This is a genomic window from Pseudoalteromonas sp. AWH4_217 (genome assembly GCF_056161105.1).
On record NZ_JBSWYM010000016.1, the window covers coordinates 1 to 57671 of the forward strand.

The window sequence follows — 57671 nt, forward strand, 5'->3', positions numbered from 1 at the left end:
CCTTGTATTTCACCGCAAGCGGCCAGCTAAAGCTGTTCAAAGTGGTTCCAGACCACTTTGTCCGCCTCTGGGCACCATTATTAAAAAGCCTCGCATTAGCGGGGCTTTTTACTTTCTGTTCTAAATTAAGTTAGTTGGCGCAATCGAACACGCCTGCGGATGGTTCGATGATGAAATACGTCCTTGTATTTCACCGCAAGCGGCCAGCTAAAGCTGTTCAAAGTGGTTCCAGACCACTTTGTCCGCCTCTGGGCACCATTATTAAAAAGCCTTGCATTAGCGGGGCTTTTTACTGTTGGATTCTACTTACCTTTCATACATCGCATTAACAACACAGGTGGTTTCGTCTATTTGCAGTGCAACGGCCTTACCTTGGGCTTTGGCCGACAGAAGTAACGAAAACTCTTCATTGAATGAGGTCCTGTTTCGGTCAAGGCAAAAGCGGTTTGGCCAGGTTGGATAACATTTACAGTCTGTTTTTGTGGTTCCTTCCATACCAATAGAGATTGTTTTTCCATCATATCCTATTGCTATCATTTCAATGCGGCCACTATGCCAATCTGCGTAAGCAAAACAAGGCAAAAGCAGACAAAGGGAAAGCCATTTTTTCATGGATCGTTCTATCCTAATTATACAATACGGTTTGCAGTATGTATTATAATCAAAAATGAACTTGCTTAGCCATTAGCAGGGCGTCAATTTGGCCATATACCAAATTAAGCGCATGTGTTTGAGTCAATATGGAACAGATTGAGATTTTTGAGATCCCCAGCCCTTGCCGTGGGATCTGTGAGGTGAACAACCGGGGTTACTGTAAAGGGTGCTTTCGCAGTCGTGAAGAGCGCTTTCACTGGCATGCCCTAACTGAGCAACAAAAACGCAAAGTGATCGAGCTGTGCGCGCAGCGACAAAAACGTGTGATGGCAGCGAAAAAACGCCATAGTGACATGCCATCAAAAGACGCAGAACAAGCGGCAGAGCAAGACGATTTCTTTAAATCTGATACTTAGCTTTTAACATGGTTACCGTTCCTTTCTTAGCCAGTTGATTCAATGCTTGTTCTAGTTGTGGGATCAGCGTTTTATGTTTTTGATGCAAGTAGTGAAAAGTCTCGATGGTTAACAGGGTTTCTATTTTAAAAGACTCTAAATCAATGTCTGCAAGATACTCACGCAAGTGAAAGTCAACAACCAGTGCAGCCTGTACTTTGCCCTGAGTAACCAGGTTAAGCTGAGTAATGTTGTTTTTTACTTCTATTAGCTGGCCATTAAACGGGGTCGTCTCCAGGTATTGATTGGCAACCAGGTAACCACTCTGTATGACCAAAGAATCAAGTTGCTGGAATGTGCAACTCAGGCAACGGCTTAGCAACTGTAGATTAAACGTGTATAGAGGAAAACGAACTTTAAGTAGGTTCGGGTAAGCCTGAGTTACACCATGGATCCGACCAAGCTGGCCATCCAAAGCGCCATCATTGGCTGCAATTAATGCACTTTGCCGGTTGAAATCGACCAGCTCAAGCTGGTACCCCAACTGTTGATAAGCGGTTTGCAGTAATTCGATAACGTACCTGGCCTGGGGAGTATCGGCCGGACGGTTGAAGTAGAGTGTCCGGTTATCTGATGCCATACTTTTCAAACTCAGACAGTAAAGCAATATCAAGCTGAAAATTCGCAATGGATCTCCTTATTGAAAATCGAACCATCCTGTCACGCCATTTGCCTGCGAGACGAAGCAATTTTGCTTACTCGATAGCGGCACATTTTGCATGATCGGATACACCTTAGCGTAATTATGATACACTTTTTACAGAGATTGCTGTAACCAAATTTACTATGAGCTATAACCTGTGTAATTTATCACGACAAGATAAATATCAAATTCAGTTAGAGTACGAGGCGTCATTCTGGGCCTATCAAATAAAACGCGGTAAAAATAGCCGAGAAGCCATTTATGACGCCATTAATCAACGTCCTATCTCTGAGCAGACGGTATTGAAGGAAAAGTTTGAGTTTTACCTGGGGTTGATGCTGGCATAGCCATGGAGATCATTGCTGGGATTTTACCTGCTATTCAGACGCCACTGGTGAATAAGTTTTACCAAGCCCATAAGGCGAGGGGAAAGGCGACCCGACAGGACCAAAACTGGGTGCTAAAGAGCACAGAAATTATTGCGGCATGCAGAGTGCAATGCGTTGCAGGCAGTGATTTCTTATCCACGGTTTTGGTTGTCCCCGAGCACAGAGGCAAAGGGCTGGCCCGGCAGTTATTAGTGGCGGTGCTGGCTCAGCAGCACACCCCTTTATTTACTTTTGCTTATCGTCATCTTGCTACTTTTTATGCAGGATTAGGTTTTGAAGAAATTGAGCCTGAGGAGTTGCCTCAGGCGCTGACAGAGAAATACCACACATATGTTGCGCAAGGCCGTAAACTCCAGGCAATGCAATATATAAAACCCGATAAGAATTGACTATGTTGCGAATAATCCTCAGTTTTATCCTTCTTGTATTTGCTTCTGTGCCTCAGGCACAGGTAGCACGCTTGTCTCCCGCAGAGGGGCTGTCTCAAAGCTATGTCAATACCTTACTGATAGATGATAACGGTTACCTTTGGCTGGCAACGGAAGGTGGCCTGAATCGGTATGACGGTTATCAGGTATTGGAGGTCGGAGGGCCTAATCAGGACCTGAATAAAATGCAGATAGACCGCATATATCAGGATGAAAGTGGCCTTATCTGGATTGCTTCAGGGCGAGCTGGACTGTTTAGCTACGATCCTGACCAAGATAGCTATCGTCGTTATACCTCTGCTCCTGAGTCAGAAGAAGATTACTTTGAGAATAGCGTATTCCAGATGCTCAGTAAGAGTAAACATGAACTTTGGCTGGGACGAGCACAAAATGTTGCTGTAATGGATACTCGGACCGGTGAAATCACTAAAGAAATAAGGTTGCCGGTAGAAGATCCACAATTGGCGGTACGCGGCCTGCTTAAACATGAGAATTTACTCTTTATTGCATCTGCAGAACGCTTGTTTGTATATAACATTCAAACGGATGAACTGCGTACGCTTAAGCACAGAGATCAGATCACACACCCTTTTCAAACCAATACCAAATCTCTGCATTTACTGGATGACAATACCCTGATATTGGGTGCCGTCATAGGCATGTATCAATTAGATATAGCCGCTTTGCGCCGCGATTTTGATGCTGAGGTTCCGTATGAAACCCTTATCGAAGAGCTCAATATCTGGCAAATAGAACGTAATGGTACACAGCTCTTACTCGGGACAGATCTGGGGTTAATGCACTATGATATCGCCAGTGGTCAAGTACAGCGTGATACGCGCCTGACCGACAGTCGTTATGCCGTTTCAGATAGCAGTGTTATCTATTTTATCCGGGATGACTTTGGAGGGATCTGGATTGCAACGAAAAAAGACGGTGCTTTTTATTTGCCCGCTGAATCCCAGGGGTTTGACAACGTCCATCCGGGTAATGTTCAGGGCCGCTTTTCTAAAGGTACTGTCTGGGGGCTGGTCGAGTACGATGGCTATATCTGGGCAGGGACCCGAGATGGCTTAACCCGTTACGATCCTCAGACCCGTGAGTCAGAACAGTATTTGGCCGGTTTTCTGGGGGATGGCTTTTATCCCGAGTTCACTATTTTTGGGTTGCTGAACTATCAGGACAAGCTCTGGCTTAGCAGTAACCGCGGCTTGTTTGTGTTTGAACCACACTCTGAAGAGATTTATCGGCCTCAGGCGCAGGATGAAGCGGCCACGTCGGTATTGTCGGGATTTGTCAAAGGGGCTGTGATTGTAGGTGACGGGCAGCTGTATCTGGTGGATGAGAAAACCGGTTTTTATGTGTTTGATATTAATACAGCCAGGTTGACCAAGCTGGGAGAGGAGTTTGATCGGTTTGACCCTTTCCTGAGTTACGGCTTTTATAAGCCTCTCAGCACGCATCCGCAGGATCCGGTCTTTTACAGTGAAGGTCGGTTATTTCGCTATGACACCCAGGCACACAGACTGGTTGAGATTTATCAGGTACCCAAGGCGCATAAACAAAGTGCAGTCGACCTGCTAAGTTACACCATAGATAAGCACAATGTTTTATGGTTGTCTTTCGCCAGGCATGGTCTGGTACGACTAACTGCTGATGGATATGAGTTGTTGCCCATGCCAAATGAGCAGCACACTGTGACCAACAATATTCTGTACGAAATGGTCCAGGATGATGTGGGTATGATCTGGATGTCGTCACATCAGGGGATCTGGCGGCTGGACCCGGATAACTTTCACCTTCAGGGTTTTACAACGGCTGATGGGTTGATGAGCAATGAATTTAACGGTGGAGCCTCTGTAAGGCTTGCGGATGGTCGTATTGGCTACGGTTCATTACAGGGCTTTACTTTGTTTGATCCCGAAGTGCATCGCCCAACTAAATCTTTGTTAAGCAAGGTTAATATCACAGATGTGGACTTGATGTCTCGGGATATTCTGCCTTCCGGTCTTAAATCGTTTTCCTATATTGAACTCAACCACGACGACATTGGTCTGGAAGTCTCGTTTTCAGCCATGGCGTTCACGTTACAGGAGCGCATAGTCTATGAGTATCAACTTTCAGGTGAGCAGCGTATTCTCAGTCGCAATAGTAATCGAGTGGTGTTTCCTAAGCTTAGCCCGGGGAATTACCGCCTGAAGGTGTGGGCGAAAGATCCGTTGACGGGCGATTATACCCCGCCTGCGCAGTTAGAAATCGCCGTGCATTATCCTGTGTGGCGCGCACCATGGGCGCTATTTTGTTATGTGCTACTGGGCGCAGCATTATTTGCATTTTGGGTTCACAGGAAGAACAAAGTCGCAGGCATGATCCTGGCTGCTCACCGTGAAACACAAAACAGTGAAACTCGCCTTAAGATGGCCCTGGAAGGGAGCAATTCAGGAGTGTGGGACTGGCAGTCCGGCAGCCACCTTGTATATCAGCCGCGATTGGTGAGCGACCTGGGTTATAGCAACGATAGTATTGTATTAGATGAGTATCTTGAGCTGATCCATCCTCAGGATCGCGCTTTGTTTCGTATTGAATGGCTTGAATTTGTGTCGACAGAAAAAGGCTTTATTGACTGTACCTATCGCCTACGGCACATCAACGGGCAATGGCGCTGGTATAAAGACTACGGAAAAGTGATGTCCTGGCAGGATGGGGTGCCGGTACAGGTTGCCGGAACCTACACTAACCTGACGCGAGAGCGGGTATTTGAGGAACGTGCAACTCTATTTGGTGCGGCGTTTGAACAGACGCGAGACTGGGTAATGATTTTTGACAAGCATTTACGGATCCTGGCCTGCAATAAAGCTTTGCAAAGTGCTTTTTCTGTCAGTGAGGCGCCGTCCTCAAGTACCAGTGTGACACTGGGCCTTGAACGTCATGTCAGAATGAAGTATTTACGTGAGATCAGCAAACTGAAGGTAGGTGAGTTGTATGTTGCAGAAGAGACACTGCGATTGCCAAGTGGTGAAAAGCGGCAGGTACTGCTTAAAATCAGTGCCACAGAAGACAAACACTACATTTTGGTGCTGACTGATATCAGCAAGCAAAAACGCACAGAGAAAGAACTGTACCAGCTGGCAAATTATGATGCCCTGACAAAGCTGCCAAACAAGGTACTATTTATGGATCGTGTGCAGCACGCGATTGAGCAAGCGCGTTTATCACGGCAGCCCTTGGCCATCATCGCGATTAAATTTAGTCGATTGCAGCGTTTTGCTGACACCTACGGCAATGACTTTCTAGCGTTAGTGACTCAGAAACTGGCGACCAATCTTCAGTGTTGTTTTCGCGAAGTCGATAGCCTGGCAATTGGTAATGAAAGAGACTTCTATATATTGATGGAGCAGCTTACGGGCGTGGAGCAGGTCATGCGCTATATCCACTGTCTGCTTGAGCGCTTCGAAAAAGGCTTTGAGATTGAACAGCAACAGGTACATGTTAAAGCGAAATTGGGTATTGCGATGTTCCCGGAAGATGCCTGCGATGCGTTTGACCTGAATCAGGCTGCCGAAACGGCCCTGAACCATGCAAGGCAGTCTCTGATGACTGACTATCAGTTTTACCATCGCGAAATAAATGAACAAGTACAGCGTGCCCTGGCGATAGAGCAAGCATTGTTAAAGGCCTATCAGGAAGAAGCGTTTCGCAATCATTACCAGCCTATCATTAACGCCAGCAATATGTCAGTAGAAGGCTTTGAAGTGCTGTTACGCTGGCCACAAGATCCCAGCTACAGTATTGAAGAGCTTGCTCATACTGCTGAACAGACAGGGATTATTACCCGGGTTATGCTTCAGACTCTGGAGCGTGCACTTGCTGATCTGAAACAATGGCATACATCTCATCCTGAACTGTATATTTCGGTCAATTTGTCGGCGTTGGATTTTCAGTATGATGACCTATTGGTGCGGATTAAGGAAATCCTGATACGCAATCAGGTTGATGGCCGTTATCTGGTATTTGAAATTACGGAATCCGTGATGATGGCAGACGCTCAGCAGGCCATTTCGCGGATGCATGAACTCAGAGCTCTGGGGTGTCGTCTCTATATGGATGACTTTGGCACAGGCTATTCATCACTGACTTATCTCAAACAATATCCAGTCGATGCACTTAAAATTGACCGCAGTTTTGTCAGCGACATTGGCCGGGATAAAGAGCATGAAGTGATTATTCACTCGACCTTGTCACTGGCGCATAGCCTGGGTAAGTACTGTGTTGCCGAAGGGGTGGAACATATGGAACAGTTATCTTTCCTGCGGATGTTGGGGTGTGAGCGTTTTCAGGGCTATTTATTCAGTAAGGCATTACCGGCACCGGAGGTCGGCGAATTATTAATGCGTAACTGGCATCAGGTCTTTACCCGGGCCAGTTAACCATATTAGTGATATGCAGTGGTCCGTATAACGCGGGCCAGATTGCGTCTATAACTTGCCACCACAATGGCGGCAATAGTGGTCGTGCACACGCTGGCTGGTCATTATTTTAATGGCCTGATTTGCTTCTACGGCACTGAGCCCCAGCTCAATTCGCAAGGCTTCCAGGTGCTCTTTTTCTTGTTCATCGACCTTACCGTCGCTCAGAGAGTGCAGAACCGCTTCGTTGAATGCATCCCGACGCTTTCTGAGTTGATCCGCAAAACTCGATGCCAGCAGACCTGTGGGAATAGCGACCATCCCCATACTCAGCAAAGTGATCACCCCACCGAAAAAGCGCCCTAATGGCGTAATGGGTACGACGTCACCATAACCCACAGTTGTGAGGGTGGCCATAGCCCACCACATAGCGGCAGGGATAGAGCCAAACTTGTCGGGCTGTACATCGTGCTCGATCAGATAAATACCACACGAGGCCACAACCAGCACCAGTGACATAATAAAAAAAGCGGCAAGCAATGAACTGCTTTCTTCTCTGAATGCAGCCAGCAGTAACTGCATTGCGCGGGAATAACGGGTAAGTTTAAAGATACGTAGCAACCGGAATACCCGTAAAAAGCGCAGGTCAAAAGAGAAGAACACCATTAGCAGGGTAGGAAGAATTGCCAGCAGATCGATAATGGCTAAAGGAGAGAACACATAACGCAGGCGTTTTCTAATATTACTGCCTGAGGTGTGTTTAAATTCGAGCTTATCCACACAACACCATAACCTCAGCAGGTATTCAATGGTAAAAATGGCGACTGAGATCACTTCGATGTAGAAAAATAAACTGTGATAGCGAGTGGCCAGTGCAGGCACGGATTCAAGTACAATGGCTATCACGTTGGCAATGATCAAGGTGATCAGGAATACATCAATTGTATGTCCGGCTTTTCTGAATCGACCACTGGCTTCCAGTAGTCCTGCGGTTTTTTGTCTGAGTGTCAGATCCATAAATGTACTGTTCACCTTGTGATAGTAGGTTGTCTTGTGTTACTGAACTGTCAGTGGCATTTTCATAACAACAGTCCCTTCTTCAAAATCCCGGCTGACAGCGAATCCCAGCTTTTTAGCCAGTCCGATCATACCGGTATTTTCCGGTAGAGTGATCCCTTCAATACATCCCACCCGTTGACGCTTGCAATAGGCAATAGCAGCTTCCATCAGTAACTTACCCAGGCCAAGCCCCTGGCAATCGGAGCGCACCACTACAGCAAACTCTGCAAGTAAGTTGTCTGGGTCCATGAGCACCCGGGAAACGCCCAGAGTGCGCTGGGCACTTTTGTATGGCTCGGTAATGATAAACGCCATTTCACGGTCATAATCTATCTGTGTCATTTTAGCCAATTGTTCGTGGGTAAACTGGGGAAGCTCACCAAAAAATCGACGATATCTGTCTTCTTTACTGAGGGATTGATCGAACTCTTGGTGGTTGCGTTCGTCCTCCGGGCGAATCGGCCTCAGGTGTGCTTCAACCCCGTTCTTCAGAGTAACCGCGCGCTCCCACTCTTTGGGATAAGGTTTGATGGCCAGTCGTTTGCGTCCGGGCAGGGGTTCATATCGTTGCAAATCAATGCTGGCATCCAGAATTAAAAAGTGTCCGTCCGTTGCCAGGATTGGGTTGAGTTCCACTGCCTGAATATCCGGCTGATCAACGACCAGCTGTGAGACGCGGCTAAGCAGGGCACAGAGACGATATTTGTCGACTTTCTCTGGTAGCAGGCGCTCTTTCAACACGCCTTTGTCATAGGCCGCGGCTATCAAATATTTGGCCAGATTCATATTCAGTGGGGGCAGAGCGACGGCAGCCTGATTAAAATTGAACCCGGTACCCGCTTCGCCCAGCAAAATAACAGGGCCGACATCCGGTTCGGTTTTGACGGCGATGCGCAGCTCCTGACTACCAGCCCGGGGCGCCATTTTTTGCAACGAGAAACCTTCGATGATGGCATCTGGATAGGCTTGCTTGATACGTAGCAGAATCGCAAATGCACTTTGTTCTACCTCATCTGCATCATTGAGGTTCAGGACCACGCCACCTACCTCAGATTTAGACGGGATGCTTGGACTAATCAGCTTGAGTGCAACCGGGAAGCCGAGTATTTGTGCTTGTTCTTTTGCTTCACTGGGTGTTAACGCAATGTCTGTATCTATGCACTCCATCCCGTAGTGGCAGAGGATTTTACCGGCCTGGTGAGTGGAGAGCTGAGTGAGATCTTGTTTCAGGAAGGCATCTATCTGTGCTTTGGCATGGGTGCTGTTGATCAGTTCATCCTGGCTGACTGATTCCGGTGTCTGAGTGAGGTGCTTTTGGTTGCGACGATAGCTGATTAAGTGCATAAACGCACCAACCGCCCCTTCCGGTGTGCGGTAGGTTGGGATACCGTGTCGGACACAGACGTCACGGGCTTCATACGCTGCCTCTTCACCCATAAAGTTGGTCATGACAAAAGGACGGGCCATTTTGGGCAAGGTACTGAGGGTTTGGGCAATGATCTCTGCGTACGCTTCACTGGGGGCAAGCGCTGACGGTGTGTGAATGATCAAAAGGTTTTTAACCTCATCGGCCTTGAGTAAAATTTCCAGTGCCTGCTTGTAGCGGTGGGGAGCAGAATCACCGAAAATATCGATGGGATTCGCGGTGTGGTTGGACTGAGGGATCACGGCATTGAGCGCCGCTATGGTTTTGTCACTGAGCTCCGCGAGCTTGCCACTGCGCTGTAATAAGGTATCCACAGCCATGATACCCGGGCCGCCACCGTTGGTGAGAATGGTCAGATGCTCGATTTGCAACAGTTTAGGATGCAGCGCCAAAGTTTGCGTGGCGGCAAACAACTCCCTCAGATCGGTGACCCTGAGCATGCCCGCGCGCTGAAACATCGCGTCGTACACCGCATCGTCCGAGGTTGACCCGCCAGTATGGATCATTGCAGCTTGCGCACCTGCCTGAGTACGGCCAGTCTTGATTGCGATCACGGGTTTACTGAAGGCTGCAGCCCGTGCCGCAGAGATAAAGCGACGGACATCTTTGATGTTGTCTATGTACAGTAAGATGGCTTTGGTTTTTGCGTCCCGTCCAAACAAATCGAGCAATTCGTCAAAATCAATATCCAGACTGTCGCCCAAAGAGATAAAATAAGAAAACCCGATGTGTTTGCTTTTTGCCCAGTCCAGTATGGTTGAGCACACCGCAGCAGATTGGGAGATAAAGGCCAGTTTACCTGCATCTGCGGTGGTGTGAGAAAAGCTGGCATTCAGCCCCAGGTGGGGAACCAGCATCCCCAGGCTGTTAGAGCCAAGCAGGGTGATCTGTTTTTCTCTTGCCAGTGCCTGTACACGTGCTTTTTGGTCACTATCCAGCCCGGCTGCGACAATGATGACATTTTTACACCCCCGTTCTGCGAGGTCTGTCAGTACCTGTATCAGAGTGGATTTATTGGTACAGATAACAGCCAGATCCGGTACCTGTGGCAAGTCGGCGATCGTTGGGTAGGCAAGCACCCCCTGAACGGCAGAGTACTTTGGCGTGACGGGCATGATGGGTCCTTTGAAGCCGCCATGCAGCAAGTTGCGCATCACGACGTTACCTGCTCTATCTGGGTTGCTGGAAGCGCCAATCACAGCCACCGAGCGGGGGTTAAAGAACTGATTTATCCGCTTAATGCTCATACTAACTCCTTGACTTGCCTAATGATGGCGGGTTATCTGCTAAATATTAATCGCTTTATGGACAGGTTGCGAGTTAAAGCAGGCATTGTTTTGATCTGGGTGCACTCGCCCACCTAAAATGACGAAACAAGTGCCATCAGGGTTAGTGGTTTTTGTCCAACCATTTCCCCATCGCTGCATCATAGGCATCCGTGATAGCATTTTTGTCACAGGTGCTGCTCATCGTGAGCCAGTTCTTGGCAAACCCCTCGGGGGGCGGGTTATTGGGATCGCCCTGGACTTCTTTGTAGCACCGATCTCTCTCGCGATATTCTGTAAAAATTTGGTTTTGAGATTCGACTTGGCGTAGTGTTTGATTTCTGAGGTGGTGTGATTTGGGCACACCCAGGCGATGAGGTTGAGGCTGTCCTGTGGGCGCGTCTCCTGCTATTTGCTGGTTGAGCTGCTGCTGTTGCAAACGCAAGCGAGACAGCCCAAGTGCGGGGTCGATGTGTTTGTACGGTTTGTCTTTGTTTGTATTGCTCGACGCCTCGCTCTGTTGTGATTTTACCCTAGCAGTGGCTTTATTCTCTGTGACTGATTTGATGGGGCTTACAGCCACTGCTTTGACAGTAGAGGATGGCTCTTTCGGTGCCACTAGTTGCTCTGCAGGCTCCTCTGCCTCATGTGCGGGTTCCGGTTCTTTAGTATCAGGGTCTGAAGCAACCATTGGTGTACTTTTTTTTGGTTGTTCGACCACCAGATACGTTTTAATGCTTTTGGTAGGGGGGATAGTGGGGACAAACGCAGTGTGTTGAGCAAGTAGCCACAACAAACCCAGATGGCTGGCAACAGACACAACAATTGCAACGACCCACGAACGCATCACTTTTCCTTAGTGTGTTATTTTTATGATTCTGGTTTATACAAAACACAGATATGACCTTGTCCTTTGTTAAAAGTTCAGTTGCATCAGCTCAGTTGCAATCATCCGCAGTAGCCGCGTTTCACGCAGTAATGACTGTCCTTGTTTATCGCTGCTGGCCAGCACACGTTCGTTGTGCGCAATTGCCTGAGCAATCTCAACCCAACGTGGTTGCATACCATTATTTACTTCATAGTGCTCCATCTCGGGCTCATCAAATTCACCGCAAATATCACATACGTAGCAATGAGAAATAATATGGACAGTATCATAGTCCGGTTTGTGCCAGCGTTGATACTCTTCGTAAACACCAAAGGGAACCACGTTAGTGACGGTACGGGCACCCGTTTCCTCTTTGACTTCACGTACTAGCGCATCGGTCAGAGATTCACCTTCATCAACACCACCACCAGGCAAAGAGTAGTCGTCATATCTTTGTGTATAGAGTAGCAATATTCGCGACTGACTGGTGATGATTGCTCGTGTTGCTGGGCGGGTAAAGCAACTGCCCGGCAAAGGCGTCGCAGGGATTGGATTAAGAACGCGCATTTTTAAGTCCACAAAAAGCGCCGATTCTAGCACATTTAGAGAAGGCAAACATGCCCAGCAGGCTCAGCCGGGCATGTGTTTGTTCGGGTACGTGTTAATAGGGCAACGGGTAAGTTTTAAGTACCGTATCAATCTCAGCTAATGCCTCTGGCGGCAGGCTCATATCGAATGCTTTGATATTTTCTTTTAGCTGCGCCATGGTGGTTGCGCCTATGATAGTCGACGTGACGCCATCGACTTGATTACACCAGGCAAGTGCGAGTTGTGCGGCGCTAATTTGATGCTCTTTGGCAATCTCCAGGTAGGCGGCAGTGGCTTCCTGGGCAAACTGGGTATCACGGAAGAGACCATTGCGCTGGATCAATGTCCAACGTGAGCCCTCCGGCCTTGCGCCGCCCAGATACTTGCCTGACAATGCACCGCCTGCAATGGGTGACCAGGGCAGGTAAGCAATGTCTTCATGCACGCAGTTCTCAATAACATATGGCCAGTCTTTGGCATGTAGCAGGTTGAATTCGTTTTGAATGGAAACGGGCCTTGGTAGTTGGTGCTGTTGTGCCAACTGCAGGTAAGTGTTGATCCCCCATGGTGTGTCGTTAGACAGTCCCCAGTGGCGAATTTTGCCTGCATCGATGCACTGTTTTAGGGCCTTCAAGATCTCAAGCATGTCTGCTTTGTGCTGCTCTGTAGACACAGCACTGAAAGTGATCATCCCCGGCCAGTGTTTGGAAAAGTGCGGGGATGTTCTGTTTGGCCAATGCAACTGGTAAACATCTATGTAATCGGTTTGTAAGCGCTTTAGTGAGGCATCCACAGCCTGCACTATGGCCTCTGCCGAGATAGGCGCACCACCGCGGATCCAGGCTAATCCCGAGCCCGCAATTTTGGTTGCGATGACGATATCCTGGCGTTTTTCCGGGTGACGACGCAACCAGTCTCCGATAATTTCCTCGGTTTTACCATAGGTATCTGGCGAGGGGGGAACGGCATACATCTCTGCGGTATCGATAAAATTGATACCCTGTGCAAGTGCAAAGTTGATTTGCTCATCGGCGTCGTGCTGATTGTTCTGCACACCCCATGTCATGCTGCCCAGACAGACACGTGACACCTCTAAATTGGAATGACCCAGGCGGCTGTACTTCATAAATGCTCCTTGTGTTGAATAGGTCTGGCGTATCGGCGAAGTGAGCTATAGATACGCAGGCATTGTCTGACCAGTTTAGAGTATTTCCAAATAAAATACAGATCGTATGTGGTGACAAAAAATATTCAATCGTATTGCCATAGTGAGATTCTTTGCACATAATAACTGTATAAATAACCAGTCTTCGAGATCATGCGTAAGTTTATCCATGTTGATATGGACTGCTTTTATGCCGCCGTAGAAATGCGAGACAACCCTGCGCTTGCGGATGTACCCATTGCGATTGGGGGGAACAGCCACCGTGGTGTACTGTCGACAGCCAATTATATTGCCCGCCAATATGGGGTGCGCTCAGCTATGTCTAACTATAAGGCCAAACAGCTGTGCCCTGAGCTGGTAATTGTGCCAGGCCGGATGTCGGTTTACAAAGCGGTGTCGGCGCAAATACGAGCAATTTTTGCCCGCTATACCGAGTTGATTGAACCATTGTCCCTGGATGAAGCCTACCTGGATGTAACGGAATGCGCTTTGTATCAGGGAAGCGCCACATTAATTGCTCAGCAGATCCGCAGTGACATTTTTCACGAAACAGGCTTAACCGCCTCTGCCGGCATTGCTCCCATTAAATTCCTAGCCAAAATTGCCAGTGATGAAAACAAACCCGATGGCCAGTATGTGATCACTCCCAATGACGTGGCTGCGTTTATCGATACACTGCCACTGAAAAAAATCCCGGGTGTGGGTAAAGTCACCCATGAAAAACTGCTGGCTATGGGGCTGCAATATGGCCGGGATGTTAAAGCCATGAGTCGCGCACAGATGACGGATCGCTTCGGCAAATTTGGTGATGTACTGTGGCGGCGTTGTCAGGGGATAGACGAGCGCAAAGTAGAAACTGAGCGTGTTCGTAAATCAGTAGGGGTTGAGACCACGTTTGAAAAAGACATTCAAAGCCTGGATGCGCTCAAAGAGATTCTTCGCCAGCGTTTGTTACCTGAACTACACCGGCGTTCTGAGCCCTACCGCGGGACGAGAACCTTTAATAAGCTAGGCGTTAAAGTAAAGTTTTATGACTTTTCGCAAACCACCAAAGAATGCCAGTATCATGAGATTGATGAGGGCGTGCTATTCACCTTGCTGGAGCAGGCTGTAGAACGCTATGGCAGTAAACCGGTCAGGCTGATCGGCATTCAGTTGGGTCTAGGTGAGAGTTCATCCGGCCAGGCCCAATTAGGCCTGTTTGACGTTCCGACCTTAGACTAAAAGATAACTGTGTCACTACTCTGCGATTATACGCCTGTGTGCTAGGGTATTAGCAAACCGATTTAACAGAACCGTCGTTTCGTGGGTTATGGCCCGTTGCCAGATGTGTTTAATCTCACTGGCAAGGCTAAACCTGATGGTGAGACGATAATAATACCAATTTCACTTAATACCTGTTCAATTTGAAGGAGCAAATATGCCGCTAACGGTGTTAAAAATTTCTCATTTAGAACAACTAAATAGCGAAATTTTTGCCTCGCCTATATGGATGTAGGTGCCTCAGCGATAGCAGGACCCGAGAGCGGTGTTATTGACGATATTTTCTCGCCTCAAAATAGAACACTTAATTAAACAAATTGGTATAACTGTGCTTTAGTGACTTTTGTCTGTTGTATGACTGAGCGGGTTGTGTGCTGAGCAATAACGAACAGATATAAAGAGACTAGTAATAACAACAGCAGGACAACAACAGGGGGAATACAATGCAGTCAATCATGATCGTGCTGTTTGGCATACTGGGTATGCTGTTTGGCTGGTTTGTCTATTCAAAGTTCATCGCCGAAAAAATATTTAAAATGGACGATAAGTTCGTGACACCGGCGCATGAGTTAAACGACGGAGTAGACTATGTGCCAACCAACAAAGTCGTTCTCTGGGGACACCACTTCACATCTGTAGCCGGGGCGGCGCCCATTGTCGGCCCAGCCATAGCAGTATATTGGGGCTGGGTGCCAGCCGTTTTGTGGGTGGTGTTTGGCACCATCTTTTTTGCTGGTGTGCACGATATGGGTGCCCTTTGGGCCAGTGCCCGTCACAAGGGTAAGTCTATGGGCGCTTTGTCAGAAACTGTGATAGGAAAGCGCACCCGGTCATTATTTATGATTGTGGTCTTTTTGGTCCTGTTGATGGTCAATGCGGTATTCGGGGTGGTGATTGCCAACTCTTTTGTAGCCAACCCCAGTGCCGTATTCCCCGCGTGGGCTGCGATTCTGGTTGCACTGGTCATTGGTCAGTTGCTCAAACGCCAGGTGCCGTTGGTGCCCTTGTGCGTGATCGGGGTAGCCATCTTGTATGCCAGTATTTATGTGGGGTCGGGTATGCCGCTGGCACTGCCCAGCGAGTTGTTTGGTCTGGCAGACAAAGCAAACTGGATCATTATCTTGTTTATCTATGCCGCCGTTGCATCTTTGTTACCTGTCTGGATGTTGCTGCAGCCGAGAGACTTCATTAATGGCATGCAACTGCTGGTCGGTCTGGTATTGCTCTATGGTGCGGTATTTGTGGTGATGCCTGATATTACGGCGCCGGCATTTAATACTCAGACGGCAGTGGATACACCGAGTATTATTCCGTTGTTGTTCGTAACCATTGCTTGTGGAGCCGTATCCGGATTTCACGGAATTGTATCCTCTGGCACCAGTTCCAAACAGCTAGACAAAGAGACGGATGGCCGTTTTGTTGGTTATCTGGGTGCCGTGGGTGAGGGGTCGCTGGCTCTGATCACTTTGGTGGCCGTAAGTGGTGTTATGCTGGCGGTATCCCCTGAAGAGTGGCATGAAATATACAGTCACCTTGGTGCTGGTAGTGTGGGCGCCTTTATTCAGGGGGGCGCGAATCTGATCAGCAATGGCTGGGGATTATCGGTGGAAATCGCCTCGACCCTGCTGGCGGTGATGGTGGTGTTATTTGCGGGTACCACGATGGACTCTGGTGTACGCCTACAGCGTTATATTATTCAGGAATGGGGAGAGATCTACCAACTGAATGCACTGAAAAATGGCGTACTTGCAACTTTGGTTGCTGTCGGGTGTTGCTTGTTGCTGGCATTTGGTGCTGGTGGGGCATCGGGTAGCGGCGGTATGATTATCTGGCCACTGTTTGGCTCCACCAACCAGATCCTCGCAAGTCTGACTTTACTGGTAATTTCTGTGTATCTGATTAAACTGGGTCGCCCTGCCAAGTTTACCCTGATCCCCATGACTTTTGTGATTCTGATGGCTTTCTTCGCCGGAGTGATCAAGCTGGGTGAATACTATGAACAGGGTAACTGGCTATTGGTTGGCCTCGATATTGTGGTACTTGTTGTCAGTGTACTGGTCATGCTTGAAGCCTGGTCTGTGGTCAGTAAACTCAAGTTACAAAAAGACACCGAGACGACATCGCAGCCCGACTAAATGACAGGACCAGGGTGCAAAGGTGTTGAGTGTCTGCGCTATTCAACGTGATAGCGCATTATCCTGTGCTTAAGCGCGTATTTACCTTGATGGTCTTGGTTCTTGCCAGCAAATAACCGATAATCAGCCCAGGATTAAAATAACCAAGGGCTGATTATATGTCTTTCCCTCTTGCTCTGTCGGTCAATGACTGGCAAATTCAGGACGCCGATGCCGTCATCGTCGTTACTTCCGATGTGTCTGAACTCGCTTTTTCTGAGCTAAATAGCGCCGCGGCACCTTACCTGGCTGTTGATGCACGACTACGTACCAAAGCGAGTGTGTTATTGGCTGAAGGTGTGCCTGGCAAGCGCCTTATTGTGTCGCCGACTGGCCCACTGAACCGTGACTATGACGATGTACGTCGCTTTTTTGAGGCGGGCAAAGCGGGTATCCAGGAAGCCAAAGCAGCAGGCGCTGTCAAACCTGTTCTGGTTGTTGCAGGGGTACCCAGTGAAGCACGATATCAGAATGCGCTTGAAGTGACCTACCTGGGAGCCTGTCAGGCACTGTGGCAGCCTCTTGAGGCACGTGAATACCGCGGCCCTTCCATAGAGCCCGTCGAATCAATCGCGTTGCTGGGAGCAAGTGAAGAGCAGTGTCGACAGCTTAATGCCATTGCGGCAGGTCAATATGCGGCCCGTGATTTGTGTGGTACAGAGCCTGAGCGTATGGCTCCCCCTAAGTTTGCAGATTACTGTGTTGAGCTGTTCAAGGGCACAAGTGTTAGTGTTGAAGTTGTGGCAGAGCCTGCGACTATCGATCAGGAATATCCTATGCTGGGTACCGTTGCCCGCGCATCGTATGCAGTAGAGCGTCATCACCCGCGAGTGGTGAAGTTGGTATACACACCAGAAGGAGAGGTAGAGCGTACGCTGATGTTTGTAGGTAAGGGCCTGGTGTATGATACGGGTGGTGCTGACCTCAAAGTCGGTGGCTTTATGGCCGGGATGAGTCGTGATAAAGGTGGTGCGGCTTCTGTGGCGGGCTTTATGAAGTCTGTGGCAGACTTCCAGCCTAAAGGCGTTAAAGTGATTGCCTACCTGGCAGTGGTGCGTAACTCAATTGGCTCTGACTGCTTTGTTCCGGATGAGATAATCACCTGCCGTGAAGGGGTTAAAGTACGGATTGGCAATACCGATGCTGAAGGGCGTCTGGCAATGGGTGATCTGCTGAGCGAGCTAAAAGATTTGGCCAAGCATGAGGTGAACCCGGAACTCTTTACCGTAGCAACACTTACTGGCCACGCAGCACGCGCAATGGGTCCATATAGCGCCTATGTTGAAAATGGTCCGGCACGCGCCCAACAGGTATCTCGCCAGCTTGCTGATTTAGGTGATTTGTGGGCTGACTGCGCTGAAGTGTCGCGCAGCCGCCGCGAGGACTACGACTTTGTTCAGCCGCGCACTCTGGCGGATGACGTACTGTCGAGTAACAACGCACCGTCAGCAGTCACTGCCCGTGGTCACCAGTTTCCAATGGCCTTTTTGGCAATTGTTGGTGGTCTGGACAAACATGGCTGTGATGCTGAGCTACCTTTGCCGTATGTTCACATGGATATTGCCGGCAGTGGTGTTGAAGGCGGTGACTGGCAGCATGGTAAGCCGACAGCCGCAACCGTGAGTAGTTTGTTTGCGCGTTACTGCCGCTAAATCTTAAAGCGTTCCACAATCAGGGCAAGCTGATGGCTTGCCTGCTTCAGCTCCTTGCTGGCCTCAGACAAGTGCTGTGTAGTGTCCAGTGAGTGGTGGGTGGCGTCCGACAGATCGCCAATGCGCACATTGACGTCGGCTGCTGCACTGCTTTGCTCCTCCGTTGCACGGGCTATCAGGCCATTCATGTCCAGGATCACGGTGATCAGCCGCTCAATTTCATTCAGTGCTTGTTCGGCCTCATGTACCTGGCTGACCGTACTGTTTGACAGACGCTGGCTGTTTTGTACTGCATCCACAGCTGCCTGAGCACCTTTTTGTAGCTTCTCTATCATAGCCTGAATTTCATCGGTACTCTGTCCGGTACGACTCGCCAGTGTACGCACTTCATCGGCGACTACCGCAAACCCGCGACCCTGCTCCCCGGCACGAGCGGCCTCAATTGCAGCATTGAGCGCCAGCAGATTAGTTTGCTCTGAAATACCTCGGATCACGTCCAGTACTGAGCCAATATGCTGGCTTTCTTCTGCCAGTGCTTGTGTCACAACGCTGACTTCCTCAATGGTATCAGAGAGCGTACCTATGGCATCAATGGTTGTACCAATCGTGGCTTTGCCCGTTTCACTGGTATGCATCGCATCTCCTGCAGCCTGTTCAGCGGCTTCGGCATGCTGGCTTATCTCTTGTATCTGAGCACTCATTTGCTCGACAGCTGTGGCCACCTGACGGCTACTGTCATTCTGCCTTTCTATATACTCCAGGTTGACTTCGCCTGTATTGTCGACCCGGTTGGCAAGGGCTTCTACTTCAGTTGCATTATTGGCAACAGAGGCAATCGAGCTGCGCATTTTTTCGGTATAGGCATTGAAAAAACGCGACAGGCGGGAGATTTCGTCTCGGCCATGTTCATCAAGTTGCTGTGTCAAATCCCCTTCACCCTGAGAAATATCACGCATCATGTCCGAGGCGGTGCGAATGGGTTGTAAAATACTATTGCTGATAAAGAAGTTAAGTGCAATGAGCACGACCAGGAGAGCAAGAATATTGAAAAGCATTTGATTGCGCAGCCGCGCAAATTGCACGTCAATATTATCCAGATAAACGCCGGAGCCGATGATCCATTGCCAGGGCGCAAAGCCTTTTACATAGGAGATCTTATCGACCGGGTCGGATTTACCTGGCTTAGGCCATTTATAGGGAACAAAGCCAGCTTCTTGAGCGTCTACAACCGCCACCATTTCCTGAAATAATGCCACACCGTCGGGATCTTTACTGTCTCTGACCGACTGCCCGTTGAGCTGAGGCTTAAAAGGATGCATCACCATGCGAGGGTAATGATCATTGACCCAAAAATAATTATTTTCATCGTATCTGAGGTTTTTCAGTGCATTCAGGGCTGCGGCTTTGGCTTCATCTTCATTGAGTAAGCCCTGGCGCATAGCCTGATGATAATGGGTAATGAGGCTATGCGCAGTCTCCACCAGATTTTTAGTTTTTTCATATTGCTGTTCGCTCAGTGCCTGATATTGCTGTTGCAGATTCATCACACCCAGTGCAGCCAAACCCAGAACGACGACTCCCACCAACATTGCAAGGCGGCCAAAAATGGTGAACTGTCTCAGAAATGCCATATCTGTGGCTCCTCTTGAAGGCACAAGGTTGTGCGCTGAACGGACTTTCATTGTCTATATTGCAATAAAAGTGCAGGTGAAATTTGTTCTAAATCAAGTGAATAATATATTTAGCGAGGAAAGATTTAGGCAATTAGCTATTTGTCGAATACCACAGCTGGATGCAGGAGGGTGGAGTGCGGGCCAACACAGGCCCGCATGTTGAATTATTTCACCTCAAAGTGACGATTAAAGAAATTGGTAATCGTCTGATGTAAATGGGTTTGCACTTTCTTACCGCGCAGACTGTGCTTGGAGCCCGGATAAGTCATCATCTCAAATGGCTTGGCGTCATCCTGTAACTGTTTGAACAGTTTGGTGGCGTGTGTAAACAGTACATTGTCATCTGCCATACCGTGGTAGATCATCAAAGGTCCCTTGAGGCCATCAGCATACGGGAAGACGGCACTTTGCTCATAACCTTTAGCATTGGTTTCAGGGTGCCCAAGGTAACGCTCTGTGTAATGTGTATCGTATAGAGCCCAGTCGGTCACCGGGGCTCCTGATACGCCGGCTGCGAAGTAGTCGCCAGCTTTGAACATAGTCATCAGTGCCATATAGCCACCGTAGCTGTGTCCATAAATACCAATGCGAGCAGGGTCGACATAATCCAGTGTACGTAAGAACTCTACACCACGGATCTGGTCTGCAACTTCCACTTCTCCTAAATGTTTATAGATAGGGTCTTCAAAGCGCTTGCCGCGGTTGTACGAGCCACGGTTATCTAACTGGAAGACAATATAACCTTGCTGCACCATATACTGGAAGTACAGGTTCTTACTGCGCCAACTGTTGGTAACACGCTGGGCATGTGGACCCCCGTAGACATTAACGATCACCGGGTACTTCTTGTCTTTTTCCAGGTGCTTTGGTTTAAACAGGCGGTAATGCATCACCTGGCCGTCTTCAGCTTTGAGAGTACCGTACTCAGGAGTCGCCAGATCGTTCAGGAAAGGCGTCAGTGGATGCTGGTCATCCAGTTTGTTTTGCTCCAGCCAGGTAACGAACTCACCATTGGATTTACGCAGCGATACAGACGTAGGCTGATTTACAGAAGACTTACTGTCGATGAAGGTGCGGTTATCCTCGGCCATCACTACTTTATGGTAGGCGCCTGCTTCTGTGATCCGCTTAATGTTGCCCTTCTTGAATAGAGGGACTGAATATAAGTGGCTTTCCAGCGGGGTGTCTTTGCGACCAGAAAAGTACACCAGGCCTTTTTTTTCATCGATGCCCTGTAGCTTATCGATGACCCATTCTCCTTTGGTCAGCTGACGAACCAGCTGGCCACTGGTGCGATACAAATAGAGGTGCTTGTAGCCATCACGCTCCGACGCCCAGACAAAGTGCTTTTTATCTTTAAGAAAATGCAAGTCAAAATGCAGGTTCAGCCAGGTATCACTGGTTTCTGTCAGGGCAACGCGCTGCTGTTTGTTGCTGGCGTTATAGAATCTGAGTTCCAACTTTTGTTGAGAACGATTTTGCCATTGATAAGATAATGTCGTGTCATCTTCCAACCATTTTGCGCGTGCGATGTAGATGTCTTTGTCTTTACCAAGGTCGACCCAATCAATTTTTTGGTTGTTCAGTGTCACCACACCCAGATCTATGCGAACATTATCTGTGCCGGTGAAAGGATAGCGCTGGTTAAAAAGCTTAACTTCGTCCGCATAAATCTCATTGCGAATGGCTTCTTGTACCGGGCTTTCATCAATGCGGGTAAAGGCAATCTTGCTTTCATCACCGGCCCACCAGTAGCCCGTCATCCGTCCCATTTCTTCCTGTGCGACAAACTCAGCCATGCCGTTTTTGATGACGCCGCCCCCATCTTTGCTGAGACGGATCTCTTGACCGGTTGCCAGCTCCAGTGCATACAAGTCTTGTTCACGAATAAAGGAAACATAGTTGCCCTTAGGTGAAAAACGGGCATCGGTTTCAAAGGCCTCGGTATTGGTAAGCTTACGGCTCTTACCTGTGCTTAGTTCGTAATAGTAAAGATCCCCATTGAGTGGGAAAAGCAGCGCTTTACCATCTTTTGACCATTTGTATTCCAGGATCCCGCGACCAAAGATGCGCTGTCGTTCACGGCGTGCTTTTTCTTCATCAGACAATGTTTCAGGGCCCGAAAAAAGTGCCTGAGAATCCACCAGTAGTCGATTGGTGTCAGCTTTAATATTGTATTCCCACAGATCATACCGGTTGTAGTCGTCTACTTTTCCCTGCAGGTAAGTCACCCGCGTACCATCGGGTGAAAACTTCAGTTTAACGGGCGCCTTTCCCGCTAAAGTTGGGTCATCAAAGATACGTTCCAGCGTCAGTGGTTGAGCCACAGCTAACTGGCTGGAGGCCAGCAAGCCAGCGGCTAACGCTGCGTAAGATAACAGATTGCGCACAGAGTCACCTTTTTAGTTGAGTTGGTTTGGTTTAAGAGCGTTGATGGTAAAGACTGTGTTTCTGGATGGCAATAAAATCCGACAGACGAGGTGTGGTGAAGCGAATCCCTTTTATCTGGTCGATTTTGCTGTGGAAGTTCGCTACAGTGAGGCCACAGATCACAGACCCGATAGAATACGATGAGCATTTTTCAACTGGCGCCGGAACTTCAACGTGACTGCATAGAATTAGCAGACTGGCCTTTATGTAAGCTATTGTTATTGAATGATAGTCAATACCCTTGGTTTGTACTGGTACCGCGCGTATCGGGCATGCGAGAGATCATTGACCTGACGACAGAGCAGCAACTGCAGTTTTGGCAGGAATCAGCCAAACTAAGCCGCTTAATTAAAGATGTGTTTAACCCGCATAAATTGAATGTAGCTGCACTGGGCAATATGGTGCCTCAGTTGCACGTGCATCATATTGCGCGTTTTGAGCACGATGCTGCCTGGCCAAAACCGGTATGGGGTGTTTTACCTGCGGTGCCATACAGCGAACAACAGATTAGCGAAATAAAAAAGGCGCTCGAAGTGAGCGCCTGATCCGGTAGATGTGTGGTGTTAGGACTATAGTCCTAACACTGCTTTGCCTTGCTTAAAAGTCACATCGACCGGAATATTGGCAGCTGCCAGCTTATCGAGATCCGCTTGCAGTTCAGCCTTAATGTCACCATGAGTGGCCAGCAATTGATCGACCTTCTGATAATCACCATCACCCTGCAGGGTCAGGATCAAATTAGATAGTTTTTCCATTGCAGCACCCATTTTGGCCATATCGACCTGATACAGACCATCGGCGTTTTTCGAAAATGCCCCTTCCTGCTTAAAGAAGTTAAAGCGGATCATGTTCGCTTTACCATGGGCGCTGGAGGCACCAAAGCGGACAGAGCGGAAAATACCCGCCATAAAGGTCACATAATAATCTTCCAGTGTCCCTTCGCTGATTTCGCCTTTTTTCAATAGCTGCTCAACCATGTAGAGGCCCAGAATATCGGCTTTGCCTTCTTCCAGTGCACTGGCATGTTCCTGAAGTGACTGACGAACAGTCCCTTTACCAGTAATGGTGTTTTTAATACCCAGACCATGGGCAACTTCATGGAACATAGTATTGGCAAAGAATGCATCGAAGGTAATGTGTTTACGCTGCTCCGGCACTATCAGCTGGTCTGCAATAGGCACCAGGATTTTGTCGAATTTGGCTTGCATGGCATTTTTCAGCTGCAGGCGACGCGTGCCTTTTTGCAACTGTACTTCTTCATCGTTTGGCAAATTGATAGCAATAGTTTTGCTGCCCGCATTAGAGTGGCCGGCGTAGTAAATCACATCGTACGCATTAAGATCGGCATCTGAGCCAGGCACCTCTTGCTTATATTTCGCATCAACCGGTAGCCCTTGTTGCAGTTCGGGCAGGAATGCAGCAAATTTTGCCAGACGTTCGCTCCAGGCCATGTCTTTGACCAGGACATAAGACTCAAATGCTGTGCGATAGCCAAACAGCTGATCTTCGTAAGTTTCGATTGGACCAATCACCACGTCGATGGGGTTATTTTTCATATCCATCCAGGCGAAGTCTGAACTCTGGTAGCTGTTGTTGACCAGTGCATCCGCTCTGAGATTCAGATATTTGGAAAACTGTTTATCGACTGCTAACTTACTGGCATCGCGTAGTAGCTGAGCCGCAGTATCCAGCTCTGTCTGATAAGCTTCTGAGTAAGCTACGCTATAAAGCTGACCCTGTGCGTCACGTTTGATCAGAGAATACAAACCGGCTTTATCTTTCACATCAGCCTGATTTAACTCGCCTTTGCTGATATCGCTTGGGTAGAATTGAGCACCGGGCGCTTTGTCTGCAAAGCCCTCCAGGAAGACCTTGTCGCCATTAAGACGATCCCAGGGGCCGTAGTTAATGTCGGCGAACTGGCGCACTTTCGGATCTTTGATATTTGCCAGAAACTCGGCTTTGTTCATGCCGAAGGCTTGCTGCCAGAACAGGTCGTCCATGATTTTCGAGGCTTCGATCAACAGGCCCAGCATTTTTTTCTGGTTATCAGTGAGGTGCGAGAGATCGCTATTAAGCGTAACTTCAGTATAGATATCCAGTCGGGCAGGCGACAAGTCTTTCAGCTGATATCCGGTGTCTGAGTTATTTGCCTGTGGCTGAGCCTCGGTACTTGATGGTTTTTGTGGCTCAGAACATGCACTGAGCATAACGCCACAAGCCAGCATGATGGCTGTGGGTAACATTGCGCGTTTCATCATTTTTCCTTCATTGAGGGTGTGTCGGACTGTCTTCTACGGCGCCACAACACACGAGCATAAGTGGCGCATAGATTGTCCGTATTATTATGTCGGGTGTATACATTACATGAATTCTGCGCAACTTGCTGCCTTCATAATATAAAGTCAGGGAATATTTTATCTCAGGTGATTGGTTGGATGTGTGTCGCATGTCACGAATAATTTTTATACTTTCCTTAACTTACTCTTTAAGTTAGACAATACTAATAGCATGAACAGCACATTGTCTGGCGCAAAAGACAGATGCTGCGCACCAGAGGCCAATAAATTCGAGGATTGAACCAATATGTCTACTGAAAATGCCTTGTTGACGATTCTGATTGATAAAATAAATAACGATACCCTGGTTTTGCCTACCCTGCCCGAAATTGCCGTTCGGGTCCGTCAGGCTGCGGATGACCCGGAAGTTAATCTTATGCAAATGGCAGAGGTGATCTCCCATGATCCGGCGCTGGCTGCACGTATGATTAAAGTCGCGAACAGTGCATTTTTAGGTCGTACTGTGAAGGTGAATACGCTTAATCAGGCGGTCACTCGCATTGGCTTGCGACAGGTAAAGAATGTGGCGACGGCTATGGCGATGGAGCAGTTGTTTGTGTCGCAGAACAAACTGATCAAAACCTACATGGACAAAGCCTGGCAAAAAACCCTGAAAGTGGCCTGCCAGGCAATCACCACAATGGATTTTTATCTGCGGGTTAACAAACATACATCGCTAAACAAAGACACCATCACGTTGGCTTCTTTGGTCTTTAACATTGGTGTGTTGCCTATCTTGACAGAAGCAGAGCACCACCCGGAAGTCTTTGCGAACCCAAGCTTTCTGGCACATGCAATTCAAAAGCTCGGTGGCCGAATTGGTGGTGCTATTATGCGTGAGTGGGGCTTTACTGAAGAGTTTGTTGAGGTGGCTGAAAGTTGGGCCAATCCAAACTATAAACCTGGACATGTATGCTATGTGGACTTTATCCGAGTTGGCGCTATTGTTGAGGGGATATTGCAGGTATCCGACAAAGCGGCGGCATTACATGTGTATGAGGAAAAAGGTGTGCTGGGATCAGTCGACATGTTTTACGACGATGAATATCAGGATATGTTGAACGACATCAAGGCGGCCTTTTCATAGCCGCGATAGGTGAGCAGGGCAGGAGGCTGTCGCATCCTGCCTTCTTTTACAGGTCTTCCTGGTCACCCAGGCCTTGGGACAACTCTTCCAGCAGCTCTTTGATTTCTTCAGACACCAAAATAAAGTCGGCGTCTAATTTGACTGCCATATCTTCTTTAGGAATATCCGCATTTTGCTCTTTTAATGTATCGCTGAAGCTTAAGCGCTTGAGGGAGCCATCATTTTGTAGGGTAAACTGAACACGCTCACGCCAGTCCATGCCCAGCTTTGTCACGCGCTTACCGTGTTCCAGATGAAGTTTAATTTCATCACTGGACAGGTCATGCTTTTTCAGTTTTACTTGTGCGCCATTGTCATCGGCCTCTTGAAGCTCGGCGTCGGAGCCGATCGCAAAGCCCTCAGGTACTGCAAACTGAGTCAGCCAGTCAGTCAGGAACAGATCCAGATCGTAATTGGCGAATGCCGGAACAATGGGCAGAGTACCCAGAGATTTACGTAGCAGGGCCGTCAACTCTTCCGCTTTATTAAAGCTACCACTGTTGACGATTAACCAGCCGTTTTTCTGGTCAATAAAGGCAAACTGCAAACTGGATTTTTTGAATGCCTGAGGTAACAGTGTCGCAGTGATGTTCTCTTTAATTTCGTCTTTTTCTTTTTTCTTGACCGGGCGATTCTCTTCTTGCTCGATCGACTCGATTTTCTCAGCGACCATTTCATTGATGACGGAAGCGGGCAGTACTTTTTCTTCTCGTTTTGCACAAACCAAAATACAGTGCTGAGAGAAATGACTCAATGTCTGGCCATGTTTGCCCAGTGCTTTGGTCCAGCCAAAAGTGCTCATGTCCTGGCTACCACACGGACGAAATACGTCGTGCTCCAGTGCCGCTTCAAAGTCTTCCTGAGCGTAGGAGACGTCTTGTTTAAATCGGTAACAGATAAGATTGCTAAACCACATAGAACAGGTTCCGAAGAGTAAAATCGACCCGCATCATAGCAAACCGACACGCCCTCGGGCAAAGGCTCTTGGCAGATAATTTGCCGTGCCGGTTTACGTGGATATTAACTGAACATCGCGACGCTCTTTTGTAGCTCTTTTGGGAAGCGAATATAGTAGGTCAGGCCGTTGCCTTCTTCGGAATTGACTTCAATGTCTCCATTGAGCGTCTGCTTCACCAGATTGAAAGTGATGTGAGTGCCTAAACCACTGCCGCCTTGTTCTCGCTTGGTGGTAAAGAAAGGGTCGAAGAGTTTCTCCAGTTGTGCTTTGCTGACACCTTTACCATTGTCTTTGTAAACAATAAACACGTCGTTGTTTTCTTCTCTGATCTCAATGTCGATGGTGCCCTGAGCGATACCTTCGAAACCATGGATCAGTGAATTCATGATCAGGTTGGTGAAAATCTGACTGATAGCACCAGCCGGGAGGTGCAGAGTAAGCTCTTCCGGACAATCAACGTTAACGATGTGGGCGGTTTTCTTGAGTTTGGGATGTAAAGAGCGGATCACCTCGCCCAGATACTGTTTAAAATTAATGGTGCGAACGGCTTCACTGGCCTGATCAACGGCAATCTGCTTAAAGCTGGCCACCAGCTCTGAGGCCCTGTCGAGGTTAGTTGTGAGCAGGCTGGTGCTTTGCTTGGCTTCATTGATAAATTCTTCCAGCGCTTTGGGCGATAAGGTTTTATCCCGATAGGCTGACTCAAGGCGCTCTAAGCGTTCCTGTAAGAATGATGTTGCGGTTACCCCAATTCCAACGGGGGTATTTATATCGTGGGTAATACCAGCCACGAGGCCACCCAGCGCAGCCATTTTCTCTGAGCCGACCAGTCGCTCTTGTGCCATATTGAGCTCATCAACATATTTCTCCAGCTCTTTTTGCTTGGTGAGTAACTCTTCTTCGGTTTGGCGTCTCAGATCAATCTCTTCGGTGAGCGTAAGTTTTTGTTTTTCCAGCTCATACTTTTGTTGCTGCAGATCCATCATTGCCTGGGACAAGTTTGACGTTTTACGCGCTACTTCCTGCTCCAGCTGGATGTTGTGCTGGTCCAGTTTTTCGTTACTGATCAAAAGCTCTTTCTGGGCCTGATCCAGTTTTTTGCGGTAATCAGCAATTCGGTCAATGAGTTTGTTAAAGGCTTCTTCCATGACCTTGAGCTCGTTGCGCTCCGTGGTATCTATATCAATTTTATGGCCATCAACATTATCTATTTCAAAGTCATCAATTTGCTCAGTCAGATCGGTCAGTGGTTCGGTAAGCAACTTTCTGAATGCAAGTAAAAACAAGATGATCAAAAAGGTGGTCTTGACCATGGCATTCCCGATCAAAAAATAAATGGATATCATAATGCGGCTGAATACCACTTCCCGACTCGAAAACAAGGTGACGTCACCTACCTGAGTAGCGCGCCCGGAAAACTCAAAAATCAGAGGAAAGGTGTAACCAAATAAACCTGACGGGGTGTCTTCAATCAATGCTTCTTCTTGCACTAATTGCTGGCTGTATAACTCATGGATATTCAATGAGCGGCCCAGTTGGGAAATTATTTCACCGCTGTCATCACGCACTATGATCCCTTCGATCATCGGGATCGCCAATAAACCTTCAGCGGTCGTGACGGTTTGTTTGGTGTTGAGCTCCCATATCGCCCGAGTCAGACTGCGACTAAAGGTTTTTTGCAGCATGGTTAACTCGTTGCGAATATAGTCCTTGGTATTGACATACTCAGCGACCACCTGTCCACAGGTAACGACGAAGGTAAGCAAAAAGTAAACCGACAAGACGTTTGTGAGCAGCTTCTTTGACAGACTTTTTTGCAGCATGAAGTGTTCTTTGCTCCTAACAACGGGTTTGTGCGCGTTTAATACACTTAAAGTTAGCCAATAAAGTGCTAAAAATAAATATTAATCTCAATCTGATATCGCAAGGAATTTGTTCCTCTGCCACTTACTGGACGAGGATTATTATGTTATAAGTTTAATCACAACAATAACCTTTATCCCAGATCAGAACAATAAAGATTATTTGACAATTCACCCTATGAGCTACTCTGTATTAGTTTGTGACGATTCAGTCGTTGCCCGCAAACAAGTGATCCGCTGTCTAAGCGGTATGCTGGATGCCGATATTTGTCAGGCCACTAACGGACGCGAAGCACTCGATGTGCTGGCGACACGCCACATCGATTTAGTCTGTCTTGACCTGACCATGCCTGAAATGGATGGTATTGCGGTGCTGGAGGCCATTAAACGGCAGGTGATAGAAACCTATGTGGTGGTTATTTCTGCTGATATTCAAGGTGAAATGAAGGCGCGGGTGGCCAAACTGGGTGCACTCGAATTTTTAGAAAAACCGATTAAACCGGAAGCCTTGCAGGCAACCCTTAGTCGCTTCGGGATCCGCTAACCTCCGCTCATTTGTAAACATTTAATGTATTTGTTTACACTCGTCTGTTCGCTTACTACATCAGTGTCCGACTCATTCCAACATAGATTTTGCACATTGCTGTTCACAACTTGAGTTTTTTGCATAGATTTTTACTCCGCAAATTAGATTTTTGTGCTTGACAGTTTATTGAATGTTCAGGCAGTCTAAAGTCTATGAAAAAGATTATTAACACCACGACCATTATTACCACCACCATCCTAACGGGATAGTGGCATAGGTCGGTGCGTTTTAGAAAAGGCCTGTGCTCACTTCGAGCACAGGCCTTTTTTGTTTTTGGAATGAGGAAAATAAACATGCAAGTATTGAAGTTTGGTGGGTCGTCCCTGGCCGACTACGCCTGTCTGCAACGGGTACGGGAGCTGATCCTGACTCAGGGTAACAACGAGGCCTTAGTGGTTCTATCTGCACCAGGTGGTGTAACGGATAAGTTGGTCGAGTTGTGTGAGCTGGCACGCCAAGGGTCAGATTACAATCTACAATGGGATGCCCTGACAGAGCGTCTGGATGGATTGAAAGTACAGGTTGAAACTGAATTCAATCAAGTGACTCAATGGCCAGATTTTGCTGCGCTGGCTGACAAGCTAGCTGGTGTCAAGCTGCTCAAACAGTGCCCCGATGCGATTCAGGCTTATGTGATCAGTTTTGGTGAACGGGTGAGTGTTGCGCTAATGGTGGCTATGCTTGGCACGGACAAAGCCTGCTATCTTGAGGCGACAGACTGCATTGTAACCAACGATGTTTATCTGGATGCTGAAGCCTTGCTGGACGATAGCCGCGCGTGCTTTGCGGCGCAGCTCAAAGCGCGTCCTGCAAACTTCTATATTATGCCCGGTTTTACAGGCAGTAACAGTTCAGGAGAACTGACGACATTAGGGCGCAACGGTTCCGACTATTCAGCCGCAATTGCTGCCGCCTGTATTCAGGCGAGTGTCTGCCAAATCTGGACTGATGTAGATGGGGTATATAGTGCAGACCCGCGACTGATTAAAAAAGCCACTAAGGTTGATCGTTTGTCTTACAAAGAAGCCATGGAACTGTCGTATTTTGGCGCCAAAGTCTTGCATCCGAAAACGATTTTACCTTGTGCTAAGGCGGGCGTACCTTGTGAGATTAAAAATACTCATGCCCCCGAGTTACCAGGCTCAGTAATAGCGGCACAAGGTGACGGTGACGAACCCGTTAAAGCTCTGTCCAGCTTAGATAGACTGGCTATGCTGACTGTCTCTGGTCCGGGCATGAAAGGTAAAGTGGGGATGGCTGCCAGGGTGTTTTCGGCACTGGCCAAAGACAATGTCTCAATTGTATTGATCACTCAGTCTTCCTGTGAATTTAGCATCAGCTTTTGTGTTCATGAGCAAGACTTGTCGTTGGCGTTGCAGGCGCTACAAAGTGCCTTTGAACTGGAGATGCAGGCGCAACTGATTGAGCCGATAGAAGTACGCCGCTCGTTGGCGATTGTCACCCTGGTGGGCGATAACATGAAGTCACATAAAGGGTTGGCTGCGAAGTTTTTTGCCTCACTGGCACAGGCCCAGGTGAATATTGTGGCAATTGCTCAGGACTCAACTGAAAGTGCTATTTCAGCCGTGATCCAGGGGGAGTTGTGTCAGGATGCGGTTAAAGTATGCCATGAAAACTTCTTTACTCATGTACCGTCCATCGATGTGTTTTTGCTGGGCTGCGGCCTGGTGGGCACTGAGCTCATTGCACAACTGCAGCGCCAGCAAACCTGGCTTGCAGAGCGCAACATTAAACTGAACCTCTACGGCGTGGCCAATTCAAAGCACTGTTATCTGAATGAGCAGGGCGTTCCTTTTGATAGTTGGCAACAAGCACTGGCGGATGCCGAGCAGGGCTTTGAGCTGGCCAGCCTGGAAGCGTTTGTACGCCGTAATCATTTGATCAACCCTGTAATCGTAGATTGTAGTTCGTCTCAGCAATTGGCCGACCAGTATCACGATTTTCTTGCGGCCGGGTTCCATGTTGTGGCGGCGAACAAAAAAGCCAACACCAGTGACTACAGTTACTATCAGGCATTGCAGCAGGTGGCACAGCAGAAGGGTCGACGCTTTTTATATGAAACGAATGTGGGGGCCGGTTTACCGGTACTGGACAATCTGCAACTACTCTTCGGCGCAGGCGATGAATTGCTGTCTTTCAGTGGCATTCTGTCGGGTTCTCTGTCCTACATTTTCGGTGAACTGGAGGACGGCCTGAGTCTGTCCGAAGCCACTGCCAAAGCAAAACAAAGCGGTTTTACTGAGCCGGATCCGCGAGATGACCTGTCAGGCACGGACGTGGCGCGCAAGCTGCTTATTATTGCCCGTGAGTCCGGATTGGCGCTGGAGCTGTCAGATATCGAAGTTGAGCCCGTGGTACCCGTTGACTTTGCAGCAGGTAGCTCGGCCGATGAGTTTATGACGAGATTACATGAGCAGGATGGAGCATTTGCGGATCGTATTGACAGTGCTGCTAGTGACGGAAAAGTACTGCGTTATGTTGGCACGATTGAGGGTGGGCGCTGCCGGGTTGGCATTGAGGCGGTCGATAAAGCGCACGCGTTATCAGACATTCGTGACGGGGAAAACGCCCTTGCAATACTGAGCCAGTATTATCAGCCAAAACCTTTTGTGATCCGGGGTTATGGTGCCGGGGCTGAAGTCACAGCTGCTGGCGTATTTGCCGATATTTTAAAGACTCTGACGCGCTAGGAGAGGGTTATGAAACGATTTTTTGCACCGGCATCTATTGGTAACTTTTGCGTCGGTTTTGATTCTTTAGGTGCCGCGATTGCACCGCTTGATGGGACTTTACTGGGGGATGTGGTTAGCGCAGAAGCTGCTGAACAAGACTGTTTTGAATGTGTCGGGCCCTACGCAACTAAGCTCCCGTCGGCAGCTAAGGAAAATCTGGCTTATCAGTGCCTGGTACACTTTAGAGCGCATGTCGCTGCAGATATGCCCAGTGTTAAGCTGACATTAGAAAAGCGCTTACCTATAGGGTCCGGCTTGGGTTCCAGTGCCTGCTCTGTGGTAGCGACATTTGCAGCTCTGGATGCGTTTGCACAGACCCACTTGTCTCAAACGCAGATGATTGAGTTGATGGCTGATTTTGAGGGGAAGGTCAGCGGTGCGCGTCATTACGACAATATCACTCCCTGTTATCTGGGAGGATTGCAGTTAACTGCTGAACTGGTACCAGACAGAGCCCTGAGTTTGCCTGTTGATGACCGCTGGCGACTGGTGGTGGCTTACCCAGGGTTCGCTTTGAATACTGCTGCGGCCAGAGCCGTTTTGCCGTCGCAACTGGCCTCTCATGATGCGGTGGAGTTTGCCCAGCGTTTGAGTACCTTTACTTTACTGATGGCACAGCACAGGTTTGATGCCGCGCTCGCTTTGATGCGCGATGATATAGCTGAGCCTCATCGGGCACCTTTGATTAAAGGGTATGCCGAGGCGAAGTTGAGTTTGCCAGAACTGGGCGCACTCACTGTGAGCATTTCTGGAGCCGGGCCTACCCTGTTTGCTTTGTGTGCAAATGAGCAGGACGCGCAACGCTGTCAGTTATGGTTGCAACAACATTATTTGAATGAACATGGCTTCAGCCATATTTGCCGAATAGACCCACAAGGTACAAGAGAAATAAAGGACGGAGAGTAGGATGAAACTGGTAAACTTAAAAGACGATACTCAGGTGGTATCCTTTATCGAAGCGGTTAAAACGGGTTTGGGTCGAAATCAGGGGGTATTCTTCCCTACTGAATTGACGCCCCTGGATGACATCGATGACTTGCTGGCGCAGCCGTTTGCACAACGCAGTGCGGCTCTGTTGAAGCACCTGATAGGAGATGAATTACCGCTGGATACATTGCAAAGTATGTGCGAGCAGGCATTTGATTTTCCTGCCCGCTTGGTTCAAGTTGAAGAAAATAAATACTGTCTGGAGCTCTTTCACGGCCCGACGCTGGCGTTTAAGGACTTTGGCGGTCGCTTTATGGCACAGTGCATTGGCGCCTTCAGTCAGGGGGAGCGGGTGACAATTTTGACTGCAACCAGCGGCGATACAGGCGCTGCGGTAGCTCACGCTTTTTATCAAATGCCCAATGTCGACGTGGTGATCCTCTATCCACAGGGCAAGATTTCTCTGGCACAGCAAAAGCTGTTCACCACCTTGGGTGAGAATATCCATTGTTATGCGGTAGAGGGCAGTTTTGATGATTGTCAGGCATTAGTAAAACAAGCCTTTCTGGATGATGAGCTTAAACAAGCTTTAGGTTTGAACTCAGCTAATTCAATTAATATTAGCCGTTTACTGGCGCAGGTATGCTACTACTTTGAAGCATTTGCCCAACTTACATCGGCTCAGCGAGACAAGGTTCATGTTTCTGTGCCCAGCGGTAATTTCGGCAACGTGTGTGCTGCAATGATTGCCGCTGCTTTGGGTTTGCCAGTCAGGCGCCTGAGTGCAACGACTAATCAAAATGATACCGTACCACGATATATTGCGTCAGGTCAGTGGCAGCCCAACGCTACTTTAGAGTCCATCTCTAACGCAATGGATGTGAGTAAACCTAATAATTGGCCTCGTGTAGAATCGATGTTAGATCATGGACACTTTCCTAAAGATGAGTTTTATTCACGTTCGGTGTCTGAAGAGAGAACGCAGGAAGTGATGCGTCAGGTTGCTAAAGCCGGATATGTGACAGAACCTCATACAGCCATCGCTTACGAAGGGCTCACTCTTGATGGCCAGCCCGATGAGACGGGGATTTTTCTGGCGACAGCACACCCTGCGAAATTTAGGGAGACAGTGGAAGCTGTGCTGGGTCAGGCGATTGAAATGCCAGAGGCGCTGGCGAGTGCCCTTGAGAAGCCCTGCCTGGCAGAGCCTTTGCCGGCCGATTATGGCGCTTTAAAAGATGCTGTGCTGGCACGTCTGACGCGTTGATGAACACCCAGCTCCCCTATTTGATGGCGGTCAAGCCGTCTGTAGGGGAGTTTTCATAGATTTCAATTTAAAATGTATGTTTGATTTTTAATAAAAAATATAAATGTTTAAATAAAAAAATATCATCCCCCAAACACTGTGAAATAAATTCAATCCTTGATTAAATAGGCTCACGCCGATTTCATAGGCAAATGGCCGCAATTTGCGTACAATCAAGCCTTCAAAAACCAATCTTACGTGTACCTAGGAGACACCATGTTAGAACGTAACATGAATATTGCAGATTTTGACCCTGAACTATTTCAAGCGATCCAGTCGGAAACGACTCGTCAGGAAGAGCACATTGAGCTTATCGCGTCTGAAAACTACTGTAGCCCACGCGTACTAGAGGCTCAGGGGTCGCAGTTAACAAACAAATATGCTGAAGGTTATCCGGGTAAGCGTTATTACGGTGGCTGTGAGCACGTTGACGTGGTTGAGCAACTGGCGATTGACCGTGCATGTGAGCTGTTCGGCTGTGATTATGCAAACGTTCAGCCACACGCGGGCTCTCAGGCAAATGCCGCGGTATTCCAAGCGCTGCTTCAGCCGCATGATACCGTGTTGGGTATGAGTCTGGCACATGGTGGTCACCTGACACATGGTTCACACGTGAACTTCTCTGGTAAAACTTACAATGCGGTTCAGTATGGCCTGAACGAAGAGACTGGCGAAATCGACTACGCACAGGTTGAAGCGCTGGCGCTGGAGCACAAGCCGAAAATGATCATCGGTGGTTTCTCTGCCTACTCAGGTATTGTTGACTGGGCTAAATTCCGTGAAATCGCAGACAAAGTGGGTGCTTACCTGCTGGTTGATATGGCACACGTTGCGGGTCTGGTTGCGGCTGGTATCTACCCAAGCCCAATCCAACATGCGCATGTTGTTACGACAACGACACACAAAACACTGGCAGGCCCTCGTGGTGGTTTGATCCTGTCAGCATGTGGTGATGCGGATATCTATAAAAAACTGAACAGTGCAGTATTCCCGGGTGGTCAGGGTGGTCCATTGTGTCACGTGATTGCAGCAAAAGCTGTTGCATTCAAAGAAGCTTTGCAGGATGACTTCAAAGCATACCAGACACAAGTGGTAAAAAATGCACAGGCAATGGTTGCTGTACTTCAGGCGCGTGGCTACAAAGTTGTTTCAGGTAAGACTGACAACCACTTGTTCTTGCTTGATCTGATCGACAAAGACATCACAGGTAAAGACGCGGATGCGGCGCTTGGCCGTGCGAACATCACTGTGAACAAAAACTCTGTACCAAACGACCCTCGTTCTCCGTTTGTGACGTCTGGTCTGCGTATTGGTTCACCGGCTATCACACGTCGCGGCTTTAAAGAAGCAGAAGCGGGTGAACTGGCTGGCTGGATCTGTGATGTACTGGACAACATCGAAGATGAAGCAGTTCAGGCACAGGTGAAAGAAAAAGTAAAAGCGATTTGCGCTAAGTTGCCTGTATACGCGTAAGCAATAGCGCGCGACGTTATACACAAGAGGGCTGCCATTCTGGCAGCCTTTTTTTATGTGCACCAATGGCCACTATCTTGGTATACTGGCAACAATTGACCCAAGCTGTGTTGTAACCTTGCCAGCGCAGATTGGGCGTTTGTCAGTTTTTCATAGTGAGTGTTTATGCACTGTCCTTTTTGTACGGCAAAAGAAACCAAAGTGATAGATTCACGGTTAGTTGGCTCGGGTCACCAGGTACGCAGGCGGCGTGAGTGTATTTTATGTCACGAGCGTTTTACCACGTTTGAAGGGGCCGAGTTGGTGATGCCCAGAGTGATCAAGCAAGATGGCTCCAGAGAACCATTTAATGAAGATAAACTGCAAAATGGTTTGCATCGAGCGCTTGAAAAGCGCCCGGTGAGCACTGAGCAGATAGAAGAAGTCGTTCATCAAATAAAATCTCAATTGCGTGCTACCGGTGAGCGAGAAGTGCCCAGTCAGCTGGTGGGTGAATGTATTATGGAAGCGCTCAAAAAACTCGATAAAGTGGCCTACGTACGTTTCGCTTCGGTGTATCGTTGCTTTGAAGATGTGAAAGAGTTTGGTGAAGAAATTGCCAGACTGGGGGATGAATGAGTTTTACACAAGCCGATCGTACTTTTATGGCACGCGCCATTGAGTTGGCTAAACAGGGCTGTTTTACGACCACACCTAACCCCAATGTCGGCTGTGTGATAGTTAATAACGGCGAAATTGTCGGTGAAGGGTTTCACTTGCGTGCCGGTGAGCCACATGCGGAAGTGCATGCTCTGCGAGAGGCTGCCGAGCAGGCTCAGGGCGCGACGGCCTACGTAACACTTGAACCCTGCAGTCACTATGGCCGTACACCACCATGTGCAAAAGGCCTGATCGAAGCCGGCGTTAGTAAAGTCATCGCTGCGATGGTCGATCCCAACCCAGAAGTTGCGGGGCGAGGACTTGCGATGCTCAATGAGGCGGGGATAGAAACAGCTTCGGGACTACTTGAACAACAGGCGCGGGCACTTAACAAAGGTTTCTTAAAGCGGATGGAGCAAGGCCTGCCTTATGTCATCTGTAAGCTGGCTGCGAGTCTGGATGGCAAAACGGCCCTGGGTAATGGCGAGAGTAAATGGATCACAGGACCCGCGGCGCGACGCGATGTGCAGCTGGGGCGGGCGCAAAGTTGCGCAATATTGACGGGCGCTGATACAGTACTGATGGATGATGCTCGGCTCAATGTCCGCGCAGAAGAGCTGACCGATATCAAGCGACCTGTTGAGCAATGGCGTCAACCCGTTCGGGTGATTATTGACTCACAAAACCGTCTTCACCCGGAACTGGCTCTGTTTAAAATACCCGCGCCAGTCGTTATTTTACGTTCAGACCTTGATAATCAGCACAACTGGCCACATTTCGTAGAGCAAATTAAGATTAAGACCTGTGCCGGTAAAATTGACCTGCACGCGGCGTTGGCGTCTCTGGCCGAACGGAATATTAATCAGGTCTGGCTTGAGGGCGGCGCGACCTTAGCCGGGGCTATGCATCAGCAGGGTCTGATTGATGAATACTTAATTTATCTGGCACCTAAAATTATCGGTACAGACGGTAAAGACTTATTTAACAGTGCACCTTTACAGGCAATGAGCCAGGTCACAGAGTTAACGCTCACAGAGATGACGCCGATAGGTACGGATATCCGCATAACGGCACATAAAAAAGGTAAGTAAGGCATTATGTTTACAGGCATCATTGAAGCAACAGGCACATTAACAGCGCTGACCCTTAAGCAGGGAGACCTGAGTGTTCGGGTTACCAGCACCACCTTGAATATGGATGATGTGCAGCTGGGTGACAGCATCGCCACTAATGGTGTGTGTCTGACCGTTGTTGAAAAATTCGCTGACGGTTTTCGTGCCGATGTATCAAATGAAACGCTCAAGTTGACTCGCTTTGGTGAGTACCGGGTTGGCCAGCTCGTTAATCTGGAAAAAGCCTTGCAACCGATCTCACGGCTTGGTGGCCACTTAGTATCCGGCCACGTTGATGGCATTGCAGAAGTGGTGGCCGTTAAGCCGAATGCGCGTGCTACAGAATACTGGCTCAAAGCGCCAGCGCAATTAATGAAATACATTCCGTACAAAGGCTCAGTGGCGATTGATGGGATCAGTCTGACAGTCAATGAGTTGGATGAAGACAAATTCAAACTGACAATAGTGCCACACACAGCACAAGAGACCACCATCGCTGACTTTAAGGTGGGGACATTACTCAACCTGGAAGTAGACCAGATAGCGCGCTATCTCGAAAGGCTGGTCCAAGGTGTACCGGCCGATACGGAGCAATCAACTCTCACAACCAGCTTGTTGGCCAAAGCTGGCTTTATTAAATAACTTGCCAATAACGCACTTACTAACGGGAAGATTATGAGCTTAAACAGCGCACAAGAAATCATCGATGACATTAAAGCCGGTAAAATGGTGATTCTGATGGACGATGAAGACCGGGAAAATGAAGGCGATCTGATCATTGCGGCAGAGCATATCACGCCAGAAGCAATTAATTTTATGGCGACCTATGGCCGCGGCCTGATCTGTTTGACGATGACGCAAGAGCGCTGTCAGCAGTTAGACTTGCCCCTGATGGTTAAAAATAACGGCGCCCAGTTCTCAACCAATTTCACTATGTCGATTGAGGCCGCTAAAGGCGTGACCACAGGTATCTCGGCAGCAGATCGTGCCCGTACAGTGCAGGCGGCTGTTGCTAAAGGTGCGGTACCAGAAGACATAGTGCAGCCTGGCCATATTTTCCCGATCATGGCACAGCCTGGTGGCGTGTTAACCCGCGCTGGCCATACGGAAGCAGGTTGTGACTTGGCGCGCCTGGCGGGTCTTGAACCATCCTCAGTGATTGTTGAGATCCTTAACCCGGATGGCACAATGGCCAGACGTCCCGAACTGGAAGTGTTTGCTAAAGAGCACGATATCAAAATTGGCACCATCGCCGATTTAATCGAATATCGTAACCTCAATGAAACGACGATTGAAAAAGTCGCAGAATGTAAGCTGCCTACCGAATATGGTGAGTTTAAATTGGTGACATATAAAGACACCATAGATAATCAGCTGCACTACGCATTATTAAAAGGTGAAGTGAGTGCCGATGAGGCAACTTTAGTGCGAGTTCACCTGCAAAGCACGTTCAATGATACCTTGTTATCCGACCGCAGTGCAGACCGCAGCTGGACGCTACATGGAGCAATGAAATACATTGCCGACAACAATGGCGTCTTGGTTATTCTGGGCAAACAAGAGAAAACAGAGGACCTGGAGCAATTGGTGAAGGCGTTTGCGGCGGAGGATGCCGGTGAGAAGCCTAACTACCGTAAGTTTCAGGGGACATCCAGAACAGTGGGAGTGGGCTCGCAAATTCTTGCCGATCTGGGGATCAGCAAAATGCGCCTGATGAGCTTGCCGAAAAAATACCATGCCTTGTCTGGCTTCCATCTGGAAGTTGTCGATTACGTCGAACCTCAATAATTTACTCATAGCACAACGAGCGCCTGACGGGGATTTCCCTGTAGGCGTTTCGTCTTTTTCTATGCTATTATGCGCCTCAATTTGGCAATTGCTTATACTAGATTAGGAATCATCTAATGAAAATCATCGAAGGTAATAAATACGCACCGGGCAAGAAATTTGCCATTGTCATCTCTCGTTTTAACGACTTTATTGGTAGCAGCCTGTTAGAAGGCGCAGTTGATGAGTTAAAACGTACAGGTGGCGTAAAGGACGAGGACATCACTGTTGTGTATGTACCGGGTGCAGTAGAATTACCTTTAGCGGCTAAGCGTGTTGCAATGAAAAAAGAACACGATGCCATCATTGCATTAGGTGTCATCATTCGTGGCGGTACACCTCATTTCGACCTGGTTGCAAATGAGTCAAACAAAGGCCTGGCGAGCGTGTCTATGGACTACGATATCCCGGTTGCCTTTGGTGTGTTAACCACGGAAAGTATTGAGCAGGCCATCGAGCGCGCGGGAACCAAAATGGGTAACAAGGGTGGCGAAGCTGCACTTGGTGCACTGGAAATGGTGAACGTGCTAGAGCAAATTTAAGAGGAATCTCAGTGAAACCAGCAGCTAGACGTAAGGCGCGTGTCCTTGCCCTTCAGGCAGTATATTCTTGGCAGCTAAGTGGCAACCCCATTGCTGATATCGAGCAGCAAATGCTGATCGAAAACGACGTTTCAAAGGTTGATGTAGAGTACTTCAAAGATCTGGCACGTGGTGTTGCAGTAAACTGCAAACAGCTAGATGAGTTGATGACGCCGCATTTGTCTCGTCCATTTGATGACCTGGATATGGTTGAAAAAGCTGTATTACGCGTCAGCATTTACGAGTTAAAATTCCGCGAAGACGTCCCTTACAAAGTCGCCATTAACGAAGGGATTGAGCTGGCGAAAATGTTTGGTGCTGAAGACAGTCACAAATTTGTCAACGGCGTACTGGACAAAGCGGTTAAGATAATCCGCAAGTAATCGAGACCGTGAGGAGAGCCGGCATGGGCCGGCTTTTTTAATGTATGAAGGAATTTGAGTTAATCAATCATTACTTCAAGGGGCGCGGCATTGCGCGTCGTGATGTAAAGGTTGGCATTGGTGATGATTGTGCCATAGTGACGGTTCCTGACAAGCACCAACTTGCCATTACCACAGACACCCTGGTTGCCGGTGTACACTTTTTCGAAGACATTCCACCCAGAGCATTAGGTCATCGTGCCTTGGCCGTTAATCTCAGCGATCTTGCCGCTATGGGCGCAGAGCCAACGTGGATCTCCATTGGCTTAACTCTGCCTGAGGTCGATATGGATTGGCTGGAAGCGTTTACCGAGGGTATGCATGAAATTGCAGAGTATTACAATGTTCAGCTGATAGGTGGGGACACAACTCAGGGCCCGCTGACCATCACTATCTGTGCCAAAGGGATCATTCCAAATGACAAAGCACTGACGCGCTCTGGCGCTAAAGTGGGTGACTGGATTTATGTTACGGGAGAGCTGGGTGATGCCGCTTTGGCAATTGAAGCCCGTAAGCGTCAGCTACCGCTAGAAGCAACTCAGTTAAAGCGCCTTGAAGAAAAGTTACATTTCCCAACCCCGAGAGTAGCGGCTGGACAAGTGTTGCGGGGCATGGCAACTGCCTGCATCGATATTTCAGATGGCTTGCTAGCTGATTTGCAGCACATATTGAACAAGTCAGGAGTCGGCGCTTTGGTCAATATTGAAGATGTACCAATGTCACCTACTCTGCAGCAATTAGAGCCTGTATCTTTGCGTCATGAACTGGGGCTGGCGTATGGCGATGACTATGAACTGTTGTTTACCGTGAATGACAGCAATAAAGGCGCCGTCGAGGCGCGTCTTCGTCAGTATGGTGTAGAGCCTGTATGCATCGGTCAGGTTACCGCGTCGGTCGGCAAACTAGAGTTGCTGCAAGCGGGGGAAAAATGCCCATTACCGCGTAGCGGTTATCAACACTTTTAATTAGGAGCAGGTTTGAATAAGCCGTTATCATTCAACCTCAAACGCCCACATCATTTTCTAGCGCTGGGGTTTGGTTTAGGGTTAGCACCTAAAGCCCCCGGTACTTTTGGTACTTTAGCAGCACTGCCATTTATTCTGCTGACAATGGGGCAGCCATTATGGATGCAGATCACTTTAGCCGTTTTGCTCAGTCTGGCGGGGTTTTGGATCTGTGGCAAGACTGCTCGTGATGTCGGCGTACATGATCACCCAGCAATCGTGTGGGATGAAGTCGCCGGGTTTTATATCACTATGATTGGGGCCGCAATTAGCTGGCAGTCGCTGCTGGTTGGTTTTTTATTATTTCGCTTTTTTGATATTGCAAAGCCAGGTCCAATTCGAATACTGGATAGAAAGCTGCATGGTGGCCTGGGAATAATGGCAGATGACCTGCTTGCCGGGATTTTTTCATTGATTTGTTTGCAAGCTTTGTTTAAAACAGGTGTCCTGGGCGGCTAATTTAATTACGGGTACGAAGAGGGAGCCTATGCGATTTATACTTCTACTGTTGCTATGCATATTCACCACAGGTGTGAATGCGGCAATTAATGATTATGTTGTTAAACAGTGGAGTATGCAAAATGGCCTACCATCGCAAAGTATCAAGAGTGTGGTTCAGGACCAGCAAGGTTATATCTGGCTTGGTACACAGTTTGGACTAAGTCGATTTGACGGCTTACAGTTCAGTAACTACACAACGCAAAATAGTGAGTTTCTGGATAGCAATGCGGTTAATAAGCTCTTTGTTGACCGCTTTGGTATGCTATGGATTGGCACCCGTAGAGGGGTAACCCGATTAAATCCGCAAACCCTTACAACCGAGCGTTTCGAAGTCCAGGGTGAAGTCAGAGATATTCTCGAAGATCATCATGGTAATATCTGGGTTGCAGCAAATGGCTTATATTATGTGTCAGCTAAACGCCTGACCTTAGCTGAAAATAACCTCGACAGTAAAAAACTCTCCCTGACACACATCAGTCAAATTGTCGGCTCTGTAACAAAAATGACCTCATCCCCGCAGGGTATTTGGTTGGTTAACGAACGCCATTTGTTGCGGATCAGTGAGTCCCAGTCTATGGGCTCCAATGACATGCGGCTGGAGCTATCCAGCAAAATATCACTGCCACGTCAGCTGGCACAAACCAATATTCATGATCTGGCATGGATTGACGGTAAGCTTTTTCTCGCTTCTCAGTTGGGAGCATATTTTCTCGACTTTGATGAGGTGCTCAGGCGCTACGACGAAATAGGTAACAACGCGACCTATAAGTTTTTGAGCGATCAGCAAGGAGGTATGTGGGTATCTACCTATGGCCGGCTGTTGTACAAAGAAAGTGGTGGTCAATGGCAATATGTTGAATTGGCGCAGCTGGACCAGGGAATTTGGTTTACCGACATTTTTATTGATGATGACGGCAATGTGTGGATGGCCAGTATTAACGAAGGTCTGTGGCTGGCACATGCCGGGCGGGTAGAGCGCTTCTCTGTCGGCCCACAGCGGGAGCAGGCGATTTCTGCTATCACACAAGATTTGCAAGGGAATGTTTGGGTTGCTACCCGAGAGGGGGTTGGCCGACTTGATAGCAATGATAATTACGAACCTGTGATCAGTGCATCTCAGCTCAATGGGGTGGAAATTCACGACATGGAGTTCATCGGCGAGCGCTTGTTTCTGGGGACTGGCCGTGGCGTGGTTATTTATGAAGATGACAAACTGCTTGCTATCCCTAATCGTGAGTTTCGCCAGACTCAGGTCTTTACTCTGACACCTTCCAATCAGGGCGGGTTGTGGCTGGGTACCGGACGGGGTCTTTACCGGTTAGATTACAGTGGTCTGACACCTTTTACTTACAATGCCTTTCTGGGCAGCCAGTTTATTACCTATGTTGTAGATTTTCCGCGTTTTGGATTTATCGGCACGGATAAGGGCGCCTATAAATACAATGAACGTGGCATAGAAAAAATAGGTGGACAGACATCGCTTGAATCTGCCTATGTCACCAGTATCTTGCATGTTGAAGGCAGTGCAACCCTGGTCGGTACGTTTTACGATGGATTGTATTATCGCAGCCAGGATGGGGACTGGCATCAGCTTGATGCATCCCACGGGTTACCTTACGGGCCGATCTTATCGTTGCACTTTGACAAGTCGCAGGAGCTGGTTTGGGTCAGCACCATGAAAGGCGTGTATCGCATGCCGATTGCACAGTTCCGTGAGCCCGTGCAAAACCTGCAGGTAGAGCAGGTCATTAACCCCTTTGATCGGCAATTGGATGGTGTACCGAGTCAATGTTGTACGGGATTAGGTCATGATGCCGTTGTTGAGCAGGATGATTATCTTTTGTATCCCAGCTTGCAGGGCATCGTGCGCATCCCTAAAAAAGTACAGTTATTCAGCGCCGCAGAGCTGGCTCCTAAGTTTGAAAGTATTGTCACTGCCACACGTAATCTGACACCAGACAGGCTGCAAGGCCCGGTTGAGCTGGACACCAGTGAACGGGACCTGACCATTCGCTACACGGCCATCGATTTTTATGCGCCGCAAAGCATTGAGTTCCGCTACAAGCTGGAAGGTCACGATGCCCAGTGGCGCGATGCGCAATCCCGGCGTGAAGCCATTTATACCAACCTGCCGCCTGGTGATTTTACCTTCTTACTACAGGTAAAGCGGCGTGGCCAGGACTGGCAGCAGGCACATAACTTGTCGCTTAACCTTCAATTGCCACAGCGTTTTGATGAAACCGTATTTTTCCGCTTAATCATCACCTGCGGCTTTATGTTTTTGTTTTATCTTGTGTTCTGGGTATTTCGTACTCAGGAGCGACGCAAGCAAGCCGCGCTGGAAGCCCTGGTTGCTGAACGTACGACAGAGCTTAGAAAAGCCAATGATAAACTCAATCAGGTCAACACTCAGCTAAAGTTGGTCAGCCACTCAGATGAACTGACAGGTTTACGAAGTCGCCGCTTTTTGTTTGATCAACTCCCGAAGGATATTGAGCACTATCAGCGTAATGCGCAGTCTTTGCGGCAGCAGGATAAAAGTCTGGTACTGATGATCCTCAATATTGATAGTTTCAGTAAAATCAACGATGCCTACGGCCCAATTGGTGGTGACAGCTGTTTACAGCAACTGGCAACTTTGCTCAATACCCGTACTCAGGGATCAGATTATGTCGCGCGCTGGAGTGGTGATGAGTTCTTACTGCTTTTGAGGGACTTCAAATGTTCTGAAGTTGAACGGTATGTCAGCGAGCTATGTAAAGCGATTGCTCAGTTTGATTTTAAGTTGCCCAACGGAAAATCTCTGAATCTGAGCGTGTCGGTAGGCTGGTCCTTTTATCCTCTGCCGTTACTTGGGGGGCAGGTAATTGGTTGGGAAGCCTCTGTTAACCTCGCTGATATCGCGTTACACGAAGTGAAACAACGGGGCGGGGATGGCGCAGCCACCATTACATTTGATGAACAGCTTGATGCGTTTGAATTTGAGCAAAGTCAAAATGTTGAATCTCAGTTGCAGCTGTTACAGTCTAATGGTCTGGCAGAAGTGAAGGTCTGGATGCGTTAGTCGTTGTGACAGTAGAGGCCAATGTTCGGTGTTGAGACAAGCGCTGAGTTTAATTGAAGGCTAATATTGAGTAATTATCAATGGATATTATAAATTTAACTACTTTTAATTTGAAAAGAGATAAATATAATATACTCTCTATATACCGAGCTTAATTAACTCATAAAATTCTAAATTCAACAATCTACGAGAGTAATCCAATGCGTGAAATAAGATCTTTTATTAAGACTGCAAGTTACAGTGATTTGAATAAAGCGCTGGAGCTTATCCAAGCCGCCATTGATGAGCAGGCAAAACAGGAAGAAGCCAAAAAAGAAGTTTTGGCACTGATTAAAGAAAAAGGATTGTCTTTAGAAGATTTTGCTTCCGAAACAGCAACTGATAAGCGCAGCAAAGTACGTCCAAAATACCGCATTGAAAAAGACGGTGAAGTATTTGAATGGACTGGTCGCGGTAAAACACCAAAAGCTTTTGTTGACGTTAACTTAGAAGATTACAAAATCTAATTACCGCACCGTGTAAGCCAGTCATATTATTTAAATGGCTGGCTTATGTGGTTAAAGATACCTTTTCTGGGTTCATATTTCTTATCCCGTTAGCCCATACCTTAATCAAAACCCTCTGTCGTTAATATAGTCAGGTGTCCCTATTTACACACTAAGACCCTATCAAGAAGAAGCCGTTGCAAATACCGTAGCTCATTTTAAAAAGTCAGATGACAGTGCGGTAATTGTTCTGCCAACCGGGGCAGGTAAAAGTCTGGTTATCGCACAGCTGGCTCGATTGGCCAGGCACAAAATTCTAGTCATGACACATGTCAAAGAGTTGGTTGAGCAAAATGCCGAGAAATATCAGAGTTATGGTTTATCTGCGAGCATTTACTCCGCTGGTTTAAAACAAAAAGAGCTGAATCACCAGGTGACATTTGCCAGTGTGCAGTCATTGGCTCGAAATTTAGAGGCCATTGATACCTTCTATTCTTTGCTGATTATTGATGAATGTCACCGGGTTAGCGGTGAAGACGACAGCCAGTATATGGCAGTGATTGCGCGCTTACGGCAGTTTAACCCGGCGCTAAAGGTACTTGGTCTGACGGCAACCTCATATCGGCTTGGCAGTGGGTGGGTGTATCACCGTCACTATCACGGCTTTGTTCGGGGCAGTGATACTAGCCCTTTTCGACGCTGTATTTACGAATTACCTCTGCGCTATATGATTAAAAACGGTTATCTGACGCCACCTAAGCAGCTTGATCCCGCGGTTGAGAATTATGATTTTTCAGCGTTAGACAGTAATGCGTTTGGGCGATATAGCGAAACGGATATGAACCAGCTGCTGCAAAGCAATACCCGGGCAACCAAGAGCATCATTGAACACGTAATGTCCATCAGTGAACAGCGCCACGGTGTTATGATATTTGCTGCAACCGTCTTACATGCCAAAGAAATTAAAGGGTATTTACCTGATGGACAAACAGCACTGGTGCTGGGTGATACAGATAACCACGAACGAGATGAGATCATCGCGGCCTTTAAGCGCCGAGAGATCAAATACCTGGTTAATGTATCGGTATTAACTACAGGTTTTGATGCGCCACATGTGGATGTCATTGCAATTTTAAGGCCCACAGAGTCGGTGAGTCTGTACCAGCAAATAGTGGGGAGAGGCTTGCGTCTGAGTGAGGGCAAGAAAGACTGTCTGGTGATTGATTACGCTGCCAATGAGTTTGACCTGTTTCACCCTGAAGTGGGCAGTAAGAAGCCGAATTCGGACAATGAACCTGTACAAGTGCTGTGTCCCGGCTGCGGGTTTGGCAATGTCTTCTGGGGCAAATACGACGAACAAGGGCGAGTCATTGAACACTTTGGTCGGCGTTGTCAGGGGCTGTTGCAGGACGATGACGGCAATGAGCAGCAATGTGATTATCGTTTCAAATTTAAAGAGTGTGACAGCTGTGGTGCAGAAAATGATATCGCTGCACGTCAGTGCCACAGTTGCGGGGTCATGTTGACGGATCCGGACGATAAACTGAGAGCTGCATTGAACCTGAAAAACGCCATGGTGCTACGATGCAGCGGCCTGAGCGGGGAAGTGGTTAAAGCGCAGTTGCTGAAAATTACGTATTTCGATGAGGACGGGGCCAGTGTGAGCGAAGTGTTTGACTTTGCTAAGCCTGCGAGCCGCGGCTATTTTGTTCGCCAGTTTGAAAAGCACTGTCGTACGGGTGTGCGTGTGAGTACCTGGGCTGATGCTGAGCAGGTGGATGCCACATTATTGTCGGCGCCAGATTTTGTAATTGCCCGGCAACATAAGAAATATGGCTGGCAGGTCACAGAAAAGATTTTTGATTATCAGGGCAGTTATCGTACCGCAGACAAAAGCTAATGCAGAGCACTTGGGCTCTGCATACCTCAGGTCTGAGTGTTATTCGGCGAGTATTCCCCACCCGTCACCATAGCCCTCGTGGCTGTTTGCGATAGACTCAAGGTATTGCTCGGTCTGACTTAACAGCTGGTGCTCGGGCACCATAGTCACAGAAGTAACGACTTCCCATACACCGGTATCCGGACAGGTATCCAATTTGGTTTTTGGTGCTAACTCATCTTCTGCGATGGCGTTCATAAAACGCTCGGCGTCGGCTTTTTGTTCGAACAAAATAAAAAAATCGATGCTGTGCATCTGGGTGAGATCTACACCGGCTGCAGCAATTTCAGACAGGAGCTGGCCGTTGTCATCATCAGGGAATTGCATAATCATACTCAAGTTAATATAGCTGCTGATATTGTCCGCTATCCAACACAAAATAAAAAGCACTGACCGCAAAAATTTGCATGTAAGCGCGCAAAAATAACACAGTGATAAGTACATCCACTCCATGTCAGCGTTATCTTGCTGTGGTATTATAATGTCACTGCGAATTTTAGGGTTATTTAGTGCGTTTATCTGCGTTTATTGCCGTTCTAGTTGTTCTTCTTTTTTCATTTCAGGTACGGGCCGGCGATTCAGCTGGTATCAGCGAGTTTACTGTAAGTCAGGCGCCAAATGGCACTGAGTTATCAGATGAAGCACATGACAATGTCATGCGCTTTCTGAGTACATATGTTGGTAAGCCGTTTACACCACGCAGAAAGAAGCTGATTGATAAAGACATCACTAAGGCATTACAGGCGCTTGGGTATTATCACCACGCGCTCACCATATCGTTTGACCCAAAGACCCGGCGTGTCGCCCTTATTCTGGACCCTGGCGTCGCATTGCACTGGCACCATGTAGAGATTGCTCTGCAGGGAATTGAAGACGACGCATTGCGCTTACGATTACTTGATGGTGCCATACAAATCGGTGAGCAGGTCAGACATGACCGCTATGAAGCCACTAAGGCTCAGATAGAAAGTGTGCTACTGGAATTGGGTTATTTTGATTTTCAGTGGCTGAAAAAACAGCTCAGTGTGGATCGCTCGCAAAAACAGGCCTCTGCGACCTTGTCGCTGTCGGCGGGGCCCAGATATCAGTTTGGGGAATTACGTCTGTCGGCAGAGTCAAAAGCAGTTGCGTTTGCCAAAGCGTTAAGCCCATTTAGCCCGGGTGAGTTTTATGCTGCCCAGAAGCTGTCTCAATATAACCTCACTTTGAATGAAACGCCCTATTTTCAGAGTGTTCGGGTTTACCCTTTGCTCAAACTCAGGCACCAAGGCACTGTCCCAATTCGCGTTGAGCTGATCGACAAACCCGCCAACAGCTATGAAGTCGGCGGGGGGTACAGTACCGATTTAGGTGCGAAAGCGCGTTTTAAATGGAGCAAACCCTGGGTAACGAGTGGGGGACACTCCATGACATCGGATCTCAATATTTCTCAGCGTCAGCAAGATATCAGTGGTGCCTATACAATCCCTGTGGATGATCCAAACAACGATGTATTTCGCATTCTGGGGGGATATCAGTTACAGGACGACCTGACTGAAGGAGTTGATACCAAGACCTGGAATATTCAGGTGCAACGGCAGTGGTTGACATCCGGAAACTGGGTGCGCACTGCGTTTTTAAAACGTGAGCATGAAACCAGTGAACAGGATGGCGAAACACTGAAAACAGAAATGCTGATCCCCGGAGTGAGCTATGCAAAAAAACAGAGCCTGGGAGGTATGTTGCCGTACTGGGGCAATGAACGGCTGATTTCCGTCGAACTGGCCAGTGACTCCTTGATTTCTTCTACTTCCCTGGTCAAAGTGCGCTGGAAAAATGCCTGGTTGCGTAACATAGCACAACGACACTTCTTTCTGACCCGTTTGGAAGCGGGGGCAATCATTACTGACGACATTGAAGCTGTGCCCTTTAATATGCGATTTTTTGCCGGTGGTGATCAGAGCGTACGTGGATTTGCTTATCAGTCTGTGGCACCAAGGGATGACGAGGGTAAGCTACTGGGTGGCAAATATCTTACAACTGCGAGTGCAGAATATAACTATCAGTTTATGCCCAACTGGCGTGTAGCTCTGTTTGTAGACACAGGTACTGCAACGGATGACTTTAAGGAAAAGTGGGCATTAGGTGCCGGATTTGGCATTCGCTATCTGACGCCGGTCGGACCGATACGTCTGGACCATGCCTGGGGGCTGAGCAAAGACAGTAAGAGCACTCGTTTAAGTATTGTCATTGGACCGGAGATGTAATGGGATTAAAAGCTTGGCTACGCCGTATTAGCTACACCGTCATTGGCCTTTGTGTGACGGTGTTTTGCTTGCTGTTTACATTGCCCGGTCACAAACTACTGGTCTGGGTGGCCAATCACAGTGTAACTGGTTTAAAAGTAAGCTCTCCTCAGGCGCGTTTGCTGTCCAATGCCGTGCTGGACGTGCAATTTCAGAACGAGCAGGCGACCTTTCATGCCAGTCAGTTTAGCCTGTCGCTTGACTGGTTTAGCTGCGCTACCTTGTGTCTGTCAGGCAGTGCTGACAAGGTGACCTTACATCTGGCTAAGCCTGCCAGCGAGCCCGGGGTAACAGGCGAGCCTGAGCAAGCGACTGAAGCAGCGCCATTGTCCTTCCCATTTTCTGTCGCTATCAAGCAATTTCGTTTAGGGGCAGCAGAGTTAAAGGTAGCAGGACACAAGGTAAACCTCAGCAAGCTGGCAGTGACAGCCAGGGCTGATGAGCAGGGCTTTCAAGTCAAAAAGTTTGCTCTGAGTCGTGCACAGATCAGGCAAATTGACGCGCCAGCTCCTGCTGCTCCTTTTGTTATACCGACAGCGATCCCCGCATTATCATTGCCCGCCATAAAACTTCCCTTGGCTGTCAGTGTTGAACAGTTTACAGTCGCTGAGCTTAGCTATCGTCCTTACGAGGGAGAGTTGCAGGCCCTGAAGCAGCTTCGACTCAGTGCCGCTGCTGAGCAGTCCGAGTTGTCGATCCACCATTTATCACTGTCTTATCTGACACATCAACTGGCTCTGGCAGCGCAGGCAGACTTAAGCCGCTGGGCTGTGTCGGGGGGAATAGACTATGAACATTCCGATTACCAGGGCACACTTGCATTTACTGGTGACCTTAATCAACTAGACCTGTCTGCCACACTGTCTGGTAATGCACAGGGAAAAATCGCGTTGAGTGTGAGTCCGGCAGTGCCAAACTGGCCTTTCTCACTCACAGTAAACACCGAGCAACTTGCTCTGGGTTCAGGCAATACACTGCAAAAGCTGTCACTCGACGCGCAAGGGACTGCGGTTGACTATTTAGTCAATGCACATGCCAGCGTGCAACTGAGTGAGCAACTTGATTTAGCTGACCCTGAGCTGGATATACAACTGGCAGCGTCTGGCGGGCTCACTGCTTTGACGTTACAAAAGGCCGAACTCACATTGGGTGAAGCGCATACCCAGCTCAGTGCTCAGGTGAGCTGGCAAGATGGGTTGCGAAGCCAGATAGAGGGGGAGTTACATGCCTTGCCTTTGGGTGCCTGGCTGAAGCTGGATGAGACCCAGTTATCAGGGGCTTATCAGCTTGATTTTTCCAAGCATGGCCAGCTGTGGCGGGCGCAGGTTAATGAATTGGCGCTCAGCGGACAGCTGGCCGCCTTACCTTTGCAGCTGGTTGCCCGAGGTAACGTAAATAGTGATTTACATGGCGAGATCCAGACCGCCCGGCTAAGTTATGGAGACAGCCAGATCATCCTGTCGGGCACAGCCAATGAGCAACTGGATGTGCATGGCGAGTTGTCTCTGGCTCACCAAAAAAATGCAGTGTTGCCGGTGGATGTGCAACTGTCGGGACAATTTACTGCAACCGGACCGGTTAATGCGCCAAACCTCACATTACGCAGCCAGCTGGACAAACTTGTGTATCAGGATATATCGGCAATCGGAGGTAAGTTGGCACTCTCTTTGGATATAGCCAAAGATTGGTTGACCGATCTGAACGTGTCTTTGTCCGCAGTGACTACGGGGGATTTACCTGCCACAGCTCTCAATGTGGCGGGTCAAGGAGATCAGAACCACCACCAGCTGACAATACAGGTAGAAAACTCACGTAGCAGTGGCGATCTGACATTCAGTGGACAGTATGCTAAGCAGGCCTGGGTTGGTCAGCTGGATGCAGGTATGTTGCGCTTGGACAACAGTGAATTGGTGTTGATGTCACCAGCGGAATTGACGGTGAAAGCGGATCAGATAATCGTGGCGCGTCAATGCTGGACACTCTCACCCGGACAGCTCTGCTTAGCGGCAGAGCATGGGTCCCGGGGTCAGGCGAGTATTGAATTACAGCAGCTGGACCTGACGCACTTTAATCCGTTGCTGAGTAACTTAGCTGAACTAAAGGGGATATTCTCTGGCAATGCCAAGGCAAAATGGTCACAGGGCCAGTTAGAGGTACTGGATGGTCAACTGGCTATGGCCGACGCTCAGGTCACAATATTTGGTGCAACCCCGGAGCAGCTTGACGATAGCGAGGAGGGGACCGCACCGACCTTGCCTCTAGAAATAGACCGATTTTCTCTGACACTGAACAGTGATGCCCGAGAGGCAAAAGCCAATTGGCAACTGGCGCTCAGAAAGTTAGGCCATTTTAATGGTGAGCTGCTGATGCCATTGCAGGCCGAGCCTCAATCTGTGCGCGGGTTTGTCAATATAGCAGGCATAGAGTTGGGTAAATTCAGGCCTTTGCTACGCCGGTTATTGTGGCCAGATCTGGAACTGACGGGGGTCATTGCGGGTCAGGTCAACATCGACGGTGCGCTGACACTGCCGCAGTTAAGCGGACAGCTTAGCGCCCAAGACATTCAGCTAAAAGCCAGTGAGCTTCCTCTGGCCATTAGCGACTTAGATCTTGATTTGCAATTGAATGGCCAGCAGGCTCAGCTGGTTGGGCTGCTCAACACAGCGCCGCGAGGTCAGGTCGCGCTCAGCGGTGAAGTTGATTGGCACAACGCTCTGAGGGCAAAGTTAAATCTCAATGGTGAACAGTTAACTTTGACACCGCAACTGGGTGTCACCCTGGATGTAACGCCAGACTTGTCATTGCGTTACAACGGTGAGTATGCAGAGGTAACCGGGGTGCTTACTGTGCCTTATGGTCGCATAGAAATTGAAGAGTTACCCCAGGGAGTGGTCGCGGTAAGCGACGATCAGGTCATCGTTGATAAGACCAGCCCCACCCGGTCGGCCCAGATGATGGATTATCGGCTCGATCTGGACGTGCGTTTGCTTGACGATGTCAGAATTAAAGCCTTGGGTCTGGACGCTTTTCTGACGGGTGAGCTGTCTCTGGAAAAGCAGCTCGCTTCGGCCTTGCTGGCCAGTGGAGAGATCAACTTGCGAGAAGGGCAGTACAAAGCATTTGGACAGGACCTGAGCATAGAAACGGGCCAGCTGGGCTTCAATGGCCCGCTGGACAAGCCTTATATAAATGTGCGCGCAATTCGTAACCCTGAGACAACGGCCAATGGTGTTGTGGCCGGAGTTGAAGTCAAAGGCAGTATCCGCAGTCCTGAGCTGGTGATTTATTCACAACCTGCGATGGACCAGGCTCAGGCACTGGCTTACCTGCTCAATGGTCAGCCATTAGGCGATGGCCAGAGCAATAACAATACCATGCTGGCGCAGTTTCTGTTGTCCCAGAGTATAGATCGCAGCAAGGGATATTTTGCCAAAGCGGGCGAAACCATAGGGATACAGGATGTAAACCTGTCGGCTAAGGGCAGTGGTGATGATACTCAAGTGGAAGTGTCGGGTTATCTAACTCCCAGCGTCCAGGTCAGTTATCGGGTGGGCGTTTTTGCATCGCTAAGTGAAGTCGCGGTGCGCTACCGGATTTTTTCGAAATTTTATATTGAAGCGACCAGTGGTTTGTATAAAAGTATTGATCTGCTTTACAAATTTGACTGGGACGAGTAATGCACCGTTTTTTGTTGGCACTGATACTTGGCACCACCTTTTCGAGCGCGGCGTACACAGTACGAGCACCGCTAGAAATTCGAGTGACATCAGGTGCTAATCCGTATGTGCTTCAGCTGATTGAGTTGGCGTTGTCCTATCAGCCGAGACCAGTTAGTTTAAAAACCGTTGCAGGTATCCCAACGCAAACTCGGGCTGTGCGTCTGCTTGGTAAGCAATCGGGCATTGATGTATTTTGGTCTGTGACCAGTAAGGAAAGAGAGCAACAAGCACTGGCGATACGTATTCCGTTGGTAAAAGGGCTACTGGGGTATCGCATTCTGTTTGTTGATGCCAACCGCTCTGCTGAGTTTTCGGATATCAAGCATTGGGGGCAGCTCAAGCCACTGCTGTTTGGGCTTCGCCATGACTGGCCTGACAGAGCAGTGTTTGAGCGTAATGGATTTCAGGTGGTGGCATTTCACGACACAGAAAAAGCGATGACCATGCTGAGTAACAGGCGGCTGGATGTGGTGCCTCTGGATATACTGGCAGCCGAAGATTTTTCGGCACGAACTGACGTCATGGTGCATCCCCATCTGCTGATACATTATCCTTCTGCCGTCTATCTGTTTGTCGATAAAAACAATATTCAGTTACATACTTTGTTAGAGTCCGGTCTGGAGCAGGCTATTGCTGATGGCTGCTTCGAGTGGTTGTTTCGCAGCCACTTTGCAAAAAAACTGGAGCAACTGGATTTAGCCAGGCGGATGCGGCTGACCCTGCCCAACCCGACCTTGTCTGCCAAGACACCTTTGTCACGCAGCGAACTGTGGTATCAACCAGGAAAACACAATGACAATAATAACACACAACATAAACCAAGCGGTGGGCCTGGCAGCTATGCTCATGCTCACTGCTTGCCAGTCGACAGACAAGCAAGCACAGACTGACAGCATCACGATAACACAAGAGCAGCGCTCACCGGCTAACATCATAGCCAAGGCAGGCAAAGATGACTGGCGATTAGTTGCTGCGGATAACATGCTTAAGATCACCCTGCCAACAGGCCCGGTTTACGTTGAGCTGAATCCCCTGCTGGCGCCAGGGCATGTCGACAATATTAAAGCACTGGCACGGGAGGGCTTCTATCAGGGCCTCAATATGTATCGCTTTGTCGAGGGCTTTGTTGCACAAGGTGGCGACCAGGATGACAAGAAACAGCCTGTTGATGGGAAAAAAAGCATTGCTGCGGAGTTTTTCTACACCACAAGTGAGGCCCTTACTATCACAGAGCTGGGGCTGGATGATGGCTATGCCCCCCGAACAGGCTTTTTAAATGGGTTTGCGGTGGCACAGAGTGAAGATGGCAAGCGTACGTGGCAAACACATTGCCCCGGCACGTTTGCAATGGCGCGTCAGAACAGTGCAGACAGTGGTGGCAGTGAATTCTATTTTACGTTAACTGCACAGCGTTATCTGGATTTAAATACTACTGTGTTTGGCCGCGTATTAGCAGGAATGGAGCACGTTCAGCGGCTACACAGAACGCCAACCGCTGGGCAGGCTTTCAACCCTATTGTGGCTGTTGAGGTACTGGCAGACACACAAGACAAGCAACGCTTTATGGTATTTAACACACAGAGCGATGCATTTCGGGCGCTGATCGCGGCGCGACAGAACCGCCCTGAAGCCTGGTTTTTACACCAGGCCAATCATACCGATGTGTGCGCGATCACCGTGCCGGTGAAGGCATTTATTGACGATTGATCCGGACGTTAAAGGTCGTCTTATTTTGCTCGCTGGAGCGGAATGGGTTTATATCCAGGCCGCCTCGGCGCGTATATCTTGCATAGACTTCGAGTTTGTCTGGTTCAAATGCACGCAACAAATCACAATAAATACGCTCAACACATTGCTCGTGAAACTCATTATGATCCCGAAATGAGATTAAATAACGCAGCAAAGACTCCCGGCAAATCTTCTTCCCTTCATATCGGATCACGATACTTGCCCAGTCTGGCTGCGAGGTGATCAGACAGTTAGACTTAAGCAGGTGGCTGTGCAAGGTTTCAGTGACTTGAATGTCACTCTCTTGCGCCAGCAAGCCATCACGGGGACTGTAATCATCTACCGAAATATCCAGCTCATCGATACACTCTCCCGGGAGGGCAGAAAAGGGTAAACAGTCATGGTCGTCTGGGCCATACAGGGTGACGTCGACATCGCACTGGGCTGCTGCAGATAAGTCTTGTTGCAATGCCTCTTGCACCGCTTCAAAGCTGGCAAACTTGCTCTGATTGAAACTATTCAGATACAGCTTAAATGATTTGGATTCGATAATATGACTGCTCTGACAGGGGAAGACAAATCGGGCAATAGCAACCTGTGGTTTACCTTTGTGATTCAGCCAGGACAGTTCATAGCCATGCCAGATGTCTTCGCCAAAAAACGGTAACGCCTGCTCGTCTACGGCTATCTGGTCACGATTGAGCTTGCGCGCAATGGGGTGAAGCAGACTTGGGTCATAGTGACTGGCGTATTCTGTGGTCTTGCCCAGTACGGAAGCTTTTAACTCGGGGGCGTTATTGTAGTCTGTCATGTTGATCCATTAGTAGTTACAATGGCCCCGATTATAGCGAATAATGAGCGAGAATAGCAGTATGAGCGTGAGCACTTTGATCCTCGAACTTCATGATAAATTTGCCAACTCGGTACAGCAATCACAGGGCCACTGGCCATTGATCCAGCATGACGCACAATGGCCCAGCCCGTGTGAAACTGGAGAACCCAGAGGTGATGGTCTGATAGCGTGGCAGGCGGTGCCCAGAACGCCATGTGGTGACTTCAATGCACTGGCCAATGCGCTGGAAACCCAGTTTAGCTCAGAGCTGAATGAATTTTATGGCGCGACTTACGCGGGCAATATATTGGTCGCGCTGGACGGTGAAGAAGTAGAGTTGCTGCAAGCCTGGAATGAAGAAGACTTTGAGCGTTTACAACAAAATATCACGGGTCATGTGTTGATGAAGCGACGTCTCAAGCAAGAAGATACGGTCTTTATTGGCCTGACTGCACAGGAAGATGTATTGATTACGGTGCAGCTAGGCACAGGAGAGGTTTGTCTTGAGCGGGTAGGTAAAGCGCCGCACAAAGTACTTGCGCCTAACCTGACAGCATTTTTAAGTCAACTATCGGCACAGTTTTAATCGTGTGATGTTGGCGTTTGAGGTGACGCACAAGGACGTCACCTTTTCTGCTACTGAAAGTCCCAGGATATATTAGACACCAGTTCGCAGGCATCACATTTAAAATCAAAAATACCAAACCAGGGCGCTTCTAATGCCCAGTCAGCGTCACAGCCCGGACAGGTGCGTGCTTTTTCCTGAGCGAGGCTTTCTCCGCCAACCCGGTATAAATAATAATACACCGGTTTTTTGGTGAGGTAACGAATACGTTTACTTAGGTCCAGCCCACGTCGGGTAAGATCGCTGTCGAGGCTTGTCAGTTCATTGAGTGCGGCAAATTCGCACCGGGTTGCCCCGTTTATCTGGATCTGGTCACAGGCCTGCCAGTCTTCTTGCCATTTAATCAAAGCCTTATAATCGCCATTCGCAATAGCCGGAATGGTATACAAAGGAATTGGCTGGAAGTCATCCCCACAATATAACGGACTACATGTGTGCACATAGGTGGTATAGAGGATATAGCTTGAGGGGGATTGACACTGGTCGGCACCATTAGCATGAATATCCTGGCCTATCACTTTGACTTTGGGGGCCAGTAATCCTGCTTGCTGCAGCTGCTCAATGGCATGTTTCACAAAGGGGCTGTGGTGGAGCGGATGCAACGAATCTTCGAGCGGGCACATTACCCGCGTGATAAAGAACCCTTCTTTTAATACTGTAGGAAATTCATCTCCGATGATTTGGCCGTTAAAACGCAGTGCATTGACGAGCCTGTTGATTGCCTGCTCTGCTTTTTCAAGGGTGGTGTCCTGATAACAGTCAAAGGTAAGATCAACCACAAACATATTAACGAGACTCCAGCAGGGCAATCAGCTTATCCAGCTTAGCTTCAATACGGTCAAGTTGTGTCTCTGAACCGGGTTGTTCAGACTTATCACGCTGGCTGGGTTTGTCATCGCATGTTGACAGTATTTCTGGGTTATTCTTGTATGTGGTCAGTCCCGCTATGATCAATGGCATAGCCACAGGCTCCGCCAGTTTGGCTTTAGTAGTGGCAACTGTGGGGGTTTTGCCCTGTGCAACGAGTGTGGCAATGGCGTTTAAAACGGCGGGATGCATAGTGTACCCTCTGGAAACAAAAACTGAGCGCATTGTAACAT

Annotated in this window: 46 protein-coding genes; 30 read left to right on the forward strand and 16 right to left on the reverse strand. The window is 48.6% G+C overall.

The window, feature by feature from the left end; all coding sequences use genetic code 11:
* Positions 1 to 306: 306 nt before the first annotated feature.
* Positions 307 to 612: a hypothetical protein gene (locus ACXAH1_RS18205; protein WP_475198619.1), complete on the reverse strand. Its 306-nt coding sequence runs from the start codon at positions 610 to 612 to the stop codon at positions 307 to 309.
* Between the two features lie 128 nt (positions 613 to 740).
* Here ACXAH1_RS18205 and ACXAH1_RS18210 point away from each other — a divergent pair, with 128 nt between their 5' ends.
* Entirely contained in the window at positions 741 to 1010 is a 270-nt protein-coding gene (locus tag ACXAH1_RS18210) for a DUF1289 domain-containing protein (protein WP_475198621.1), read from the forward strand.
* Here ACXAH1_RS18210 and ACXAH1_RS18215 read toward each other — a convergent pair.
* A complete protein-coding gene (locus ACXAH1_RS18215) occupies positions 994 to 1629 on the reverse strand; it encodes a substrate-binding periplasmic protein (protein ID WP_253048465.1) in 636 nt (211 codons plus the stop codon). The genes ACXAH1_RS18210 and ACXAH1_RS18215 overlap by 17 nt on opposite strands.
* Positions 1630 to 1835: 206 nt before the next feature.
* On the opposite strand from ACXAH1_RS18215, the gene ACXAH1_RS18220 reads away from it, so the two are divergent.
* The 3 genes from ACXAH1_RS18220 to ACXAH1_RS18230 are packed head-to-tail and all read left to right on the forward strand — an operon-like array spanning position 1836 to position 6936.
* On the forward strand, positions 1836 to 2039 hold the full coding sequence (locus tag ACXAH1_RS18220) for a DUF3283 family protein (protein ID WP_253048463.1): 204 nt from the start codon (positions 1836 to 1838) through the stop codon (positions 2037 to 2039).
* 2 nt (positions 2040 to 2041) lie between these two features.
* Entirely contained in the window at positions 2042 to 2470 is a 429-nt protein-coding gene (locus ACXAH1_RS18225; RefSeq protein ID WP_475198622.1) for a GNAT family N-acetyltransferase, read from the forward strand.
* Between the two features lie 2 nt (positions 2471 to 2472).
* Positions 2473 to 6936 carry an EAL domain-containing protein gene (locus tag ACXAH1_RS18230; RefSeq protein WP_475198623.1) on the forward strand — a complete coding sequence of 1488 codons (4464 nt, stop codon included), beginning with the start codon at positions 2473 to 2475 and terminating at the stop codon, positions 6934 to 6936.
* Between the two features lie 48 nt (positions 6937 to 6984).
* Here the strand turns inward: ACXAH1_RS18230 and ACXAH1_RS18235 are convergent, their stop codons facing one another.
* The 5 genes from ACXAH1_RS18235 to ACXAH1_RS18255 all read right to left on the reverse strand — a co-directional run bounded on the left by ACXAH1_RS18235 (position 6985) and on the right by ACXAH1_RS18255 (position 13247).
* Positions 6985 to 7932 (reverse strand): ion transporter, encoded by a 948-nt coding sequence (locus ACXAH1_RS18235; RefSeq protein WP_475198624.1) that lies wholly within the window; start codon positions 7930 to 7932, stop codon positions 6985 to 6987.
* A gap of 39 nt (positions 7933 to 7971) precedes the next feature.
* Positions 7972 to 10647 carry a bifunctional acetate--CoA ligase family protein/GNAT family N-acetyltransferase gene (locus ACXAH1_RS18240; protein ID WP_475198625.1) on the reverse strand — a complete coding sequence of 892 codons (2676 nt, stop codon included), beginning with the start codon at positions 10645 to 10647 and terminating at the stop codon, positions 7972 to 7974.
* A gap of 142 nt (positions 10648 to 10789) precedes the next feature.
* Entirely contained in the window at positions 10790 to 11512 is a 723-nt protein-coding gene (locus tag ACXAH1_RS18245; RefSeq protein ID WP_475198626.1) for a hypothetical protein, read from the reverse strand.
* A gap of 69 nt (positions 11513 to 11581) precedes the next feature.
* On the reverse strand, positions 11582 to 12100 hold the full coding sequence (locus tag ACXAH1_RS18250; protein WP_475198627.1) for an NUDIX hydrolase: 519 nt from the start codon (positions 12098 to 12100) through the stop codon (positions 11582 to 11584).
* Positions 12101 to 12194: 94 nt separating this feature from the next.
* Positions 12195 to 13247: an aldo/keto reductase gene (locus ACXAH1_RS18255; protein ID WP_475198629.1), complete on the reverse strand. Its 1053-nt coding sequence runs from the start codon at positions 13245 to 13247 to the stop codon at positions 12195 to 12197.
* A gap of 192 nt (positions 13248 to 13439) precedes the next feature.
* Between ACXAH1_RS18255 and dinB the strand changes: the two genes are divergently transcribed.
* The 3 genes from dinB to ACXAH1_RS18270 all read left to right on the forward strand — a co-directional run bounded on the left by dinB (position 13440) and on the right by ACXAH1_RS18270 (position 18375).
* A complete protein-coding gene (gene dinB, locus ACXAH1_RS18260; protein ID WP_475198631.1) occupies positions 13440 to 14510 on the forward strand; it encodes a DNA polymerase IV in 1071 nt (356 codons plus the stop codon).
* 482 nt (positions 14511 to 14992) lie between these two features.
* Entirely contained in the window at positions 14993 to 16684 is a 1692-nt protein-coding gene (locus tag ACXAH1_RS18265) for a carbon starvation CstA family protein (RefSeq protein WP_138550099.1), read from the forward strand.
* Positions 16685 to 16842: 158 nt separating this feature from the next.
* Positions 16843 to 18375 (forward strand): M17 family metallopeptidase, encoded by a 1533-nt coding sequence (locus tag ACXAH1_RS18270; protein ID WP_475198632.1) that lies wholly within the window; start codon positions 16843 to 16845, stop codon positions 18373 to 18375.
* Here the strand turns inward: ACXAH1_RS18270 and ACXAH1_RS18275 are convergent.
* Both ACXAH1_RS18275 and ACXAH1_RS18280 read right to left on the reverse strand, forming a co-directional pair.
* Complete coding sequence (locus ACXAH1_RS18275; RefSeq protein ID WP_475198633.1) at positions 18372 to 20006, reverse strand: methyl-accepting chemotaxis protein; 1635 nt, start codon at positions 20004 to 20006, stop codon at positions 18372 to 18374. The two genes, ACXAH1_RS18270 and ACXAH1_RS18275, sit on opposite strands and share 4 nt — an antisense overlap.
* A gap of 206 nt (positions 20007 to 20212) precedes the next feature.
* The gene (locus tag ACXAH1_RS18280) at positions 20213 to 22429 is read right to left on the reverse strand and encodes a S9 family peptidase (protein ID WP_475198762.1); all 2217 of its coding nucleotides are present in this window, start codon (positions 22427 to 22429) and stop codon (positions 20213 to 20215) included.
* 189 nt (positions 22430 to 22618) lie between these two features.
* Here ACXAH1_RS18280 and ACXAH1_RS18285 point away from each other — a divergent pair, with 189 nt between their 5' ends.
* On the forward strand, positions 22619 to 23023 hold the full coding sequence (locus ACXAH1_RS18285) for an HIT domain-containing protein (protein ID WP_253048438.1): 405 nt from the start codon (positions 22619 to 22621) through the stop codon (positions 23021 to 23023).
* 24 nt (positions 23024 to 23047) lie between these two features.
* On the opposite strand, the gene ACXAH1_RS18290 is transcribed toward ACXAH1_RS18285, so the two are convergent.
* Positions 23048 to 24736 carry a dipeptidyl-peptidase 3 family protein gene (locus ACXAH1_RS18290; RefSeq protein ID WP_475198765.1) on the reverse strand — a complete coding sequence of 563 codons (1689 nt, stop codon included), beginning with the start codon at positions 24734 to 24736 and terminating at the stop codon, positions 23048 to 23050.
* Positions 24737 to 25064: 328 nt separating this feature from the next.
* On the opposite strand from ACXAH1_RS18290, the gene ACXAH1_RS18295 reads away from it, so the two are divergent.
* Positions 25065 to 25904 (forward strand): HDOD domain-containing protein, encoded by an 840-nt coding sequence (locus ACXAH1_RS18295; protein WP_054015464.1) that lies wholly within the window; start codon positions 25065 to 25067, stop codon positions 25902 to 25904.
* A gap of 46 nt (positions 25905 to 25950) precedes the next feature.
* Here the strand turns inward: ACXAH1_RS18295 and rdgC are convergent, their stop codons facing one another.
* Together rdgC and ACXAH1_RS18305 are read right to left on the reverse strand one after the other, a co-directional pair.
* Positions 25951 to 26859 (reverse strand): recombination-associated protein RdgC, encoded by a 909-nt coding sequence (gene rdgC, locus ACXAH1_RS18300; protein ID WP_475198634.1) that lies wholly within the window; start codon positions 26857 to 26859, stop codon positions 25951 to 25953.
* Between the two features lie 104 nt (positions 26860 to 26963).
* Complete coding sequence (locus ACXAH1_RS18305; RefSeq protein ID WP_138550092.1) at positions 26964 to 28724, reverse strand: sensor histidine kinase; 1761 nt, start codon at positions 28722 to 28724, stop codon at positions 26964 to 26966.
* Between the two features lie 217 nt (positions 28725 to 28941).
* On the opposite strand from ACXAH1_RS18305, the gene ACXAH1_RS18310 reads away from it, so the two are divergent.
* The 16 genes from ACXAH1_RS18310 (at position 28942) to radD (ending at position 47343) form a co-directional block, all read left to right on the forward strand.
* The gene (locus ACXAH1_RS18310) at positions 28942 to 29307 is read left to right on the forward strand and encodes a response regulator (RefSeq protein ID WP_475198635.1); all 366 of its coding nucleotides are present in this window, start codon (positions 28942 to 28944) and stop codon (positions 29305 to 29307) included.
* A gap of 335 nt (positions 29308 to 29642) precedes the next feature.
* A complete protein-coding gene (gene thrA / locus ACXAH1_RS18315; protein ID WP_475198636.1) occupies positions 29643 to 32060 on the forward strand; it encodes a bifunctional aspartate kinase/homoserine dehydrogenase I in 2418 nt (805 codons plus the stop codon).
* Positions 32061 to 32069: 9 nt separating this feature from the next.
* Complete coding sequence (gene thrB / locus ACXAH1_RS18320; protein WP_475198637.1) at positions 32070 to 33008, forward strand: homoserine kinase; 939 nt, start codon at positions 32070 to 32072, stop codon at positions 33006 to 33008.
* Between the two features lies 1 nt (position 33009).
* A complete protein-coding gene (gene thrC, locus ACXAH1_RS18325) occupies positions 33010 to 34296 on the forward strand; it encodes a threonine synthase (RefSeq protein ID WP_475198638.1) in 1287 nt (428 codons plus the stop codon).
* A 255-nt stretch (positions 34297 to 34551) separates the two neighbouring features.
* On the forward strand, positions 34552 to 35808 hold the full coding sequence (gene glyA / locus ACXAH1_RS18330) for a serine hydroxymethyltransferase (protein WP_475198639.1): 1257 nt from the start codon (positions 34552 to 34554) through the stop codon (positions 35806 to 35808).
* A 165-nt stretch (positions 35809 to 35973) separates the two neighbouring features.
* Positions 35974 to 36426, forward strand: coding sequence for a transcriptional regulator NrdR (gene nrdR / locus ACXAH1_RS18335; RefSeq protein WP_010382799.1), 453 nt, complete (start codon positions 35974 to 35976; stop codon positions 36424 to 36426).
* Positions 36423 to 37538, forward strand: coding sequence for a bifunctional diaminohydroxyphosphoribosylaminopyrimidine deaminase/5-amino-6-(5-phosphoribosylamino)uracil reductase RibD (gene ribD / locus ACXAH1_RS18340; RefSeq protein WP_475198640.1), 1116 nt, complete (start codon positions 36423 to 36425; stop codon positions 37536 to 37538). Before nrdR ends, ribD begins: the two co-directional genes overlap by 4 nt.
* Positions 37539 to 37544: 6 nt before the next feature.
* Positions 37545 to 38201, forward strand: coding sequence for a riboflavin synthase (locus ACXAH1_RS18345; RefSeq protein WP_475198641.1), 657 nt, complete (start codon positions 37545 to 37547; stop codon positions 38199 to 38201).
* 33 nt (positions 38202 to 38234) lie between these two features.
* Positions 38235 to 39347: a bifunctional 3,4-dihydroxy-2-butanone-4-phosphate synthase/GTP cyclohydrolase II gene (ribBA, locus tag ACXAH1_RS18350; RefSeq protein ID WP_475198642.1), complete on the forward strand. Its 1113-nt coding sequence runs from the start codon at positions 38235 to 38237 to the stop codon at positions 39345 to 39347.
* Positions 39348 to 39463: 116 nt separating this feature from the next.
* Complete coding sequence (gene ribH / locus ACXAH1_RS18355) at positions 39464 to 39928, forward strand: 6,7-dimethyl-8-ribityllumazine synthase (RefSeq protein ID WP_054015454.1); 465 nt, start codon at positions 39464 to 39466, stop codon at positions 39926 to 39928.
* An 11-nt stretch (positions 39929 to 39939) separates the two neighbouring features.
* A complete protein-coding gene (gene nusB, locus ACXAH1_RS18360) occupies positions 39940 to 40350 on the forward strand; it encodes a transcription antitermination factor NusB (protein WP_010382792.1) in 411 nt (136 codons plus the stop codon).
* A gap of 44 nt (positions 40351 to 40394) precedes the next feature.
* Complete coding sequence (gene thiL / locus ACXAH1_RS18365; RefSeq protein WP_475198643.1) at positions 40395 to 41354, forward strand: thiamine-phosphate kinase; 960 nt, start codon at positions 40395 to 40397, stop codon at positions 41352 to 41354.
* 12 nt (positions 41355 to 41366) lie between these two features.
* Positions 41367 to 41852 (forward strand): phosphatidylglycerophosphatase A family protein, encoded by a 486-nt coding sequence (locus ACXAH1_RS18370; RefSeq protein WP_475198644.1) that lies wholly within the window; start codon positions 41367 to 41369, stop codon positions 41850 to 41852.
* Between the two features lie 28 nt (positions 41853 to 41880).
* Positions 41881 to 44958: a diguanylate cyclase domain-containing protein gene (locus ACXAH1_RS18375; protein WP_475198645.1), complete on the forward strand. Its 3078-nt coding sequence runs from the start codon at positions 41881 to 41883 to the stop codon at positions 44956 to 44958.
* A 200-nt stretch (positions 44959 to 45158) separates the two neighbouring features.
* Complete coding sequence (locus ACXAH1_RS18380; RefSeq protein WP_475198646.1) at positions 45159 to 45464, forward strand: H-NS histone family protein; 306 nt, start codon at positions 45159 to 45161, stop codon at positions 45462 to 45464.
* Between the two features lie 142 nt (positions 45465 to 45606).
* On the forward strand, positions 45607 to 47343 hold the full coding sequence (radD, locus tag ACXAH1_RS18385) for a DNA repair helicase RadD (protein WP_475198767.1): 1737 nt from the start codon (positions 45607 to 45609) through the stop codon (positions 47341 to 47343).
* A 39-nt stretch (positions 47344 to 47382) separates the two neighbouring features.
* On the opposite strand, the gene ACXAH1_RS18390 is transcribed toward radD, so the two are convergent.
* Entirely contained in the window at positions 47383 to 47709 is a 327-nt protein-coding gene (locus ACXAH1_RS18390; protein WP_475198647.1) for a ribonuclease E inhibitor RraB, read from the reverse strand.
* A gap of 182 nt (positions 47710 to 47891) precedes the next feature.
* Between ACXAH1_RS18390 and ACXAH1_RS18395 the strand changes: the two genes are divergently transcribed.
* The 4 genes from ACXAH1_RS18395 to ACXAH1_RS18410 are packed head-to-tail and all read left to right on the forward strand — an operon-like array spanning position 47892 to position 55093.
* Complete coding sequence (locus tag ACXAH1_RS18395; RefSeq protein WP_475198648.1) at positions 47892 to 49628, forward strand: autotransporter assembly complex protein TamA; 1737 nt, start codon at positions 47892 to 47894, stop codon at positions 49626 to 49628.
* The gene (locus tag ACXAH1_RS18400) at positions 49628 to 53344 is read left to right on the forward strand and encodes a translocation/assembly module TamB domain-containing protein (RefSeq protein WP_475198649.1); all 3717 of its coding nucleotides are present in this window, start codon (positions 49628 to 49630) and stop codon (positions 53342 to 53344) included. The genes ACXAH1_RS18395 and ACXAH1_RS18400 overlap by 1 nt, the downstream gene beginning before the upstream one ends.
* Positions 53344 to 54276: a hypothetical protein gene (locus tag ACXAH1_RS18405; protein WP_475198650.1), complete on the forward strand. Its 933-nt coding sequence runs from the start codon at positions 53344 to 53346 to the stop codon at positions 54274 to 54276. The genes ACXAH1_RS18400 and ACXAH1_RS18405 overlap by 1 nt, the downstream gene beginning before the upstream one ends.
* Positions 54179 to 55093, forward strand: a complete 915-nt coding sequence (locus ACXAH1_RS18410; protein WP_475198651.1) for a peptidylprolyl isomerase — start codon at positions 54179 to 54181, stop codon at positions 55091 to 55093. Before ACXAH1_RS18405 ends, ACXAH1_RS18410 begins: the two co-directional genes overlap by 98 nt.
* Here the strand turns inward: ACXAH1_RS18410 and queF are convergent.
* On the reverse strand, positions 55080 to 55925 hold the full coding sequence (gene queF / locus ACXAH1_RS18415; protein WP_475198652.1) for an NADPH-dependent 7-cyano-7-deazaguanine reductase QueF: 846 nt from the start codon (positions 55923 to 55925) through the stop codon (positions 55080 to 55082). The genes ACXAH1_RS18410 and queF overlap by 14 nt on opposite strands.
* A 61-nt stretch (positions 55926 to 55986) precedes the next feature.
* Here queF and syd point away from each other — a divergent pair, with 61 nt between their 5' ends.
* Positions 55987 to 56532, forward strand: coding sequence for a SecY-interacting protein (syd, locus tag ACXAH1_RS18420; RefSeq protein ID WP_475198653.1), 546 nt, complete (start codon positions 55987 to 55989; stop codon positions 56530 to 56532).
* Between the two features lie 50 nt (positions 56533 to 56582).
* On the opposite strand, the gene ACXAH1_RS18425 is transcribed toward syd, so the two are convergent.
* Together ACXAH1_RS18425 and ACXAH1_RS18430 are read right to left on the reverse strand one after the other, a co-directional pair.
* Entirely contained in the window at positions 56583 to 57356 is a 774-nt protein-coding gene (locus ACXAH1_RS18425) for a Zn-ribbon-containing protein (RefSeq protein ID WP_253048416.1), read from the reverse strand.
* A gap of 1 nt (position 57357) precedes the next feature.
* Positions 57358 to 57630, reverse strand: a complete 273-nt coding sequence (locus ACXAH1_RS18430; RefSeq protein ID WP_253048616.1) for a hypothetical protein — start codon at positions 57628 to 57630, stop codon at positions 57358 to 57360.
* Positions 57631 to 57671: the final 41 nt, after the last annotated feature.

Coding starts and splice junctions, on each gene's coding strand:
- ACXAH1_RS18205 (WP_475198619.1), bottom strand. CDS start 612: ATGAAAAAATGGCTTTCCCTTTGTCTGCTTTTGCCTTGTTTTGCTTAC.
- ACXAH1_RS18210 (WP_475198621.1), top strand. CDS start 741: ATGGAACAGATTGAGATTTTTGAGATCCCCAGCCCTTGCCGTGGGATC.
- ACXAH1_RS18215 (WP_253048465.1), bottom strand. CDS start 1,629: ATGGCATCAGATAACCGGACACTCTACTTCAACCGTCCGGCCGATACT.
- ACXAH1_RS18220 (WP_253048463.1), top strand. CDS start 1,836: ATGAGCTATAACCTGTGTAATTTATCACGACAAGATAAATATCAAATT.
- ACXAH1_RS18225 (WP_475198622.1), top strand. CDS start 2,042: ATGGAGATCATTGCTGGGATTTTACCTGCTATTCAGACGCCACTGGTG.
- ACXAH1_RS18230 (WP_475198623.1), top strand. CDS start 2,473: ATGTTGCGAATAATCCTCAGTTTTATCCTTCTTGTATTTGCTTCTGTG.
- ACXAH1_RS18235 (WP_475198624.1), bottom strand. CDS start 7,932: ATGGATCTGACACTCAGACAAAAAACCGCAGGACTACTGGAAGCCAGT.
- ACXAH1_RS18240 (WP_475198625.1), bottom strand. CDS start 10,647: ATGAGCATTAAGCGGATAAATCAGTTCTTTAACCCCCGCTCGGTGGCT.
- ACXAH1_RS18245 (WP_475198626.1), bottom strand. CDS start 11,512: ATGCGTTCGTGGGTCGTTGCAATTGTTGTGTCTGTTGCCAGCCATCTG.
- ACXAH1_RS18250 (WP_475198627.1), bottom strand. CDS start 12,100: ATGCGCGTTCTTAATCCAATCCCTGCGACGCCTTTGCCGGGCAGTTGC.
- ACXAH1_RS18255 (WP_475198629.1), bottom strand. CDS start 13,247: ATGAAGTACAGCCGCCTGGGTCATTCCAATTTAGAGGTGTCACGTGTC.
- dinB (WP_475198631.1), top strand. CDS start 13,440: ATGCGTAAGTTTATCCATGTTGATATGGACTGCTTTTATGCCGCCGTA.
- ACXAH1_RS18265 (WP_138550099.1), top strand. CDS start 14,993: ATGCAGTCAATCATGATCGTGCTGTTTGGCATACTGGGTATGCTGTTT.
- ACXAH1_RS18270 (WP_475198632.1), top strand. CDS start 16,843: ATGTCTTTCCCTCTTGCTCTGTCGGTCAATGACTGGCAAATTCAGGAC.
- ACXAH1_RS18275 (WP_475198633.1), bottom strand. CDS start 20,006: ATGGCATTTCTGAGACAGTTCACCATTTTTGGCCGCCTTGCAATGTTG.
- ACXAH1_RS18285 (WP_253048438.1), top strand. CDS start 22,619: ATGAGCATTTTTCAACTGGCGCCGGAACTTCAACGTGACTGCATAGAA.
- ACXAH1_RS18290 (WP_475198765.1), bottom strand. CDS start 24,736: ATGAAACGCGCAATGTTACCCACAGCCATCATGCTGGCTTGTGGCGTT.
- ACXAH1_RS18295 (WP_054015464.1), top strand. CDS start 25,065: ATGTCTACTGAAAATGCCTTGTTGACGATTCTGATTGATAAAATAAAT.
- rdgC (WP_475198634.1), bottom strand. CDS start 26,859: ATGTGGTTTAGCAATCTTATCTGTTACCGATTTAAACAAGACGTCTCC.
- ACXAH1_RS18305 (WP_138550092.1), bottom strand. CDS start 28,724: ATGCTGCAAAAAAGTCTGTCAAAGAAGCTGCTCACAAACGTCTTGTCG.
- ACXAH1_RS18310 (WP_475198635.1), top strand. CDS start 28,942: ATGAGCTACTCTGTATTAGTTTGTGACGATTCAGTCGTTGCCCGCAAA.
- thrA (WP_475198636.1), top strand. CDS start 29,643: ATGCAAGTATTGAAGTTTGGTGGGTCGTCCCTGGCCGACTACGCCTGT.
- thrB (WP_475198637.1), top strand. CDS start 32,070: ATGAAACGATTTTTTGCACCGGCATCTATTGGTAACTTTTGCGTCGGT.
- thrC (WP_475198638.1), top strand. CDS start 33,010: ATGAAACTGGTAAACTTAAAAGACGATACTCAGGTGGTATCCTTTATC.
- glyA (WP_475198639.1), top strand. CDS start 34,552: ATGTTAGAACGTAACATGAATATTGCAGATTTTGACCCTGAACTATTT.
- nrdR (WP_010382799.1), top strand. CDS start 35,974: ATGCACTGTCCTTTTTGTACGGCAAAAGAAACCAAAGTGATAGATTCA.
- ribD (WP_475198640.1), top strand. CDS start 36,423: ATGAGTTTTACACAAGCCGATCGTACTTTTATGGCACGCGCCATTGAG.
- ACXAH1_RS18345 (WP_475198641.1), top strand. CDS start 37,545: ATGTTTACAGGCATCATTGAAGCAACAGGCACATTAACAGCGCTGACC.
- ribBA (WP_475198642.1), top strand. CDS start 38,235: ATGAGCTTAAACAGCGCACAAGAAATCATCGATGACATTAAAGCCGGT.
- ribH (WP_054015454.1), top strand. CDS start 39,464: ATGAAAATCATCGAAGGTAATAAATACGCACCGGGCAAGAAATTTGCC.
- thiL (WP_475198643.1), top strand. CDS start 40,395: ATGAAGGAATTTGAGTTAATCAATCATTACTTCAAGGGGCGCGGCATT.
- ACXAH1_RS18375 (WP_475198645.1), top strand. CDS start 41,881: ATGCGATTTATACTTCTACTGTTGCTATGCATATTCACCACAGGTGTG.
- ACXAH1_RS18380 (WP_475198646.1), top strand. CDS start 45,159: ATGCGTGAAATAAGATCTTTTATTAAGACTGCAAGTTACAGTGATTTG.
- ACXAH1_RS18390 (WP_475198647.1), bottom strand. CDS start 47,709: ATGCAATTCCCTGATGATGACAACGGCCAGCTCCTGTCTGAAATTGCT.
- ACXAH1_RS18400 (WP_475198649.1), top strand. CDS start 49,628: ATGGGATTAAAAGCTTGGCTACGCCGTATTAGCTACACCGTCATTGGC.
- ACXAH1_RS18405 (WP_475198650.1), top strand. CDS start 53,344: ATGCACCGTTTTTTGTTGGCACTGATACTTGGCACCACCTTTTCGAGC.
- ACXAH1_RS18410 (WP_475198651.1), top strand. CDS start 54,179: ATGACAATAATAACACACAACATAAACCAAGCGGTGGGCCTGGCAGCT.
- queF (WP_475198652.1), bottom strand. CDS start 55,925: ATGACAGACTACAATAACGCCCCCGAGTTAAAAGCTTCCGTACTGGGC.
- syd (WP_475198653.1), top strand. CDS start 55,987: ATGAGCGTGAGCACTTTGATCCTCGAACTTCATGATAAATTTGCCAAC.
- ACXAH1_RS18425 (WP_253048416.1), bottom strand. CDS start 57,356: ATGTTTGTGGTTGATCTTACCTTTGACTGTTATCAGGACACCACCCTT.
- ACXAH1_RS18430 (WP_253048616.1), bottom strand. CDS start 57,630: ATGCATCCCGCCGTTTTAAACGCCATTGCCACACTCGTTGCACAGGGC.